Annotated in this window: 53 protein-coding genes, 1 tRNA gene and 1 pseudogene (1 of these 55 only partly in view); 31 read left to right on the top strand and 24 right to left on the bottom strand. The window is 63.4% G+C overall.

The features are described from left to right. Positions 1 to 99: 99 nt before the first annotated feature. Positions 100 to 288 (top strand): annotated as a pseudogene (locus V1479_RS22785) (M23 family metallopeptidase); the annotation flags it as partial. A gap of 15 nt (positions 289 to 303) precedes the next feature. Here V1479_RS22785 and prfB read toward each other — a convergent pair. The 3 genes from prfB to V1479_RS22800 form a co-directional block, all read right to left on the bottom strand. Then, positions 304 to 1,435, bottom strand: a protein-coding gene (gene prfB / locus V1479_RS22790; protein WP_368804884.1) for a peptide chain release factor 2 whose coding sequence is annotated in 2 segments (ribosomal slippage) — positions 304 to 1,368 and positions 1,370 to 1,435 — 1,131 coding nt in all. Because the reading frame shifts where the segments join, the coding sequence is not laid out codon by codon here. A gap of 228 nt (positions 1,436 to 1,663) precedes the next feature. Further along, positions 1,664 to 4,132: a penicillin-binding protein 1A gene (locus V1479_RS22795; protein WP_368804885.1), complete on the bottom strand. Its 2,469-nt coding sequence runs from the start codon at positions 4,130 to 4,132 to the stop codon at positions 1,664 to 1,666. Positions 4,133 to 4,336: 204 nt separating this feature from the next. Next, complete coding sequence (locus V1479_RS22800; protein WP_368804886.1) at positions 4,337 to 5,593, bottom strand: N-acetylmuramoyl-L-alanine amidase; 1,257 nt, start codon at positions 5,591 to 5,593, stop codon at positions 4,337 to 4,339. A gap of 611 nt (positions 5,594 to 6,204) precedes the next feature. Here V1479_RS22800 and V1479_RS22805 point away from each other — a divergent pair. Next, positions 6,205 to 9,039: an Rne/Rng family ribonuclease gene (locus V1479_RS22805; protein WP_368804887.1), complete on the top strand. Its 2,835-nt coding sequence runs from the start codon at positions 6,205 to 6,207 to the stop codon at positions 9,037 to 9,039. 56 nt (positions 9,040 to 9,095) lie between these two features. Here V1479_RS22805 and V1479_RS22810 read toward each other — a convergent pair whose 3' ends face one another. After that, positions 9,096 to 10,241 (bottom strand): pyridoxal phosphate-dependent aminotransferase, encoded by a 1,146-nt coding sequence (locus V1479_RS22810; RefSeq protein ID WP_173193483.1) that lies wholly within the window; start codon positions 10,239 to 10,241, stop codon positions 9,096 to 9,098. A 124-nt stretch (positions 10,242 to 10,365) separates the two neighbouring features. Between V1479_RS22810 and V1479_RS22815 the strand changes: the two genes are divergently transcribed. The 6 genes from V1479_RS22815 to aat all read left to right on the top strand — a co-directional run bounded on the left by V1479_RS22815 (position 10,366) and on the right by aat (position 15,835). Beyond that, positions 10,366 to 11,754, top strand: a complete 1,389-nt coding sequence (locus tag V1479_RS22815; RefSeq protein ID WP_438620826.1) for a M48 family metalloprotease — start codon at positions 10,366 to 10,368, stop codon at positions 11,752 to 11,754. Positions 11,755 to 11,786: 32 nt separating this feature from the next. Then, positions 11,787 to 12,584 (top strand): DsbA family protein, encoded by a 798-nt coding sequence (locus tag V1479_RS22820; protein ID WP_368804888.1) that lies wholly within the window; start codon positions 11,787 to 11,789, stop codon positions 12,582 to 12,584. A 128-nt stretch (positions 12,585 to 12,712) separates the two neighbouring features. After that, positions 12,713 to 13,177 (top strand): type II 3-dehydroquinate dehydratase, encoded by a 465-nt coding sequence (gene aroQ / locus V1479_RS22825; RefSeq protein WP_368804889.1) that lies wholly within the window; start codon positions 12,713 to 12,715, stop codon positions 13,175 to 13,177. Positions 13,178 to 13,184: 7 nt separating this feature from the next. Continuing rightward, positions 13,185 to 13,661, top strand: a complete 477-nt coding sequence (accB, locus tag V1479_RS22830; RefSeq protein WP_368804890.1) for an acetyl-CoA carboxylase biotin carboxyl carrier protein — start codon at positions 13,185 to 13,187, stop codon at positions 13,659 to 13,661. A gap of 15 nt (positions 13,662 to 13,676) precedes the next feature. Continuing rightward, a complete protein-coding gene (accC, locus tag V1479_RS22835) occupies positions 13,677 to 15,020 on the top strand; it encodes an acetyl-CoA carboxylase biotin carboxylase subunit (protein WP_368804891.1) in 1,344 nt (447 codons plus the stop codon). Positions 15,021 to 15,217: 197 nt separating this feature from the next. Beyond that, complete coding sequence (aat, locus tag V1479_RS22840) at positions 15,218 to 15,835, top strand: leucyl/phenylalanyl-tRNA--protein transferase (RefSeq protein ID WP_368804892.1); 618 nt, start codon at positions 15,218 to 15,220, stop codon at positions 15,833 to 15,835. A gap of 3 nt (positions 15,836 to 15,838) precedes the next feature. On the opposite strand, the gene V1479_RS22845 is transcribed toward aat, so the two are convergent. The 5 genes from V1479_RS22845 to V1479_RS22865 form a co-directional block, all read right to left on the bottom strand. Continuing rightward, positions 15,839 to 16,246 (bottom strand): DUF2155 domain-containing protein, encoded by a 408-nt coding sequence (locus V1479_RS22845; RefSeq protein ID WP_368804955.1) that lies wholly within the window; start codon positions 16,244 to 16,246, stop codon positions 15,839 to 15,841. 135 nt (positions 16,247 to 16,381) lie between these two features. After that, on the bottom strand, positions 16,382 to 16,780 hold the full coding sequence (locus tag V1479_RS22850; RefSeq protein WP_368804893.1) for an NADH:ubiquinone oxidoreductase subunit NDUFA12: 399 nt from the start codon (positions 16,778 to 16,780) through the stop codon (positions 16,382 to 16,384). A 122-nt stretch (positions 16,781 to 16,902) separates the two neighbouring features. Then, the gene (gene clpX / locus V1479_RS22855) at positions 16,903 to 18,183 is read right to left on the bottom strand and encodes an ATP-dependent Clp protease ATP-binding subunit ClpX (RefSeq protein WP_173190849.1); all 1,281 of its coding nucleotides are present in this window, start codon (positions 18,181 to 18,183) and stop codon (positions 16,903 to 16,905) included. 295 nt (positions 18,184 to 18,478) lie between these two features. Then, positions 18,479 to 19,111 (bottom strand): ATP-dependent Clp protease proteolytic subunit, encoded by a 633-nt coding sequence (locus V1479_RS22860; RefSeq protein ID WP_173190847.1) that lies wholly within the window; start codon positions 19,109 to 19,111, stop codon positions 18,479 to 18,481. 151 nt (positions 19,112 to 19,262) lie between these two features. Next, on the bottom strand, positions 19,263 to 20,366 hold the full coding sequence (locus V1479_RS22865; protein ID WP_368804894.1) for an NAD(P)/FAD-dependent oxidoreductase: 1,104 nt from the start codon (positions 20,364 to 20,366) through the stop codon (positions 19,263 to 19,265). Between the two features lie 91 nt (positions 20,367 to 20,457). On the opposite strand from V1479_RS22865, the gene V1479_RS22870 reads away from it, so the two are divergent. Continuing rightward, on the top strand, positions 20,458 to 21,702 hold the full coding sequence (locus tag V1479_RS22870; RefSeq protein ID WP_368804895.1) for a cytochrome P450: 1,245 nt from the start codon (positions 20,458 to 20,460) through the stop codon (positions 21,700 to 21,702). 506 nt (positions 21,703 to 22,208) lie between these two features. Here V1479_RS22870 and V1479_RS22875 read toward each other — a convergent pair. The 5 genes from V1479_RS22875 to V1479_RS22895 form a co-directional block, all read right to left on the bottom strand. Continuing rightward, on the bottom strand, positions 22,209 to 22,559 hold the full coding sequence (locus tag V1479_RS22875) for a cupin domain-containing protein (RefSeq protein ID WP_368804896.1): 351 nt from the start codon (positions 22,557 to 22,559) through the stop codon (positions 22,209 to 22,211). Between the two features lie 4 nt (positions 22,560 to 22,563). Next, positions 22,564 to 23,847, bottom strand: a complete 1,284-nt coding sequence (locus V1479_RS22880; protein WP_368804897.1) for an O-acetylhomoserine aminocarboxypropyltransferase — start codon at positions 23,845 to 23,847, stop codon at positions 22,564 to 22,566. Positions 23,848 to 23,986: 139 nt separating this feature from the next. After that, complete coding sequence (locus V1479_RS22885) at positions 23,987 to 24,508, bottom strand: CoA-binding protein (protein ID WP_368804898.1); 522 nt, start codon at positions 24,506 to 24,508, stop codon at positions 23,987 to 23,989. Continuing rightward, the gene (locus tag V1479_RS22890; protein ID WP_368804899.1) at positions 24,505 to 24,984 is read right to left on the bottom strand and encodes a VOC family protein; all 480 of its coding nucleotides are present in this window, start codon (positions 24,982 to 24,984) and stop codon (positions 24,505 to 24,507) included. Before V1479_RS22890 ends, V1479_RS22885 begins: the two co-directional genes overlap by 4 nt. A gap of 2 nt (positions 24,985 to 24,986) precedes the next feature. Continuing rightward, positions 24,987 to 25,811: an enoyl-CoA hydratase gene (locus V1479_RS22895; protein ID WP_173190838.1), complete on the bottom strand. Its 825-nt coding sequence runs from the start codon at positions 25,809 to 25,811 to the stop codon at positions 24,987 to 24,989. A gap of 142 nt (positions 25,812 to 25,953) precedes the next feature. On the opposite strand from V1479_RS22895, the gene V1479_RS22900 reads away from it, so the two are divergent. The 6 genes from V1479_RS22900 to V1479_RS22925 all read left to right on the top strand — a co-directional run bounded on the left by V1479_RS22900 (position 25,954) and on the right by V1479_RS22925 (position 30,516). Continuing rightward, positions 25,954 to 26,391 carry a PaaI family thioesterase gene (locus V1479_RS22900; protein ID WP_039710419.1) on the top strand — a complete coding sequence of 146 codons (438 nt, stop codon included), beginning with the start codon at positions 25,954 to 25,956 and terminating at the stop codon, positions 26,389 to 26,391. Between the two features lie 260 nt (positions 26,392 to 26,651). Next, complete coding sequence (rplM, locus tag V1479_RS22905; RefSeq protein WP_173190836.1) at positions 26,652 to 27,116, top strand: 50S ribosomal protein L13; 465 nt, start codon at positions 26,652 to 26,654, stop codon at positions 27,114 to 27,116. Then, positions 27,116 to 27,595: a 30S ribosomal protein S9 gene (gene rpsI, locus V1479_RS22910; RefSeq protein WP_368804900.1), complete on the top strand. Its 480-nt coding sequence runs from the start codon at positions 27,116 to 27,118 to the stop codon at positions 27,593 to 27,595. The genes rplM and rpsI overlap by 1 nt, the downstream gene beginning before the upstream one ends. Positions 27,596 to 27,707: 112 nt before the next feature. Continuing rightward, positions 27,708 to 28,658: an agmatinase gene (speB, locus tag V1479_RS22915; RefSeq protein WP_368804901.1), complete on the top strand. Its 951-nt coding sequence runs from the start codon at positions 27,708 to 27,710 to the stop codon at positions 28,656 to 28,658. Between the two features lie 82 nt (positions 28,659 to 28,740). Then, positions 28,741 to 29,679 (top strand): N-acetyl-gamma-glutamyl-phosphate reductase, encoded by a 939-nt coding sequence (argC, locus tag V1479_RS22920; RefSeq protein ID WP_368804902.1) that lies wholly within the window; start codon positions 28,741 to 28,743, stop codon positions 29,677 to 29,679. Next, positions 29,680 to 30,516 carry an aminoglycoside phosphotransferase family protein gene (locus tag V1479_RS22925; protein WP_368804903.1) on the top strand — a complete coding sequence of 279 codons (837 nt, stop codon included), beginning with the start codon at positions 29,680 to 29,682 and terminating at the stop codon, positions 30,514 to 30,516. Here the strand turns inward: V1479_RS22925 and V1479_RS22930 are convergent. Further along, the gene (locus V1479_RS22930) at positions 30,506 to 31,603 is read right to left on the bottom strand and encodes a COX15/CtaA family protein (RefSeq protein WP_368804904.1); all 1,098 of its coding nucleotides are present in this window, start codon (positions 31,601 to 31,603) and stop codon (positions 30,506 to 30,508) included. The two genes, V1479_RS22925 and V1479_RS22930, sit on opposite strands and share 11 nt — an antisense overlap. A 164-nt stretch (positions 31,604 to 31,767) precedes the next feature. On the opposite strand from V1479_RS22930, the gene V1479_RS22935 reads away from it, so the two are divergent. Then, positions 31,768 to 31,995, top strand: a complete 228-nt coding sequence (locus tag V1479_RS22935; protein ID WP_173190825.1) for a DUF2842 domain-containing protein — start codon at positions 31,768 to 31,770, stop codon at positions 31,993 to 31,995. A 1-nt stretch (position 31,996) separates the two neighbouring features. Here V1479_RS22935 and V1479_RS22940 read toward each other — a convergent pair whose 3' ends face one another. Next, positions 31,997 to 33,040: a polysaccharide deacetylase family protein gene (locus V1479_RS22940; protein ID WP_368804905.1), complete on the bottom strand. Its 1,044-nt coding sequence runs from the start codon at positions 33,038 to 33,040 to the stop codon at positions 31,997 to 31,999. A 95-nt stretch (positions 33,041 to 33,135) separates the two neighbouring features. On the opposite strand from V1479_RS22940, the gene V1479_RS22945 reads away from it, so the two are divergent. Next, entirely contained in the window at positions 33,136 to 34,353 is a 1,218-nt protein-coding gene (locus V1479_RS22945; protein ID WP_368804906.1) for a GNAT family N-acetyltransferase, read from the top strand. Between the two features lie 3 nt (positions 34,354 to 34,356). Here V1479_RS22945 and V1479_RS22950 read toward each other — a convergent pair whose 3' ends face one another. Beyond that, a complete protein-coding gene (locus V1479_RS22950) occupies positions 34,357 to 36,495 on the bottom strand; it encodes a GumC family protein (RefSeq protein ID WP_368804907.1) in 2,139 nt (712 codons plus the stop codon). Positions 36,496 to 36,728: 233 nt separating this feature from the next. On the opposite strand from V1479_RS22950, the gene V1479_RS22955 reads away from it, so the two are divergent. The 10 genes from V1479_RS22955 (at position 36,729) to V1479_RS23000 (ending at position 46,418) form a co-directional block, all read left to right on the top strand. Next, entirely contained in the window at positions 36,729 to 37,286 is a 558-nt protein-coding gene (locus V1479_RS22955) for a polysaccharide biosynthesis/export family protein (RefSeq protein ID WP_368804956.1), read from the top strand. A 17-nt stretch (positions 37,287 to 37,303) separates the two neighbouring features. Next, positions 37,304 to 38,431 carry a glycosyltransferase family 4 protein gene (locus tag V1479_RS22960; protein WP_368804908.1) on the top strand — a complete coding sequence of 376 codons (1,128 nt, stop codon included), beginning with the start codon at positions 37,304 to 37,306 and terminating at the stop codon, positions 38,429 to 38,431. A gap of 86 nt (positions 38,432 to 38,517) precedes the next feature. After that, entirely contained in the window at positions 38,518 to 40,053 is a 1,536-nt protein-coding gene (locus V1479_RS22965; protein WP_368804909.1) for an undecaprenyl-phosphate glucose phosphotransferase, read from the top strand. Then, on the top strand, positions 40,050 to 41,306 hold the full coding sequence (locus tag V1479_RS22970) for an O-antigen ligase family protein (RefSeq protein ID WP_368804910.1): 1,257 nt from the start codon (positions 40,050 to 40,052) through the stop codon (positions 41,304 to 41,306). Before V1479_RS22965 ends, V1479_RS22970 begins: the two co-directional genes overlap by 4 nt. A 126-nt stretch (positions 41,307 to 41,432) precedes the next feature. Next, positions 41,433 to 42,497 carry a phosphate acyltransferase PlsX gene (gene plsX / locus V1479_RS22975; RefSeq protein WP_173190804.1) on the top strand — a complete coding sequence of 355 codons (1,065 nt, stop codon included), beginning with the start codon at positions 41,433 to 41,435 and terminating at the stop codon, positions 42,495 to 42,497. Between the two features lie 11 nt (positions 42,498 to 42,508). Next, complete coding sequence (locus V1479_RS22980) at positions 42,509 to 43,480, top strand: beta-ketoacyl-ACP synthase III (RefSeq protein WP_368804911.1); 972 nt, start codon at positions 42,509 to 42,511, stop codon at positions 43,478 to 43,480. Positions 43,481 to 43,608: 128 nt separating this feature from the next. Continuing rightward, positions 43,609 to 43,932 (top strand): integration host factor subunit alpha, encoded by a 324-nt coding sequence (locus V1479_RS22985; protein WP_368804912.1) that lies wholly within the window; start codon positions 43,609 to 43,611, stop codon positions 43,930 to 43,932. A 124-nt stretch (positions 43,933 to 44,056) separates the two neighbouring features. After that, positions 44,057 to 44,602 (top strand): MerR family transcriptional regulator, encoded by a 546-nt coding sequence (locus V1479_RS22990; RefSeq protein ID WP_173190800.1) that lies wholly within the window; start codon positions 44,057 to 44,059, stop codon positions 44,600 to 44,602. 249 nt (positions 44,603 to 44,851) lie between these two features. Next, positions 44,852 to 45,511, top strand: a complete 660-nt coding sequence (locus V1479_RS22995; RefSeq protein WP_368804913.1) for a class I SAM-dependent methyltransferase — start codon at positions 44,852 to 44,854, stop codon at positions 45,509 to 45,511. Position 45,512: 1 nt separating this feature from the next. Then, positions 45,513 to 46,418, top strand: coding sequence for an LbetaH domain-containing protein (locus V1479_RS23000; RefSeq protein WP_368804914.1), 906 nt, complete (start codon positions 45,513 to 45,515; stop codon positions 46,416 to 46,418). Between the two features lie 24 nt (positions 46,419 to 46,442). On the opposite strand, the gene V1479_RS23005 is transcribed toward V1479_RS23000, so the two are convergent. Then, positions 46,443 to 47,117 carry an SGNH/GDSL hydrolase family protein gene (locus V1479_RS23005; protein WP_368804915.1) on the bottom strand — a complete coding sequence of 225 codons (675 nt, stop codon included), beginning with the start codon at positions 47,115 to 47,117 and terminating at the stop codon, positions 46,443 to 46,445. Positions 47,118 to 47,250: 133 nt separating this feature from the next. On the opposite strand from V1479_RS23005, the gene V1479_RS23010 reads away from it, so the two are divergent. Beyond that, the gene (locus tag V1479_RS23010; RefSeq protein WP_368804916.1) at positions 47,251 to 49,983 is read left to right on the top strand and encodes a hypothetical protein; all 2,733 of its coding nucleotides are present in this window, start codon (positions 47,251 to 47,253) and stop codon (positions 49,981 to 49,983) included. Positions 49,984 to 50,033: 50 nt separating this feature from the next. Then, on the top strand, positions 50,034 to 51,077 hold the full coding sequence (locus tag V1479_RS23015; protein ID WP_368804917.1) for a glycosyltransferase family protein: 1,044 nt from the start codon (positions 50,034 to 50,036) through the stop codon (positions 51,075 to 51,077). Between the two features lie 73 nt (positions 51,078 to 51,150). On the opposite strand, the gene V1479_RS23020 is transcribed toward V1479_RS23015, so the two are convergent. From V1479_RS23020 to V1479_RS23030, 3 genes are all read right to left on the bottom strand, one after another. Then, a tRNA-Pro gene (locus V1479_RS23020) sits at positions 51,151 to 51,227 on the bottom strand. A 147-nt stretch (positions 51,228 to 51,374) separates the two neighbouring features. Then, on the bottom strand, positions 51,375 to 51,605 hold the full coding sequence (locus V1479_RS23025; protein ID WP_173190786.1) for a hypothetical protein: 231 nt from the start codon (positions 51,603 to 51,605) through the stop codon (positions 51,375 to 51,377). Positions 51,606 to 51,775: 170 nt separating this feature from the next. Beyond that, positions 51,776 to 52,687 (bottom strand): glycosyltransferase family 2 protein, encoded by a 912-nt coding sequence (locus V1479_RS23030; RefSeq protein ID WP_368804918.1) that lies wholly within the window; start codon positions 52,685 to 52,687, stop codon positions 51,776 to 51,778. 54 nt (positions 52,688 to 52,741) lie between these two features. Here V1479_RS23030 and V1479_RS23035 point away from each other — a divergent pair, with 54 nt between their 5' ends. Then, entirely contained in the window at positions 52,742 to 53,968 is a 1,227-nt protein-coding gene (locus tag V1479_RS23035; RefSeq protein WP_368804919.1) for a glycosyltransferase, read from the top strand. 6 nt (positions 53,969 to 53,974) lie between these two features. On the opposite strand, the gene V1479_RS23040 is transcribed toward V1479_RS23035, so the two are convergent. Further along, positions 53,975 to 54,526: a YceD family protein gene (locus V1479_RS23040; protein WP_368804920.1), complete on the bottom strand. Its 552-nt coding sequence runs from the start codon at positions 54,524 to 54,526 to the stop codon at positions 53,975 to 53,977. Next, on the bottom strand, positions 54,523 to 55,077 hold the full coding sequence (locus tag V1479_RS23045; protein ID WP_173190778.1) for a ubiquinol-cytochrome C chaperone family protein: 555 nt from the start codon (positions 55,075 to 55,077) through the stop codon (positions 54,523 to 54,525). Before V1479_RS23045 ends, V1479_RS23040 begins: the two co-directional genes overlap by 4 nt. 108 nt (positions 55,078 to 55,185) lie before the next feature. Between V1479_RS23045 and V1479_RS23050 the strand changes: the two genes are divergently transcribed. Further along, a complete protein-coding gene (locus V1479_RS23050) occupies positions 55,186 to 55,695 on the top strand; it encodes an outer membrane protein assembly factor BamE (RefSeq protein WP_438620833.1) in 510 nt (169 codons plus the stop codon). A 79-nt stretch (positions 55,696 to 55,774) separates the two neighbouring features. Here the strand turns inward: V1479_RS23050 and V1479_RS23055 are convergent, their stop codons facing one another. Further along, on the bottom strand, positions 55,775 to 56,877 hold the 3' portion of the coding sequence (locus V1479_RS23055; protein WP_368804922.1) for a sodium-translocating pyrophosphatase. Its footprint extends 1,036 nt past the window's final position; only the last 1,103 of its 2,139 coding nucleotides appear in the window; its start codon lies off the right edge, out of view; it ends in the stop codon at positions 55,775 to 55,777.

The following is a 56,877-nucleotide window of genomic DNA, read 5'->3' on the forward strand; positions in this document are numbered from 1 at the left end:
CGGCGGAAGCCGAGGAACGCTACTACGCCATGCTGGAAGAACCAGCCATGGCCGCGTGACTCAAAAGAAACGGCCTCCGGCAAACCCGGGGCGGTTCACTATGCGCATATGAGCAAGCTCCGTGTCAAAAAGGGCCAGGCGGTAGAAACCGGTGACGTCGTCGGCGAGGTCGGATCAAGCGGTCGTTCGACCGGTCCGCATCTTCACTACGAGGTTCGCCGCAACGGGGACGCGATCGACCCGTTGCGGTTTCTCAAGGCGGGCAAGAAGGTCAGCAACCTGCTTTAGGCCACAAGCAGAGCCTCAGTCGATATCCTCGACCGGCTCGCCGCTTGCGCCCTCGATGCGCTGCGACAGTGCCGCTTCCATGAATTCGTCAAGCTCACCGTCCAGCACGTCCTGCGGGCTGGTGCTTTCGACACCGGTGCGCAGGTCTTTCACGAGCTGGTAGGGCTGCAGAACATAGGAGCGGATCTGATGGCCCCAGCCAATGTCGGTCTTAGAGGCTTCGGTGGCGTTGGCGACGGCTTCGCGCTTCTTGAGCTCGTCCTCGTAAAGGCGTGAACGCAGCATCTCCCAAGCTTTGGCGCGGTTCTTGTGCTGCGAGCGCTCGGCCTGACAGGCAACCACGATGCCGGTCGCAAGGTGAGTGATGCGAACCGCTGAATCCGTCGTGTTGACGTGCTGGCCGCCCGCGCCCGAAGCGCGATAGGTGTCGATACGCACATCGGACTCAGACACATCGATCTGGATCGTGTCGTCGATGACGGGATAGACCCAGCAGCTTGCAAAAGATGTGTGCCGCCGCGCGTTGGAATCGTATGGCGAAATGCGCACCAGCCGGTGCACGCCCGATTCCGTCTTCAGCCAGCCATAGGCATTGTGGCCCTTGATGAGCACGGTGGCAGACTTGATGCCCGCTTCCTCGCCGTCATGGACTTCCAGCACCTCCACCTTGAAGCCGCGCCGCTCGGCCCAGCGGGTGTACATGCGCAAGAGCATGTTGGCCCAGTCCTGGCTTTCGGTGCCGCCGGCGCCTGCGTGGACTTCGAGATAGGTGTCGTTGGAATCGGCTTCGCCCGACAGAAGCGTCTCGATCTGGCGTGCCTGCACCTCGCCGCGCAAGGCGCGGATGGCAGCCTCGGCTTCGGAGATCACGGACTGGTCGCCCTCCTCCTCGCCAAGAGCGATCAGCTCGACATTGTCGTTGAGCGACTGGGTGAGACCTGTGATGCCCTTGATGCCGTCATCCAGCATCTGGCGCTCGCGCATCAACTTCTGCGCTTCCTGAGGATCGTTCCAGAGATCGGCGTCCTCGGCGCGCATATTCAGGTAATCAAGTCGTTTTACGGCCTGATCCCAGTCAAAGATGCCTCCTCAGCAGGGTTATGGCCTGCTTGATTTCGTCGACAAGATATTCGGTTTCTGCGCGCATTGCCGCGTGTGATCCTGTTGTTCTTCTATCTGAATCGGCGCGGACAATAGGGACCGCGCTCACGGCTGTAAAGAGCGCCCGGCTGCCCTCACAGCCACGGCGAGCACGTCGTTCAAGCTGGTTCCCGAGAGCCTAGGGCATGGCGGCAAGACACCGGACACGGTCTTCCCGCAAAGGGGGGCGTCTTCAGCCGCCAGCGGGACGGACCTTCGGGCCCGCCCGGACGGTTCAGTAAAGGCCGCCGCCGCCGGAACTGATCGCTTCGCTCGCCTGTGGCGAAAGCTCACGGGCGCGCTCGGCGGCCTGGAAATCGTCCATGCCGATGACCCAGTAGCTGTCGGCAGGGCCGGTGCCCGGCTTGAAGGCTTCCATGATCGCGCCGCTCGCTCCTTCCGAAGCGCGCATGCCGCTCTTGCGATCGACGGCGATCATCTTCATGCCCTCAGGCACGCGGAAATCGACCGGACGCGTGTCCTTCAACACATCGGCCATGAATTCCTTGAAGATCGGAGCCGCAAGCCCGCCGCCTGTCGAGCCCTTGCCCATGTGGCGGGGCTGGTCGTAGCCCATATAGACGCCGACCACGAGATCCGGCGTATAGCCTACGAACCAGGCGTCCTTTTCGTCGTTCGTGGTGCCGGTCTTGCCGGCGATCGGGTAGCCCAGCTCGGCGATGGTCGTTGCCGTACCGCGCTGCACCACGCCCTCCATCATGGAGGTGATCTGGTAGGCGGTCATCGGGTCGAGAACCTGATCGGCATTGTCGACCAGCTCGGGCTCTGCCTGGCCATCCCACGCCGTAGCGTTGCAGCCCTCGCACTCGCGCTGGTCGTGCTTGAACACAGTCTTGCCATAGCGGTCCTGGATGCGGTCGATCAGCGAGGGAACAATGTGCTTGCCGCCATTGGCCATGATCGAATAGGCCGAGACCATGCGCATCACGGTGGTCTCGCCCGAGCCCAGCGACATGGCCAGCACCGGAAGCATCTTGTCGTAGACGCCGAAGCGCTCGGCATATTCGGCGACCAGGTTCATGCCCATGTCGTTGGCAAGCCGCACCGTCATCAGATTGCGCGAACGCTCGATGCCGGCGCGAAGCGTCGACGGGCCGGCAGAGCCACCGCCATAGTTTTTCGGCTCCCAGACCTCATTGCCGATGCGGATCGAGATCGGCGCGTCGAGCACCACCGAGGCCGGCGTGTAGCCATTGTCGAGCGCTGCGGCATAGACGAACGGCTTGAAGGACGAACCGGGCTGGCGATAGGCCTGTGTTGCCCGGTTGAATTCGGACTGCGCGTAGGAGAAGCCACCCACCATGGCCAGCACGCGGCCGGTATGGGGGTCCATCGCCACCATGCCGCCGGACACCTCCGGAATCTGACGGAGAATCCAGCCGGATTCCGCATCCTCACCGCCGGATTCCATTTTTTCGACGAAGACGACGTCGCCGGGCTTGAGCACCTCGGCCGGCGAGTCGGCCTTCAGGCGTTTGCCGTCCGCCGTGTAGCGCAGCGCCCAGCTCATGTTTTCCTTGGAGACGGAAACGGTTTCGCGCTCATCGCTCAGCGCGCCCGATGCCTCGCGGGAGGGCTGGAGGCCGACATCAAGGCCCTGATCGGACGAGGCCAGCACCACGGCTAGCCGCCACTCGGGCACGTCCGAAAGGCGCTCGACCTCCCCGAGCGGCACGCCCCAGTCGCCCGAAACGTCGATGGAGGTCACAGGGCCACGATAGCCGCGCAGCGTATCGTATTTGATCAGGCCGTTCTGCAACGCCTTGCGCGCCACGACCTGCATTTTCGGATCGAGCGTCGTGCGGACCGACAGCCCGCCCTCATAAAGCGCGTCCTCGCCGTAGCGCGAGATGATCGCGCGGCGCACCTCTTCGGTGAAGTATTCGCCGGCGAAGAGGTAGGTGCCACCGCGACGCGGCGTCACGCCCAGCGACGATGCCTTCGCCTTTTCAGCCTCTTCGGGTTCGACGTAGCCGTTGGCGACCATCTGGTCGATGACCCAGTTGCGGCGCTCGATCGCCCGCTCGGTGTTACGGAACGGATGATAGTTGGACGGCCCCTTGGGCAGCGCTGCGAGATACGCGGATTCGGCGACCGTGAGTTCGTTGACCGACTTGTCGAAATAGGTCAGCGCGGCGCCTGCGATGCCATAGGCGCCGAGGCCGAAGAAAATCTCGTTGAGATAGAGTTCGAGGATGCGGTCCTTGGAGTAGGCCTGCTCGATACGGAACGACAGGATCATCTCGCGGATCTTGCGGTCGTAGGTCACGCTCGAATCCAGCAGGAAGTTCTTCGCGACCTGCTGCGTGATCGTCGACGCGCCGACCGGCCTGCGGCCCGAACCGACATTCTGCACGTTCGTGACAACGGCCCGTACCAGGCCGGTGATGTCGACACCCGGGTGCGAGTAGAAATTCTTGTCTTCGGCCGAGAGGAAGGCTGCCTTGACGCGGTCGGGCACTGCCTGGATCGGCAAATAGAGGCGGCGCTCGCGAGCGAACTCACCCATCAGCGCACCATCGGAGGCATGAACGCGCGTCGTTACCGGCGGCTCGTAGCGCGCAAGCACTTCGTAGTCGGGCAAGTCCTTGGTGACAGCGCCGATATAAATCGCCACACCCGCCGCTGCCACGAGCGCAAGTGCGACGCCGACGCCGAAGAAATATCCGATAAGACGTATCATGCCCACTCCAGTCTGCGGATCGAAGGGTACTACGCCATCGCCACGCCCTGCGGGGGTGAAGTCGCGCTCCGCTCCGTTCGCCCCCTTCTTATTCCCCCTTGTGGGGAAATTGCGGCGGCTGGGAAGCGCATTTGCGCGATTCTTCGATTAAATCACAGTGTGTTGTGTCGTTGCAACGAATGTGAAACCGGCCGCGCAGCGGTCTCACCCGCCAGCTCCCTGCCGCGCGGACTCGAAAAGGCCTATCGCAGAGGAGATGCTCGAGACGGCCTTGGCGCGCCAATCGGGATCGCGCAGCAACTTTTCGTCGTCCGGATTGGACAGATAGCCAAGCTCGAGCAGCACCGAAGGCACATCAGGTGCACGAAGCACCCGGAAGCCGGCGAAGCGGTGCGGGTTCTTGTTGATCATCTGGATCGACGATGACAGTTCCCCCACCAGCGAGCGGGCGAAACGGATTGAAAAGCTCTGCGTTTCGCGCCGAATAAGATCGGCCAGGATGTCGGCCACTTCCTGGCTTTCTTCCTCGACGGTGATGCCTGCAACCTCGTCGGCCAGGTTCTCTCGGATCGCCTTGGCGGCAGCCTCGGCGTCGGATGCCTTGTCAGCCACGGTGTAAACGGTTGCCCCCCGAACGCCCTTCAGCCGGATCGCGTCTGCATGGATCGAGATCAGAAGGTCGGCTTCGTGCTGGCGTGCAATGCGAACGCGCTCGTCGAGACGGAGAAACAGGTCACGGTCGCGGGTTAGAAAGACGTCGTAATCGCCCAGATCGCGGAGCGCCTTCTGCAGTTCGAGTGCAAATGCGAGCGTTATGGTCTTTTCCAGCGTGCCGGTGACACCCTTCGCTCCGGTGTCGATGCCACCATGGCCAGCGTCGATGACGATCCGGAACGGCCGCGGGCCTTCATTGCCGGCATGGCCGACCCGATCGCCTTTGGGTGTAACCTGAGTGGAACCGGTCGCCTCGATCTGTTCGGCCATCGCCGTTTCGAAGGCCTTCTCGGAGCCCGCGACGATATCTGCAACGAGGCGGAAACCGTGATTCGATTCGTTTTCGAGGATGTCCATCCGTTCGACGGCGAAAGGCCCGTCGAACGAGAGGATGATGCGGGAGCGTCCTTCATCGAGGTTGCCGTAGCGAACCTCGGTGACCAACCCGCGCGGCTCCAGTTCCGCGTCGTCGAAGGCGAAACCAGCCTCAGGCAGGTCGATCACCATGCGATGCGGGCTGCGCAGCAGAAACCAGCGCATTTCCGGCTCGCGGTCGAAATGCACGACGATGCGCGTGCGCGCGGCATCGCCGGCCATCTTGTAGCCATGCGCCTGAAGCACTTCTTCCGCCGATGCGCCGGAAGCCCCGCACAGCATGGCCGCGACAAGCAGCAGCCATGCGCAAAAGCCTGCAGCGAGCCGGCTGCGCCTGCCTTCGAATGCTGATCGATAAGGCTGCGGCTGCATTGAGTCCTGTGCTTCCTGAAGGCCCGGAATTCGTAATCTTAACGATTGGTAGCGGCGTATGGTTAAGCAACCCTTTAGCCCGCAAGCCCCGATACTCGGATACGAATCGGGCTGCGAAATCGGGGTTGCCATGACCTGCCGCAAATCATAAAAGCGGGCTTGGATCACTGCAATGCTCGTGATCGTTCCAGCCTGCCGCCCACCCTTGCTTTGGCAGCAACGGCATTTTGGCGGCTTACAAGGCCCGACCGGTCCCGGCGCAGCGTTTCCGAAGGATTTTTTCTGCAGGGTGGGTCCGGTGACGCGGGCCCCCTGGCGTGAGGAAAACGGCGGGGCTGTGCGCCCTGTCGGCTCTGTACGAGCACATTAGCTGGTCCGTCCTGTCGGACCTTGGTTCAAAAATGGTTCCGCATGTAACGCGATGATCGAAAGCCTGACCATGTTCCAGCCCGGAAGAAACCGCGCCGTCCCGGCCGCGGCCGGAGCGGATGGTCGGCTACGGATGCGCTATGCGGACACACTATTGTCCGGCGCGTCCCCCAGAACGTCGCAAAGGAGCCGCGTGTTTTCGCGGTTGCCGTCGTCTGCCCGCGCCGGGGAGACAAGACATAATGCCCAACAAAATGCTTATAGATGCCTCCCACCCGGAGGAAACGCGGGTCGTCGTCGTTCGCGGTAACCGCATCGAAGAATTCGATTTCGAGTCCCAGGACAAGAAGCAGCTCAAGGGAAATATCTATCTGGCCCGCGTGACGCGTGTGGAGCCGTCGCTCCAGGCCGCGTTCGTCGAGTATGGCGGCAACCGGCACGGTTTCCTGGCCTTCTCCGAAATCCATCCCGACTACTATCAGATTCCGATGGCTGACCGTCAGGCGCTGCTGCGCGCCGAGGCCGAGGAGGCTGAGTCCGAGGACGACGAGGACGAAAACGAGGAGCGCGGTCGCAATCGCCGCCGTCGTCGTGGTGGGCGCAACCGCGGGCGCGCCATCGACGAGCGTAAAGCTTCCGACGACGGCGAGAATCAGGCCGACGATTCGTCGTCGGATGACGAGACTGCCGAGGAAAACGGAGCGGAGCGCGAGGAGAGCGGCAACGACGATACGCCTCGTGCCATCGCCGAGGCCGTCGAGGCCGACTCAGTCTCGGAAGACGTCGAAAGCGACGACCGCAACAACAACGCCGACGACGATCACGCCAGCAATGGCGGCAACAACGATGACGGCGAAGTCGAGTCGGTTGGTGCAGAGGACGCGCTGGAGGAAATCCGCGAACGTCGCCGGCCCAGCCGCCGCCAGTACAAGATCCAGGAAGTCATCAAGCGCCGGCAGATCCTGCTGGTGCAGGTGGTCAAGGAAGAACGCGGCAACAAGGGCGCGGCGCTCACCACATACCTGTCGCTGGCCGGCCGCTATTCGGTGCTGATGCCCAATACGGCACGCGGCGGCGGCATTTCCCGCAAGATCACCAATGCGCAGGATCGCAAGCGCCTGAAGGACGTGGTCAAGGATCTCGACGTGCCGCAGGGCATGGGCGTCATCCTGCGTACGGCGGGCGAAAGCCGCACCAAGGCCGAGATCAAGCGCGACTACGAATATCTGATGCGGCTGTGGGACAACGTCCGCACGCTGACGCTTTCGTCGTCGGCCCCGGCCCTCGTCTACGAGGAAGGCTCGCTCATCAAGCGTTCGGTGCGCGACCTCTACAACAAGGACATCGACGAAATCCTGGTCGCCGGCGAAGACGGCTATCGCGAGGCCAAGGACTTCATGCGCATGCTGATGCCGAGCCACGCGAAGGTCGTGCAGCCTTACCGCGACACCTCGCCGATCTTCGCGCGCAACGGGATCGAGGGGCAGCTCGACAAGATGCTGCAGCCGCAGGTGACACTGAAGTCCGGCGGCTACATCATCATCAACCAGACAGAGGCGCTGGTTGCCATCGACGTCAACTCCGGGCGCTCGACCAAGGAGCACTCGATCGAGGATACGGCGCTCCAGACCAATCTGGAAGCGGCGGAGGAAGTCGCGCGTCAGCTTCGCCTGCGCGACCTAGCCGGCCTGATCGTGATCGACTTCATCGACATGGAGGAGAACCGTAACAATCGTGCGGTCGAAAAGCGCCTCAAGGATCACCTGAAGAACGACCGCGCGCGCATCCAGGTCGGCCGCATCTCGCATTTCGGCCTGCTGGAGATGTCGCGGCAGCGCATCCGCGCTTCGGTGCTCGAATCGACCATGCAGCCCTGCCCGCATTGCGGCGGCGCCGGCCATGTGCGCTCCGAATCCTCGGTTGCGCTTCATGTGGTGCGCGCCATCGAGGAATTCCTGCTCAAGGATTCGCGCAATCACATCACGGTGCGCACGCCAACCTCGACGGCCATCTACGTGCTGAACCACAAGCGTTCGACCCTGACCGAGCTGGAGCTCCGTTTCGGGCTGACGATCTCGGTGGAGGCGGACGAAGGCGTGCGGTCGCAGCATTATGCGATCATCAAGGGTGCGCCGGCCGAACGGCCCGCAGGCTTCACGCCGCCGGCGCCAATCGTCTATCCCGAAGAGCCTGAAGACGACATCATCGATGTCGTTGACGAGGAAGAAGAGGCGGAAGCCGCCGCACCCGCGGAGCAGCGGAACCAGGACGAAAATGGCGAAGGCCAGCGCAAGCGCAAGCGGCGCAGGCGGCGGCGCGGCGGTCGTGACCGCGATCGCAATGCGGAAGCTGCCGGTGACAATGCTGAAGGTGAAGCCGCGGATGCCGGCGGCGCTGCTGAACAGGCGGATGAGGCCGACACGGACAACGAGGGTGCGGCAGAGCAGACCGTTCAGGCCGACGCCGATGGCGAGGGCCAGTCCAAGAAGCGCCGGCGCGGCAAGCGTGGCGGCAAGCGTAACCGTCGCGACGACGAGGCTGCGGCCGAGGCTGGCGACGACGCGGTGTCGGCAGCGCCGGAGGGCGAAGCGCCCGCCGACGTAGCGCCTGAGATGGCCGATCAGGCAGCGATGGACGCCGTGGAAGCCGCGGCACCGGCTGTGCCAGTTGCCGAGGCTGAGGCCGCCGAGAAGCCGAAAAAGAAGGCGACGCGCCGCACTTCGAAGAAGGCAAAGGCCGAAGAACCGGAAGTCGCCGATGCGGCAGCCGATCTTGCAGCGCCGACGACCGACGAGGGAGCCGAAGCGGCGGCGGAAAAGCCAGCCAAGCCGAAGGCGAAACGCGCGCCCCGCCGCAAGGCTGCTGCCGCCGAGGCAGTGGCTGAGGAGGCGGCAAGCGAAGTCGTTGCCGAAACCGCGCCGGAAGCACCTTCCGAGCCGGTGGCGCCCGCGGAAATGCCGGTCGTAGCCAAGGTGGAGACGAAACCTGCCGAGCCGGTGGTCACGTCGTCGACGCCCGCAAATGACGAAACCAAGCCGCGCAAAGGCGGCTGGTGGCAGCGCAAGGGCTTCTTCTGATCCCTCGCCTCATCTGACACGCACCTGAGAAGCCGGCGCTTGCGCCGGCTTCTTCTTTAGAGCCAGGCGCGCAGCCGCTCGATCGCGGTCGAAATCTCGGCTTCGCTGCCGGCATACGACAGGCGCAGGAAGCGGTGCCCTTCGGCAAGGTCGAAGTCGAGCCCCGGCGTGGCCGCGACATGGCATTCCTTCAGCAAGCGCTGCGCAAAATCCATGCTGTCATTGCTGTGGCGCGACACGTCGCAATAGGCATAGAACGCGCCATCCATCGGGGCAGCCAGCGGCAGGCCGATCTGCGGCAGCGCGTCGGCCAGCAAAGCGCGGTTGACGCGATAGCGCTCCTTGACCCTGTCCAGTTCGGCGCCCGCCTCGAAGGCGCGGATCGCGGCAGCCTGGGAAATCTCAGGCGCGGAAATGTAGAGGCTTTGCGCCACGCGCTCGACAGGCCGCACGAGAGCCTCGGGCAGCACCATCCAGCCGATGCGCCAGCCGGTCATGCAATAATACTTGGAAAAGGAGTTGATGACCGTCACGTCGTCGCCGAAGGCCAGCGCCGTCGCATCGGGCGCTGTATAAGCCAGGCGGTGATAGATTTCGTCCGAGATCACCGCGATGCCCATGGCGCGTGCGGCTTCGACGATGCCCCGCAAGGTTTCAGGCGGAATCACCGCACCCGTCGGATTAGCGGGGCTCGCAAACAAGACGCCCTTCAGCGGCTTTTCGCGATGCGCCCGTTCGAGATGGTCCGCCGTGAGCGCGCCCTCCCCGTCGAGCCTGATCTCGACGACCTCCAGCCCAAGCGCCGTGAGCACGTTGCGGTAGGCCGGATAGCCGGGCGCGGTGATCGCGACGCGGTCGCCCGGATCGAACATCGCGAGAAAGGCGAGATTGAAGCCTGCGGACGAGCCGGTGGTCACCGCAATGCGCGCGGCCGGCACCTCGATGCCGTAGTGGTCCGCATAATGTGCTGCGATTGCCTCGCGCAGCGCTGGCAGTCCCAGCGAATCGGTATAGCCGATCTTGCCAGCCGCGATCGCATCGGCAGCCGCCTGGCGAACCACCGCCGGCGCGGGATCCGACGGCTGTCCGACCGCCAGGGAGACGACCGGATGCCCTTGCGCCCTGAGCCTGTTGGCCTCGGCCAGCACGTCCATCGCGTGGAACGGCTCGACCTCGCTGCGTCTGGAAATGGCGACGACCATCATGGCTCCTTTTCTGGCAGGCTGAATGCGCCGCACAATTGCCGGAAAGTACAGGGATCACAAGTTCATGATTTCATTCACCTCGCCTTTTCACCGAATGCGAGGTCGGTTACCTGTGGTTGCCATGTCGTCGCTTTGTTCACGCGCATTCGCCGTTCGCCTGCTCGCGGCCGCTGCCCTTGCAGCGCCGATGATTCTGCCTGCGCCACCGCCGGCATTTGCCCAGGCGCGCAACATCTCGCTGGTACGCGATGCGGAGATCGAGGCACTGGTGCGCGAATATGCGCGGCCTGTGCTCGAGGCCGCCGGGCTCGGCCGTTCCGGCATCGAGATCGTGCTGGTCAACGACCCATCGTTCAATGCGTTCGTCACCGGCCGCCGCATCTTCATTAACACCGGCACGCTGCTGATGTCGCAAACGCCGAACGAGGTGATCGGGGTGCTTGCCCACGAGGCCGGCCATATCGCTGGCGGCCACCAGCAGCGTCTGCGTGAACAGCTTGCCCGCGCGCAGACGCTGGCGGTCGTGGCAACTGTCCTTGGAGTCGGTGCGGCGGTCGCCGGTTCCGCGTCTGGCGCCCGTGGGCTCGGCCAATCGGCTGCCGGCATCTTCACGGGCGGCATGGAGGCGGCTCGGCGCTCCGTGCTCAGCTACCAGCGCACCGAGGAAGCGACCGCCGACCGATCCGCGATCACCTATCTCGAACGCACCGGACAGTCGGCCAAGGGCATGCTGGCGACCTTCGAGCGGCTGGCGGATTCCATGACGCTCGCCGGCGTGCGGGTCGACCCCTACCAGCTCAGCCACCCGGTTCCGCGCGAGCGCATCGCCAACCTCGAGACGCTGGCGCGTGCAAGCCGCCATTTCGACCGCACGGACCCGCCGGCACTGCAGCAGCGCCACGACATGGTGCGCGCGAAGATCGCAGCCTTCACCCAGGGGCATGCCGCGGCTGGCCGCCTCTTCCGCGACAATCCGGGCGGGGTGCCCGCGATCTACGCCGATGCGATCGGCACTTTCCTTTCAGGCAACGCGCGAGCCGCCGTCAGCAAGATCGACACGCTCGTGCGCGCGGCGCCCAAGAACCCGTATTTCCACGAGATGCGCGGCGAAATCCTGATGAAGGCCGGCAGGCCGGCGGAAGCTGCGACGTCCTTCGCCACGGCGATGCAGCTCGATCCACATAGGTCGGGTATCATCCAGATCGGCTACGGACAGGCGCTTATGGCGACCGGCAAGCAGGAAGACCTGCGCAAGGCCGTCAACGAGCTCCAGGCTGGCCTTTCGCGCGACCGCGAATACGCCGCCGGCTATCGGTACCTCGCCCAGGCATACGGCCAGCTCGGCGACGTGCCGCAGGCTGAACTGGCCACCGCGGACGGTCATTTCTATTCCGGCAACTACCGCGACGCGAAAATCTTTGCCGCGCGGGCGCAGCAGAAGATGCCAAACGGTTCGCCGGGCTGGCTTCGGGCGCAGGACATCATCAACTACAGACCGGTGGGCCGTTAAGGTTCGCCAACTGAGCAACAAGGACGAAGACAATGGGCAAGACGGTCGCACTCGGCATCGCAGGCGTCACGATTTCAGTGGCAATGCTCGCCCTCGGCTTCGCGGCAGGCAGCCGCACGGATGTGGCCGCTGCGCCTCAACAGACGGCGGCAATTGTCGAGCCAGCGGCGGCAACGCGCGGCGAGATCGAGACCGTGGTGCGCGACTACCTGCTTTCCAATCCCGAAATCCTCAGCGACATGCAGGTCGCCCTGGAGGAGAAGGAGCGCGAGTTGCAGCGCGTCGCGCAGGTCGAGACGATCGCCTCGTCCTCTGACGCGATTTTCGACGCGGAGCACGACGGTGTCATCGGCAATCCCGAGGGCAGCGTGACCATCGTCGAGTTCTTCGACTACAATTGCGGCTTCTGCCGCCGCGCCATGGACGACATGGACGCGATGGTCGAAGCCAATCCGGATCTGCGTTTCGTGCTCAAGGAATTCCCCATCCTCGGCCCGGATTCGCAGAAGGCGCATGTTGTTTCGATGGCATTTCGGGCGCTCGCCCCTGAGAAATACGCGGCGTTCCACCGTGAACTGATGGCCGGCGAGCGCGCGACCGAGGAATCGGCCATACGCGCGGCACTTGCACAGGGTGTCGACGAGGCGGCACTGCGCGAGGAAATGAAGAACCCGGCGATCACGGACGCCTTCAACCAGACCTACGAGCTGGCGAGCAGGCTCTCAATCACCGGCACGCCTTCCTACGTGGTCGGCGAAGAGGTCGTTTTCGGCGCTCTCGGCCGCGCGGTTCTGCAGGAGAAGGTCGAGCAGGTGCGGGCCACCAACTGACGAGAGCGCGTCCTGAGGGGCGATCTCGTCGTTTCAGGCTGCTGTGGACATGAAAAGAACGCACTTGCGCTCTTTTCGAGGCTGGTTATGCCCTTTATAGAGGTGCCGGCGCAGGAACCCATCTTTATATGTCCAATATCATTTTCGTCCTCAACGGTCCCAACCTCAATATGCTCGGCAAACGCGAGCCCGGCATCTATGGCGGGGAAACGCTGGAGACGATCGGCGAGGATTGCCGCGCGGCGGGAACGAAGCTCGGCCTTGAGATCGACTTTCGCCAGTCCAACCACGAGGGCGTTCTTGTCGACTGGATCCAGGAAGCGGGCTCCAAGGCGAAGGGCATCGTCATCAATCCGGGCGCCTACAGCCACACCTCGATCGCAATCCACGACGCGATCCGCGCGGTCTCGCCGCTGCCGGTCGCCGAAGTGCATCTCTCCAATATTCACGCGCGCGAAGAGTTCCGGCACCATTCATGGGTGTCGTCGGTCGCGACCGGCATGATCTGCGGCTTCGGCTCGCAGGGCTATGCCATGGCACTGCACGCGCTCGCCGCCCGGCTCGGGGCGGCCCAGCAAAAAGGGCAAGGATAAACCTCCGATGTCGACGAAGAAAACCGGTGTTGACCAGCAGCTCATCCGCGATCTCGCAAGCATTCTCGACGAAACGAACCTGACCGAGATCGAGGTCGAGCAGGAAGATCTGCGCATCCGCGTGTCGCGCACGCCGGCAGCCGTTCAGGCCTACTCGGCACCCCTTGCCGCCCCGGCGCCGACACCTGCTGCGCAGTCGGCGTCTGCCGCCACTACTGCCGCGCAGCCCGCCGCACCGGCCGACAACAGCAAGAATGCCGTTCCGTCGCCTATGGTCGGCACCGCCTATCTGGCAGCCGCGCCGGGCGCCAAGCCCTTCATCGAGGTTGGCCAGCAGATCAAGGAAGGCCAGACGCTGCTGATCATCGAAGCGATGAAGACGATGAACCAGATCCCCTCGCCGCGCTCCGGCACCGTCACCGCGATCCTGTTCGAGGATGCGCAGCCGGTCGAGTACGGTGAGCCGCTGGTCGTCATCGAGTAGGCCGGGGCAAGGAGAATGTTCCAGAAAATCCTGATCGCCAATCGCGGCGAGATCGCACTGAGGGTGCTGCGCGCCTGCAAGGAGCTCGGCATCCAGACGGTGGCCGTGCACTCCACCGCGGACGCGGATGCGATGCATGTCGGTCTCGCCGACGAGAGCGTCTGCATCGGCCCGCCCGCCTCGCGCGATTCCTATCTCAACATTCACCAGATCGTTGCCGCCTGCGAGATCACCGGCGCCGATGCGATCCATCCGGGCTACGGCTTCCTGTCGGAGAACGCCAAGTTCGCCGACATTCTCGCCGCCCACAACATCACCTTCATCGGCCCTTCGGGGGACCATATTCGCGTGATGGGCGACAAGATCGAGGCAAAGCGCACCGCCAAGCGCCTCGGCATTCCGGTCGTGCCGGGCTCCGAGGGCGCGGTTTCCGATGAGAAGGAAGCGCTCCGGATCGCGGCCGAGATCGGCTATCCGGTCATCATCAAGGCTTCGGCCGGTGGCGGCGGACGCGGCATGAAGGTGGCGCGCTCCGAAGAAGACCTGCTGGTCGCACTGAATACCGCGCGCACGGAAGCGGGTGCCGCCTTCGGCGACGATGCCGTCTATATCGAGAAATATCTCGAGAAGCCGCGCCATATCGAGGTGCAGATCGTTGGCGACGGTGCCGGACAGGCGATCCATCTCGGCGAGCGCGACTGCTCGCTGCAGCGCCGTCACCAGAAGGTCTGGGAAGAGGCGAATTCTCCGGCACTCAACGCGATCGAACGCGAAAAGATCGGCGGGATTTGCGCAAAGGCAGTCGCCGACCTCGGCTATTCGGGCGCCGGCACCATCGAGTTCCTTTATGAGAACGGCGAGTTCTATTTCATCGAGATGAATACCCGCCTGCAGGTGGAGCATCCGGTGACGGAAGCGATCACCGGCATCGATCTCGTCCACGAACAGATTCGCGTCGCTTCCGGCGGCGGGCTTTCGGTGACGCAGGACGAGGTGCGGTTCGAAGGCCATGCCATCGAATGCCGCATCAACGCCGAGGACCCGAAGACCTTCGTCCCCTCGCCCGGCAGGATCACCCATTTCCACACGCCAGGCGGGCTCGGCATCCGGGTCGATTCAGGCGCCTATTCCGGCTACAAGATCCCGCCCTACTACGACAGCCTGATCGGCAAGCTGATCGTGCATGGCCGCAACCGCGTGGAATGCATGATGCGGCTGCGCCGCGCACTGGACGAGTTCGTGGTCGACGGCATCAACACCACGCTGCCGCTGTTCCGCGACCTGATCGGCAACATCGACATCGCCAATGGCGACTACGACATCCACTGGCTGGAAAAGTATCTCGCCAAGGCGGAGTAGCAGGTCATGCGTCCTTCGAGGCTCGCCCTTGGGTGGCGACATGAAACATCCAAGTCGATGCGGGCTCGCACCTCAGGATGAGGAGCGCTGGCACAACGGCCCTCATCCTGAGGTGCGAGCCCGGACAGATGTCGAACGTCCTGGCACCGCCGCGGGAGGGCGAGCCTCGAAGGACGCACTGATAGCGCAACATTGAGATGACCCGCCCGTTCGCACCCGGCCAACGCATCCCGCCCGACCTGTTGCTGCGCGCCTATGCGTCGGGCGTCTTCCCGATGGCCGAGAACGCGGACGACCCGGAGATATTCTGGGTGCGGCCCGAGAGCCGGGGCATCATCCCGCTGGACGCCTTCCACGCGCCCAGGAGCCTCGTGAAGACGGCGCGGCGGGGCGACTTCGACATGCGTTTCGACACGGACTTTGAGGGTGTCATCGAAGGTTGCGCCGAAGCACGCGAGGGCCGCATGTCGACCTGGATAAACCAGCCGATACGCGAGGCTTATGCCGAACTCTTCGCGCGCGGCAACTGCCACACGGTCGAGGCCTGGCGCGAGGGACGGCTTGTCGGCGGGCTCTACGGGGTGACGCTCGGACGCGCCTTCTTCGGCGAAAGCATGTTCTCGCGTGAGACGGATGCCTCGAAAATCTGCCTCATGCATCTGGTGGAACGGCTGCGGGAGCGCGGCTTCGTTCTGCTGGACACCCAGTTCACCACCGAGCACCTGAAGCGCTTCGGCGCGATCGACGTGCCGCGTGCGAAATATGAAACGCTGCTCGAGGACGCTCTGGCCGGCGAGGCCCGCTTCAACGATTGACGGTCAGCTCTTGGCTTCTTCCGGCGCCGGCACGTCCGATTCCTGCTTGCAGGCCTTCAGCCATACGTCATAGACGGCGTGCTCCACGGCGTTGAGGCCGGGGCTTTCGGCGAACATCCAACCGGTGAAGATGCGCCTAATCTTGCGGTCGAGGGTGATCTCGTCGACCTCGACGAAGGAATCGGTCTTCGGTTCCTCGGTGTCAGGCGCCGAGTAGCAGACGCGGGGTGTCACCTGAAGCGCGCCGAACTGCACCGTCTCATCGACATAGACGTCGAAGGTAATGATGCGTCCGGTGATCTTGTCGACGCCGGTGAACTCGGCGACCGGATTGCTGACGCGTTCCGCCAGGGCAGGCCCGCTGGTTGCCAGCAGAGCGGCGGTTAGTCCGGTCAGCAGGATGCTACGCATCCTTGCCGGAAAGCGTTTGCGGCCATTCTCGATCATGCTGTCGTTGCCCATGCGGCGCGCGATCCGGTTTCGGGAAGAGGCCATTCGATATGAGAAGAATGTGGCGAGAAAAGTGCCCTCTCCCGCCGCACCCATTCAGGAACCCGGCGTCCAGGCGTCGTAGTCGCCGGTCACGCGCGGGCGCTCCTGCGCCGTGAGCACGGAGCCACGCGGACGGTAAGCGGCCGCGGAACCCGTCAGGTTCGGCTTGTGCCCCTTCTCCCACTCGCGCGGCTTGTAGTCTTCACTGCTCGGCGCGACATCGGTGCGGTGGTGCATCCAGCCATGCCAGCCGGACGGGATCGCCGAGGCTTCGGAATATCCGTTGTAGATGACCCAGCGGCGCGTGCGCCCCTCGGAATCCTTGCCGCCCTCGTAATAGGTGTTGCCGAGTTCGTCGGTGCCGACCTTGGTGCCGTGGCGCCATGTGTGGAAGCGCGTGCCGAGCGTCTGGCCGTTCCACCACGTAAAGAACTGCGTGAAAAAGGTCTTCATCGATTCCTCTGGCAGGATGCTTTGCCGTCCGCCGCTTATGGCGCTCATGCGGCCCGATGGCAAGCGCCACGAGGCCGCATCCGGTCAACTATGCCAGCCGTTGCGGGGGGAGGAACGCCAGCCTATGCGCTGGCGTTGCCCTTTTCCTTCTCGCGCTCGGCGTAGATGTAGAGCGGGCGCGCATTGCCGGAGACGACCTCATCGGAGATGACGACCTCCTGCACGCCTTCCAGCGCCGGAAGCTCGAACATGGTGTCGAGCAGGATGGCCTCCATGATCGAGCGGAGACCACGTGCGCCGGTCTTGCGTTCGATCGCCTTCTTCGCGATCGCCGAAAGCGCGCTCTCGTGGAAGGTGAGTTCCACGTTCTCCATCTCGAAAAGGCGCTGGTACTGCTTGACCAGTGCGTTCTTAGGCTCGGTCAGGATCTGGATCAGCGCCGGCTCGTCGAGGTCCTCGAGCGTCGCCAGCACCGGCAGACGGCCGACGAATTCGGGGATGAGACCGAATTTCAGCAGATCCTCGGGCTCTACCTGGCGGAACAGATCGCCGGTGCGGCGATCCTCCGGCGAGGCGACCGTCGCGCCGAAGCCGATCGAGGTTTTGCGGCCACGGTCGGAGATGATCTTGTCGAGGCCAGCGAAAGCGCCGCCGCAGATGAACAGGATGTTGGCCGTATCCACCTGCAGGAACTCCTGCTGGGGATGCTTGCGGCCGCCCTGCGGCGGAACCGAAGCAACGGTGCCTTCCATGATCTTCAGCAGTGCCTGCTGCACGCCCTCGCCCGACACGTCGCGCGTGATCGAAGGGTTGTCGGACTTGCGCGAAATCTTGTCGATCTCGTCGATGTAGACGATGCCGCGCTGAGCGCGCTCGACATTGTAGTCGGCCGACTGCAGGAGCTTCAGGATGATGTTCTCGACATCCTCGCCGACATAGCCCGCTTCCGTCAGCGTGGTCGCATCGGCCATCGTGAAGGGCACGTCGATGATGCGCGCCAGCGTCTGGGCCAGCAGCGTCTTGCCGCAGCCCGTCGGGCCGATCAGCAGGATATTCGACTTCGCCAGTTCGACGTCAGCGTTCTTGCCGGCATGCGCCAGCCGCTTGTAGTGGTTGTGGACGGCAACCGACAGCACGCGCTTGGCGTAGGGCTGGCCGATCACGTAGTCGTCGAGGACCGTTAGGATCTCCTGCGGGGTGGGTACACCCTCGCGCGACTTCACCATCGAGGATTTGTTCTCCTCGCGGATGATGTCCATGCACAGTTCGACGCATTCATCGCAGATGAAGACCGTCGGACCGGCGATCAGCTTGCGGACCTCATGCTGGCTTTTGCCGCAGAACGAGCAATACAGCGTGTTCTTCGAGTCGCCGCCGCCACCACCATTGCTGACCTTGCTCATGCTATCCAAACCCTTTCGGCTCTGTCCCGGCCGCGGCGCAACGCACCGTCCGCAGACACAACTCTATGACGGGAGCGCGTTCCCGCCAATGCCATTGGCTCAATCAAGCCGCTTCGTACTCGAGACAATCCGAAAACGGCGGCGACGGTACGCGAATCCCTTGGAAAAGCTAAGCCGCCGAAACTCAACATTGGCTTAACGTAGGATGCCACCTGCGCCGTGGGAACAGCAAATTGTGACCGAAATGGCGCAGAGCACGTCAAAAATGCGTCAGAGCCGTTCCCCATGCGCCGGATCAAGCGTCCGCCGGACCCTCGACAGCTTCGCGGCTGGAGATGACCTTGTCGATGAGGCCAAAATCCTTCGCCTCGTCGGCGGTCATGAAATGGTCGCGGTCGAGCGTCTTTTCGATCGTCTCGTAGTCCTTACCGGTGTGCTTGACATAGACCTCGTTGAGGCGCCGCTTCAGCTTGATGATGTCCTGCGCGTGGCGCTCGATATCCGAAGCTTGGCCTGAGAAGCCGCCGGAAGGCTGGTGCACCATGATGCGCGCATTCGGCGTCGCAAAACGCATGTCGGCATGGCCTGCCGTCAGCAGCAGCGAACCCATCGAAGCGGCCTGGCCGATGCACAGCGTGGAAACCGCGGGCTTGATGAACTGCATGGTGTCATAGATCGCCATGCCGCTCGTCACCACGCCGCCGGGCGAATTGATGTAGAGATTGATCTCTTTCTTCGGGTTCTCGGCTTCGAGGAACAGGAGCTGCGCGCAGACCAGCGTCGCCATGCCGTCCTCGACCGGACCGGTGATGAAGATGATGCGCTCCTTGAGAAGCCGCGAGAAGATGTCATAGGCCCGCTCGCCACGGTTGGTCTGCTCGACCACCATCGGAACGAGATTCATGTAGGTTTCGATCGGGTCTCTCATGGGTGTCCCTTTTCGGATGGAAATCGGCGCGTAGACGGCCGGAATCGAGGATTGGCGTTACTCGTTAGATAGGATGCCGGCTTTGCCTTGCGCAAGCCCGACGACTGACGAAGGTAAATGCCTCGAAAGCCGAACCCGGCATGTCGTTGCGTCACATATCCTCGGCCCGCAGCCAGCGAATCAGGTCTTGCGTATCCCCGTTCTCGACCGCGGCCGCCACACGGCGCCCGACGGCGGTGCCAAACTTGTAGCCGTGACCCGAGCAGGCAGAGACGACGAGGCAACGGCCTTTCCGCGTCGCGAAGAAGCGCTGGTCGTCGGTAAAGGTATAGGCGCAGGTCACGACATTGCTCACCGTGTACTCGTCCACACGCGCGATCGGCGGCGAAAACAGACGCAGGATCGCTTCGCCCTCCCCGTCTTCGGGCTCGCGTGCGGCACTGGCGTCGTCCTGCTGCCGCTTGTGAAGTCCCGAACCGAACTTGAGCCCGCCATCGCCGGAACGCGGGATGATGTAGCCGTCAGTGTCGCCGCCGACATCGAGAATCACCGGCGCTGCCTCCCATGCCTGCTTCAGATCGGTTGGCGGCTCCAGATAGGCGACGGCTGTGCGATAGGTCGTCAGCTCGGAGACGAGGTCGGGGAAGAGTTTGGTCACCCAGGCGCCCGCCGTGACCACGACCTGATCCGCCGTCAGGCTGTCGCCGTCCGCCAGCTTTACGCTGCCCGCCTCGCAGTCGACTGCGACGACTTGCATGTGCTCGCGCACATCCGCGCCGTTGGCACGCAGCCATTCCCCGATGCCGGCGGCAATGCGCCGGCAGTGCAGCGCGCCGCCCTCGGGCGAGTGGAACGCGTAACGGAAGCTCCCGGCTTCGAGAAACGGCCAGCGGCGTGCCGCTTCTTCGGCGGAGAACAGCTCGATCGGCCAGCCGCCCTTTTCCATTCCTTCGCGATAGAGGTCTGTATCATCGCCCGCCGCGCGCGATACGCAGAGGAAGCCCCGGGCGTCGTAATGGCTCTGCCCGAGATCGCTCCAGAGTGCGCCCCACGCATCATAGGCCTCGCTGATGGCCTTGCCGTATCCGCTCCCAGGTCCATAGGCGCGACGAATGATGCGGTGGTGGTCACCGGACGCCGCAAGCGGATTGGGGATAGGTCCCTGCTCCAGAAGGGTCACGGCATGTCCGCGCCGCGTCAGCTCCCACGCCGTCGAAAGCCCGGCGATGCCTGCGCCGACCACGATCGTTTTCATGTTTCCTGTCCCTCAGATACAGCCGCACCGGCAATTCCGTCGCAACCATAGGGACTGGCACATGCGAAGCAAGCCGCGCTAAGGAAGCGGCATGCAAAAGCCAGACTATGTCGATTTCGACCCAGCCAGCCGCTACGTCCGGCTTGACCCGCACGAGCCGGCATTCGTGCAGGATCCCTACCCCGCCTATGCCTTCTTCCACGCGCAATGCCCGGTCTTCTTCTGGGAGGACTTCGGCCTCTGGTGTCTGGCGAGCTACGAGGCGGTCAACCGCACCTTCCGCGACCGGCGCTTCGGCCGCGAGCGGCCGGGCGGCTACATGGCCAGCGTCGCTGCAAAGGGCGACCGCAGCCACCTCGCCGACTTCGACCGGGCCGAGGCAGGCTCGATGCTGGAACTCGAGCCGCCCGTCCACACGCGGCTGCGCACGCTGGTCAACCGCGCCTTCGTCTCCAGGCAGGTCGAGCGCCTGCGCCCGCGCGTCGAACGCCTCGCCCACGAACTCATCGACGGTTTTGAAGCCAACCGTGAGGCCGATCTCGTAGCCGCCTTCGCCACGCCGATACCGGCCACCATCATCGCCGAGATGATGGGCGTGCCGGCGGAGACGGGGCCGCAACTGGTGGCTTGGTCCAACGACATGGTGCGCATGTACATGCATGCGCCCACGCGCGCGATCGAAGAACAGGCAAATCGGTCTGCCGGGGACTTCGCCGCCTTCATCCGCCACCATGCCGAGGAGCGGCGGCGCAAGCCCGGCGACGACCTTCTGAGCGTGCTGACCGCAGCGCACGAAAGCGGCGAGAAGCTCTCGGAGGACGAACTGGTTTCCTCGGCGATCCTGCTGCTGAATGCCGGCCACGAGGCAACGGTGCATCAGACCGGCAACGCGATCCGCGCCCTGCTGTCGCTGGATGGTGGGGCCGCCGCGTTCCTCGGCAGCGATGAAGCCGTTGCCGCCGCGGTCGAGGAATGCCTGCGCTACGACGCGCCGCTGCACATGTTCACGCGCTATGCCTATGAGGAAATCGAGCTTGTGCCCGGGATCGCCCTCCAGCCCGGCGAGCAGGTCGCGCTACTGCTTGGCGCGGCCAACAACGACCCGGCAGCATTCGATGCTCCGCGCAGCTTCAATCCTTCAAGGCAGGACCAGAAGAACGTCTCGTTTGGCGCCGGCATCCACTTCTGCATCGGGGCACCGCTGGCGCGGCTCGAGATGCAGGCAGCGCTAAAGGTGCTGTTCGAGCGGCTGCCAAGCCTCAAAATCGCGGAAGAGCCGCAATATCGCGACATCTACCATTTTCACGGGCTGGAGCGGCTTGTCTGCCGCTGGTGACCGCCATTCCAGACGCCGAAACAAGGAAAGCACTGAGATTGCTCCCAGTGCCTCCCTGTTCAGATCAGACTCTCGATATGGTTACGCCTCGAAGAGACGAAGCCGCACCGAAACCTGTTTCTGACGGTGGTCTCGTGCTTGCGCATTCCCGAAGGAATTTGCCTGCCCGGACCGTTCTCTCACGCCCGAAAGGTCGTTCGAGACACCATCAAAGGACTTTCCCGGCCTTCATGGCAGCATCGGTCCGCCTGTAGCGTTCCAGACCGCCTTCAGCGGTTCCGCTGGACTTTCCGGGTTCGATCCGGCGACGGTTTTTACGCCGTTGCCTGTTCTCCGCCGGAGCGGTCCCAGTTGGACCCTTCAGCTTGTTCCCGCTGTCCGGGCGGGGCCGTTGGGCTCTGAGATGTCCTGAGGGTATGACGCAGCGGCATGCCGGGCAATGCGTGTGCGCCTGTGGAAAGCGTGGATATGGGGGATTACGTTGCGGAAAGGGCGATGTGCGCCGTCTATGCCCGGATCACATATTCCTTGCGAGTCGTTTCAACGACTTCCCACGTTCCCTTGAAGCCGGGCCTGAGGATGAAGCTGTCGCCGGCCTTCAGCGTGTGAGCCTCGCCGCCATCCTCGGTGACGATCGAGACGCCGGAGAGGATGTGGCAGAACTCCCACTCCTCGTACTCTATGCGCCACTTGCCCGGCGTCGCTTCCCAGATGCCCGCGTAGAGACCGCCATCGGCCTCCTCGACGTTCCAGGTCTTGAAACTGGGCGCGCCGGACACGATCCGGTCGGGGGCCGGAGCCCCCTCTTCCGGTTCCGCACCGGCGGTCGAGACCGCCAGGAAATGGCTGACATACATGGCGTTATGCCTTGGCGAGAGCCTGACCCAGATCGGCGATGATGTCGGCGACGTCCTCGATGCCCACGGAGAGGCGGATCACGTCGTTGCCGGCGCCGGCGGCCGTCTTCTGCTCGTCGCTGAGCTGGCGGTGGGTGGTGGATGCCGGATGGATGACGAGGGACTTGGTGTCGCCGATATTGGCAAGGTGGGAGAACAGCTCCACGCCCTCGACGACCTTCACGCCGGCTTCGAACCCGCCCTTGAGGCCGAAGGTAAAGACCGCGCCGGCACCGTTGGGCGAATATTTCTTCATCAGCGCGTGGTTCGGGTCCGACGGCAGGCCGGGATAGGATACCCAGGCGACCTTGTCGTGCTTCGTCAGCCATTCGGCAACCTTCAGCGCGTTGTCGCAATGGCGTTGCATGCGCAGCGGCAGCGTTTCAAGCCCGGTTGCGATCATGAAGGCGTTGAATGGCGAGATCGCCGGGCCGAAATCGCGCAGCCCCAGCACCCGGCAGGCGATGGCGAAGGCAAAATTACCGAAGGTCTCGTGCAACACCAGCCCGGCATATTCGGGCCGCGGCTCCGACAGCATTGGATAGTTGCCGGACTTCGACCAGTCGAACGTTCCACCGTCGACAATGATGCCGCCCATCGAATTGCCGTGGCCGCCGATGAACTTGGTCAGCGAGTGCACGACGATGTCGGCGCCGTGCTCGATCGGCCGCACCAGATATGGGCTTGCCATTGTGTTATCGACGATCAGCGGCAGGCCGTGCTTGCGCGCGACATCGCCGATCTTCTCGATGTCGACAAAGGTTCCGCCCGGATTGGCGAGGCTCTCGATGAAGATCGCGCGCGTGTTGCCGTCGATGTGCTTTTCAAAGCTCTGCGGATCCGCCGGGTCGGCCCAGCGCACCTCCCAGCCGAAATTCTTGAAGGCATGGCCGAACTGGTTGATCGAGCCGCCATAGAGCTTGTTTGCGGCGACGAAGTTGTCGCCCGGCCGCATCAGCGTATGGAAGACCAGAAGCTGCGCCGCATGGCCGGAAGCCGTGGCAACCGCCGCGGTGCCGCCCTCGAGCGCGGCGACGCGTTCCTCGAGCACCGCCTGAGTCGGGTTCATGATGCGGGTATAGATGTTGCCGAAGGCCTTCAGCCCGAACAGCGACGCGGCATGATCGACGTCGTCGAAGACGTAGGCCGTCGTCTGATAGATGGGCGTGGCGCGCGCGCCGGTCGCCGGGTCCGGCTGGGCTCCCGCGTGGATAGCAAGCGTGTTGAAGCCGGGCGTGCGCTGGGACATGAGTTCCTCCTGACAATTTACAAACCGGCCGCATTGATCGCAAAGCCTGCGAACAAAGGCAAAGACGATTTTTCCGTCTCAAGCGATCGCGGCGCAGATTCCGGGATGGAAAGCCCGGAAAAGGGAAATTCCTTTCCGCTTACCGCTGGCGGATGCCGAAGCTCTGAAAGCCTTGCCGCATAACCGGCTTCTTCGACGAGATGACGCGGCTGTTGACGCCGTTCCAGCCGATTTCGCCCGAAAGCCTGCCATATTCGATCTTAGGGCAGCGGTTCATCACCACCTTGATGCCGGCCTCTTCGGCCCGGGCTGCCGCTTCGTCGTGGCGCACGGTGAGCTGCATCCAGATGACCTTGGGCAACGGGTCGAGCGCCAGCACCTCGTCGACGATCGCCGGCACCGCCGCCGAGGCGCGGAAGATGTCTACCATGTCGATAGGCTCGGGCACGTCGGCCAGGCGCGCATAGGTCATCCGACCGAGGATTTCCTTGCCTGCATGGCCGGGATTGATCGGGAAGACCGTGTAGCCCTTGTCGATCAGGTACTTGGTGACGAAGAAGGACGGACGCACCTCATTGGCCGAGGCGCCCACCACGGCGATCGTCTTTGTTGTGTTGAGGATGTCGGCGATATAGGCGTTGTCGTAGGAATCGTGATTCATTCAGGCAGCGAAATTCGCCCTTCCTCGTCGATGGAAAAATCCGGATTGAAGGCAACCTCCCAGAGATTGCCCTCGGTGTCCTCGAAATAGCCCTGCACGCCGCCCCAGAAGGCGCGTCCAGCCTGCTTGAGGACGCGGCCGCCGGCCTTCTCGGCCCGCGTCAGCACGTCCAGCACATCTTCGGGCGTGCGGGTGTTGTAGGCCAGGGCAATGCCCGCGAACGGCTGCTCAGGCGGCTGGAACGGCGTTGCTTTTCCTTCCTGAACAGCGACACCTGGCGCGCTGCGGTACGGCAGGCCTGCATCCCGCGCCAGTTCTTCGCGCGGCCACAGCGCCAGGATTACGCCGCCCATCTGGAAGAACGCCACGCCTTCGGTGAATTTCTCGTGCCGCTCCAGCCCCATCGCCTCGTAAAAGGCGACGGCACGGTTGAGATCGGTGACGCCGAGCGTCACGATCGATATGCGCGGCTCCATTTTCACTCGCCGGTCCACTGCGGCTTGCGCTTCTCCACGAAGGCGCCGATGCCTTCTTCGGCGTCACGGGCGAGCATGTTCTCGACCATCACCTTGGCGGCGTAGTCATAGGCGTCGGCGAGGCCCATCTCGGCCTGTTCGTAGAACGCTTCCTTGCCGATCTTCAGTGTCAAAGGCGATTTGGAAGCAATGGTTTGAGCGTATTTCGTCACAACCTGATTCAGGTACTCGCGCGGAACCACGCGGTTGATAAGCCCGAATTCGCGGGCCGACGAGGCGTCGATCGTCTCGCCCGTCAGCAGCATCTCCATCGCATGCTTGCGCGAGACATTGCGCGACAGAGCCACCATCGGCGTCGAGCAGAAAAGGCCGATATTGACACCTGGCGTGGCGAAGGTCGCGTGGTCGGACGCGATCGCGAGGTCGCAGCTCGCTACGAGCTGGCAGCCGGCGGCCGTGGCCGTGCCGTCCACCTCGGCGATCACCGGCTTGGGCAGCCGCACGATCGCCTGCATGAGCTGGGCACAATCCTCCATCGTGCGCTGGTAGAACTCGCGTCCCCTGTCGGCGTCGGCGCGATGCGCGGTCAGTTCCTTCAAGTCGTGCCCGGCGCAGAACACCTTGCCGGCGGCGGCGATGATGACCACGCGCACCGCCTTGTCCTCGCGGGCGGCGTCAAGTTCGCTGCGCATTGCGGCGATCGTCGCCAGCGAAAGGGCGTTCGCCGGAGGGTTGGAGAGCGTCAGCCTCAGGATGCCGTCGGCGAATGCCGCCCGTACCGGCCCGTCCTGCTGCTCGTCCCTGCGCATCGCAACGACTTCCGCCATTTCATCCTCCATCATCGGTCGCGGGGCCGAGCCCGCACTTTGCTCGGGAAACTAGCACGGGGCGGGTTGAAGGAAAGCGGAGAAATGAGGAAAGTCCGGTTTGACGTTTACGCAAACGGAAGCCACGGGGAGGAGCCCGACGATGAACGCCATGAACCCGGTGATGACGGCGGATGAGGTCAACACCTTCCTCAAACAGGTCTACCCGCAGCTCAACGACGACTTTTCCGATTATCTCGCAACAGACGTCTTTCCTGGCGGCTGCACGGTGCGGCTCAATGCCGGGGAACGCCACCTGCGCCCCGGCAACACGGTTTCGGGCCCTTCCCTCTTCACGCTGGCCGACATCGGCGGCTATGTCTGCGTGCTCTCCCATGCAGGCCCGGATGCGCTGTCGGTTACGACCAACCTCAACATCAATTTCATGCGCAAGGCGGAAGCCGGACCAATCGACGGGCACTGCCGCATTCTCAAGCTCGGCCGCAGCCTGATGGTCTTCGACATCGCCATGACGACGGGGCCGGAAAAGCTGGTCGTCGCCCATGCTACGGGCACCTATTCGATCCCGCCGAAGCGCTGACGCCATCAACTATACGATTTTGGATACGGTATTATAATACCTTATTTATAACCGTTTGTTTTTGTTTGATTTTCTGACCCCGCCTACAAAAACATGCGCTTGACGGGTCTTTCGGCTGCGCCTATAAGCCACCGCGAAGGTCGCGGTCCGTCTACGGGCCGCTTCTTTCATGTTGGTCGGACGCCTTTGTCCAACCCAACACAAGCAACAAGAAACGCCTTTCCGTCCCGGACGGAAGGTCCGAACCGAAAGCAAAGACCATGACAACCTTTTCGCAGAAGCCTGCGGACGTGGTGAAGAAGTGGGTGCTGATCGACGCCGAGGGTCTCGTCGTCGGCCGTCTCGCCTCCATCGTCGCCAACCGTCTCCGCGGCAAGCACAAGCCAACCTTCACGCCTCACGTCGACGATGGCGACAACGTCATCATCATCAATGCCGACAAGGTGGTGCTGACCGGCAAGAAGTACACCGACAAGATGTATTACTGGCACACCGGCCATCCGGGCGGCATCAAGGAGCGCACCGCGCGCGACCTGCTCGAAGGCCGCTTCCCCGAGCGCGTGGTCGAGAAGGCCATTGAACGCATGATCCCGCGCGGCCCGCTCGGCCGTCGCCAGATGAAGAACCTGCGCGTCTATGCCGGCGCCGAGCATCCGCACGAGGCCCAACAGCCCGAGACGCTCGACGTCGCAGCGCTCAATCCCAAGAACAAGAGGGCCGCATAATGGCTGACCTTTCCACTCTCGCCGAGCAGCTCGGCCAGGCGACCGAGACGGCCGAGACGGCAGCGCCCGTACACGTCCAGAAGCTCGACGCCCACGGCCGCGCCTATGCGACCGGCAAGCGCAAGGACGCCATCGCGCGCGTCTGGGTGAAGCCGGGCACCGGCAAGATCGTCGTCAACGACAAGGAGTACGACAAGTACTTCGCCCGTCCGGTCCTGCAGATGATCCTGCAGCAGCCGATCGTCGCGACCAACCGCAATGGCCAGTACGATGTCATCGCCACGGTTGTCGGCGGCGGGCTGTCCGGCCAGGCCGGTGCCGTTCGTCACGGCATCTCCAAGGCGCTCACCTACTACGAGCCGACGCTGCGCGGCGTGCTCAAGAAGGGCGGCTTCCTGACCCGCGACAGCCGCACGGTCGAGCGAAAGAAGTACGGCAAGGCGAAGGCCCGCCGCTCGTTCCAGTTCTCGAAGCGCTAAGCCGCTCGATTATCGGACAGACGGAAAGCGGGCCTTCGGGCCCGCTTTTTTGTTGCCAGAACGTCGCATTCGGCCAATACCTTGCCGCGCCGGAGAGACTGGAGACGCATCAATGCCCTCGAATGCCATCGACCGCGCCTTTACCGCACGCAAATCCGTGGGGAGCGAGCCCGAGCCGACCTATGCCGGCGCACTGTCGTTCATGCGCCGCCGCTTCACCAAGGATGTGAAGGGTGCCGACGCCGTGGTGTGGGGCATCCCCTTCGACGCAGCGGTCTCCAATCGGCCGGGCGCGCGCTTCGGCCCGCAGGCGATCCGGCGCGCATCGGCGATCTTCGACGTCGACCCGCAATATCCGTTCGGCATCGACCTGTTCGAGGCGATGGCGGTGGTCGACTATGGCGACTGCCTGCTCGACTACGGCAATCACCAGAAGACGCCGGCGACAATCGAGCGCGAGGCGGCGAAGATCCTCAAGCACGCGGATTTCCTGCTGTCGCTGGGCGGCGACCATTTCGTCACATGGCCGCTCCTCAAGGCGCATGCCGCCAAGCACGGGCCGCTGGCGCTGGTGCAGTTCGACGCGCATCAGGACACATGGTTCGACGACGACAAGCGCATCGACCACGGCTCCTTCGTCGCGCGCGCCGTACGGGCGGGCATCATCGACCCTGCGCGGTCGATCCAGATCGGCATCCGCACCCACGCGCCGGAGGATTGCGGCATCAAGATCATCCACGGCTACGAGTTGGAGGACATGAAAGCGGCCGACGTCGCATATGCGATTCACGAGCGCACGGGCGGCAAGAAATCCTACGTCACCTTCGACATCGACTGTCTCGACCCCGCCTACGCGCCGGGAACGGGCACGCCGGTCGCAGGCGGCCCTTCCACCGCCAAGGCGCTTTCCATCCTGCGCCAGATGGGCGGCATCGACATCGTCGGTGCGGACGTCGTCGAGGTCGCGCCTGCCTATGACCATGCGGACGTGACGGCGATTGCCGGCGCGACCGTGGCCATGCACTATCTCGGCCTGCTGGCCGAGCGACACGCGCGACGATGAGAAACCGATTCAAGCGCTTGCCGGATTGATTCCGGACGCCAACACAACCATCTGTTTTTCCTGAACTTCGGAACACCGAGCCATGAAACCCAAAATCTTCATCGACGGCGAACACGGCACCACCGGCCTGCAGATCCGGCAGAGGCTCGCCGATCGCGATGACCTCGACATGCTGTCGATCCCCGAGGCCGAGCGGCGCAATCCGGCTCTGCGGCAGGAAATGCTGCATACGGCGGACATCGCGATCCTGTGCCTGCCGGACGATGCGGCGCGCGAATCCGTGTCGATGCTCGACGGCAACAATTCCACCCGCGTGATCGACACCTCCACCGCCAACCGCGTCAATCCCGACTGGGCCTACGGCTTTGCCGAGATGGATGCCGGGCAGAAGACGAAGATCGCCGAAGCACGCTTCGTGGCCAATCCGGGGTGCTATCCGACCGGTGCGATCGGGCTGATCCGCCCGATGCGGCAGGCGGGATTGCTGCCGGCCGACTATCCCGTCACCGTCAACGCCGTTTCCGGCTACACGGGCGGCGGCAAGCAGATGATAGCGCAGATGGAAAACGAGGACGCGGCCGACCACATAGCCGCGCCGCACTTCCTCTACGGGCTCACGCTCGGCCACAAGCACGTGCCCGAACTGCAGATGCACGGCCTGCTCGATCGCCGGCCGCTGTTTTCGCCGAGCGTCGGCCGCTTCGCGCAGGGCATGATCGTCCAGGTGCCGCTTCACCTTTCCGACATGACCGGCCAGCCCACTCTTTCCGACCTGCATGGGGCGCTTGCGGCGCACTATGCCGGGCAGGACATCGTAGAGGTCGTGCCGCTCGAAAAGAGCGGCAAGCTGGCGCGCATCGACCCGACCGAGCTCAACGATACGGATCGCATGAAGCTCTTCGTCTTCGGCACGGAAGGCGGTGGACAGGCCAATCTGGTCGCCGTGCTCGACAATCTCGGCAAGGGCGCGTCTGGTGCGGCCGTCCAGAACATGGACCTCATGCTCGGCAAGGCGGCCTGAGTGCTCCCTGCCCTCCCCGCCGGATGGGAGATCGATAGCCCCACACTCCTCTCCGACGGTATCGGTGGCCGCGTCTGGCGTGTCACGCTGACCGATGGACAGCCGGCTGCGCTGAAGCAGGCGAGCCTGCTCGCGCAGAAGGAAGTGCCCGGCGGCAACGACTACCTGCGCTGGCTCGACGGCGACGGGGCGGTGCGCCTCCTCAATGAGCATGGCGACCTGTCACTAATGGAATGGGCCGGCGAGCGGACACTGCTCGCGCATCTGGAAGACCATGGCGACGATGCGGCCACGGCAATCGCGGCCGATGTGGTCGCGCGGCTTCATGCGACGCGAGACTTGCCGGCCCCGCCCTCGCTGACGACGCTGACCGACAACTTCGCCAGCCTGTTCGCGAAGGCCGAGGAAGACCGCCGTGCGGGCAAGCGCAGCCAGTTTGTGGAGGTGGCGGACGTGGCCGCCCGGCTGCTGGCCAACCAGCGTGACGTACGCCCGCTTCATGGCGACATTCATCACGAGAACATTCTTTACGGCGCGCGCGGCTGGCTCGCCATCGATCCGAAGGGGGTGTTGGGCGACCCGGCCTTCGACATCGCCAACCTGTTCTACAACCCCGTCGAATCCGAACTTCGGACGAGCGAGGCGCGCGCCGTTTCAATGGCGACGATCCTTGCCGAAAGATTGCGCTGCGACATCGGCAAAGTGCTCGACTACGCCTTCGCGTTCCCGGCCCTTTCCGCCTCATGGCATCTGGAAGACGGGAATGACGAGGAAGCCGACCGCAGCCTCGCCGTTGGTCGCGCTGTCGACGCCGCGCGGCGGCAGGTCAGGTCCTGACGGCAATCTCCGTTTGGGGAGGATAGGCGCCTCTTGTGCCGCGCCAATGCGCGGCTGCAAAACCAAGCACGACGATCGCAAGGCCGTGATGCGTCAGCGCGGCATGCAGGTTCACGACCGACAATAGCGTGACGATGCCGATGACGGCCTGCAACGACACGAGCAGGAAAAGCACGATGGCGCGCCGCGCGTGCGTCGAGCCGGGCTCGGCCCGCCATGTGGCGACCGCGTGCCAGGCAGCGGCCGCAAACACGAGATACGCGCCCAGCCGATGCATGAACTGCACAGTCTTCGGGTTCTCGAAGAAATTCGCCCACAACGGCTGCATGGTCAGAAGCTGGTCCGGCCACAGCCTGCCGTCCATGAGCGGCCAGGTATTGAAAGTCATCCCGGCATGGAGCCCGGCGACCAGCGCTCCGAGATAGATCTGCAGGAACACCAGCACCAGCATCCAGCCGGCGAAGCGCTGCGTTTCCCGGCGCGCCGGCCCTGCCGAATGCGGCGCGAGCCCGCGCGCGATCAGCATGGTCGCAGCGAAGATCAGGCAGGCCAGCATCAGGTGCGTGGCGAGCCGGTACTGGCTGACGGAGACCCGTTCCGAAAGGCCCGAGGCCACCATCCACCAGCCGATGAAGCCTTGCAGGCCGCCGAGCGCCAGCAGTCCGAGCAGCCTGGGCTTCAGGCGGCTCTCCAGCCTACCTGTCAGCCAGAAGAAGGCGAGCGGGATCGCGACCAGGAAGCCGACACCCCGCGCGAGCAGCCTGTGTGCCCATTCCCACCAGAAGATGGTCTGGAATTCGCCAAGGCTCATGCCCTTGTTGATCTGCTCGTATTGCGGGATCTGCCGGTATTTGTCGAACTCTTCCTGCCATTCGGCTTCGTTGAGCGGCGGGATGACGCCGTGGATCGGCTTCCACTCGGTTATCGACAGGCCAGAGCCCGTGAGCCGAGTCGCCCCGCCGACGAGGAACAGCGCCAGCAGCACGACCAGAACGACGTAGAGCCAGACGCGCACATAAAGGCGGTTTCGCTGCTCGCGGTCTTTCGTCCGGAGCGGTTCGTCTGCGGAAAGCGCGTGGTCGGCCATACGGCTGGTCCTCAAGGGAATTTGGCGGTTGTGTCGTGGCTCATCGCCGTCTGCAAGGCAAGGAAGGCGTACGCGACACGCAGTCGCGCCTGCAAAGCCCACGCGACCAAAGCATTTGCGCCGCCCGGCCGATCGGACTATGTGATCGCGCAAAGGAAATGCCAATGCCCGTGCGCCTGAAGAAACTGATCGGAACCGTGCTGCTGGTGCTGCTGGTCGCCGTCTATGCGATCGTCGCCACGATCTTCGCCGTCGCGCAACTCGCCGAGTCCGGCCCGTTGGTCCACCTCGCCTACTTCTTCTTCACCGGGCTTTTGTGGGTGCTGCCGGCCATGCTCATCATCAAGTGGATGGTGAAGCCGCCGCGCGCAAAAGCCGGCCCGCAGCTTTAACCTAGACCGTTACCACCCGGCGCCCACGGTTGCTGAGCGGGGTCGTCAGACCGGACAGCAGCGTACGCACATAGCTCAGACGCTGGAAATTGCCATTGATCGAGATGCGCGGCAGCGCGTGCAGGTGATGCGCGTGTTCCTTATGCAAAACGCCGTGCCGCGTCGTCACCGCCGAGGCAAAGCCTGCTTCCCGCGCAAGCGCCACCTCACGTGCCCCCACGGCTCGTTCGTAGCCGTAGGGATAGGCGAAATGCGAAGGCCGCATGCCGGTCTCGGCCTCTATGCCGGCGGCCGAGGCGGACATTTCCCGTAGCGCCACCTGCTCCTCGAGCCGCCGCAGATTGTAGTGGTGCATCGTGTGCGCACCGATCGTTGCAAGCGGATGCGCCGAAAGTCCCCGGATTTCATCCCAATCCATAAAACGCCGGCCATCCGCGGTGCTTTCCGGCAGCGCGCCGATCTGCCGGAGAAAGTCCTGCTGTCCCGCCTCCGGCACATCGTTGGTCAGCCGCTCCATCAAAGAGCGGGCAACGGAAAGTTTGTCTGCGGGGTCCGCGCAAGCGAGCGCTGCCCCACCCTCGCCCTCAGGCAGATAGATCGCGTCAGAGCGGGCCACCTTCTCCTCCACGACCTCCCACCATGGTTCCACCGCGCCGCTGGTGAGGCCAGGGGCCACGTAGACGGTGAACGGCGCATCGTGCGCTTCGAAGACGGGCAGCGCATCGGTCAGATTGTCGAGCCAGCCATCGTCCAGCGTGATCGCGACGGCTCGCCGGCCACCCGCCGGCAGCCGCTCGAGCAACTCGTCGAGCGACACCAGCGCCAGCCCGCGCCGTTTCAGATCGGCGAGCAAACGGTCCAGAAAGTCGGGTTCGATCGACAGATGGCTGTTGAGCCCCAGTGGCGAGGTTGCATGCCTACGGACCCGATGAAGCATCAGGATCGCGCCGGCACCAGCCAGCAACGGCGTCGAAAGCGCCGCAAGGCCCGACCACCAGCCCGCGCCGAGCACCAGCTTTCGGGCTTTCTCGCGCGCGTCGATCATTGATTCACCTTTTCAGCCTAGTCTTCCCGCCCGCATGGCACATTTCGGCAGCGACATTCGATGTTGAGGCCACTCTAGGGCCGAAGGATTGCGGTATGGTTGACATCGGCGCGACGACAAGAGCAGCGGAAACGTCCCGAAGCGATGGGAAGGCAGCGCCAACGCGCGCTGGTTTCAGCGTCGACGTGCGCTCGGCAAACGAAGCCGCGCTTTCCGACTACGAAGCCTTCTGCGCGAGCGCTGTTCACGCACAGGCTCAGCATCCGCTCTGGGTGCGATCCTGGATCGATGCCACGGGCGCCGATGCTCTGATTGCAACGGTGAGCCGCGACGGCAGGCCTGCGATTTCGCTAGCGCTGGAAGTTGTCCGCGCCGGCGGCTTCGGCATCGCGCGCTTCATCGGCGGTAGTCATGCCAACGGCAATTTCGCCGCAGTGGCACCCATGGCCACGCACCCCCTGACGGACTCGGAGGCGCAGGCGCTGTCCGATGCCCTGCACGCAGCCCGGCCCGACATCGACCTCGTCCTGCTCGAGCGGCAGAACCCGCGATGGGAAGGCCGCGCGAACCCGCTGCAACGCCTTGCCACGGTCGAAAGCCCCAACGTCTCGCTGGCCGTCGATCTATCGGGCGGCTTCGACGAAATGCTTTCGCGCCACAACGGCAAGCGCAAGCGCAAGAAGTTCCGGCTTCAGCTCCGACGCTTCGAAGAAGCGGGCGGCCATCGGCTTATCGAGGCGCGCACCGTCGAGGATGTCGATCACCTGATGACCGCATTTTTCGAGCTGAAGGCCGCGCGCTTCGGCAAGCAGGGCATAACCAATGTCTTCGAGCCCGCCGACGTGCAGGCATTCTTCCGCAAGCTGTTTACCGATGCGGTTCGCCAACCGGCCCCACCCTTCATCCTGACAGGCATCGAAGTCGCCGGCGTGCTCCGCGGCATCCACGGCATGAGCGTGGTTGCAGACGGTGTCGTTTGCGAGTTCAGTGCCATGCTGGAAGACGAGTTGCAGATCAGCCCCGGCTTCTTCCTCGACTACACCGCGATGGAAGAAGCCTGCGCCAAGGGCATGAAGTTCTTCGATTTCAGCGTCGGCGACGAGGATTACAAAAGAAGCTGGTGCGATCTCGAAACCCGTCAGTTCGACACCCTGATGCCGCTGACCGCGAAGGGGCGAATGCTGCGCGGCTGGAAGATGGCGCGCAGCCGGGCGGTGCGCGCGGTCAAGTCCAATGCGACCCTCTGGGCGCTAACGAAGCGTCTGCGTGCCGGCGTGGCGGGCGGCGCGAAGCCGGCCGCATCCGACGACTGACCCTTACGCGGCCGAGCGGCCTTCCGGCGCCGGCGGCAGGATATGCCCGACCGGCGTCACCATGTGGACATGCTCGTAGCCATTGGCGGCCAGGTCGGCCGCAATGTCGGCTACCGCCTCATCCTCGGGCTCTATGACGCTGACCAGCACCTCGGCACCGTCGTCCACGACACGGCTGATGCCGTGCGCGTCTGTCGGGCCGCATTCGACCACGACCATGTCGTAGGCCGTCGTCAGCGAAGCCATGATGATCGGTAGCCGGTCGGCGGCGCGCATCGCCTTTTCCGCATCGGCGGTGCCGACTGGAATGACATGGCAATCCGAATAGAGATCGCCGCGGATGACGTCGGCGAACTGTGCCTCCGAAGCCAGCAGATTGGTGATACCCGGATAACGGCTGCTCTCAAGCATCGAGGACGATGCAGCACCCGACACGGTCAGATCGAGGAACAGGACACGTAGGCCAGCATCACAGACTGCGCGCGCGACCATCACCGACGTTGCCGCCGCCTCGTCACCCTCGGGTGAGACGAAGATCGCGCGCACCGCACCGCTCGCAACGAGGCGATCGGCTGCCGCGTCGATCGACAGTTCATCATCCGGGCGCTCGGCCCTTGCCTCCTCGATCGCGTCCTCGCCCTCGACCGCTTCGGCCGTTTCGGCTTCCGCCTCGTCCGAAAGTTCAGGTTCGACAATCGGCATGACCACCTGCTCGACAGGCTCGAACGAACCCGTCGCTGGACGCATCGCACGGCCGCTGAACAGCTCACGCAGCATCAGCACCACCGCCACGACCAGCATCGTCGCCACGAATGCCGCGATCATGATCGGCAGCGGCTTGGGGAAGTAGGCCTTGAAGGGCGGCGTGGCGCGCGAGAAAATACGCGCATCTGCCGGCAAATAGTTGCGGTCCGCGCGTGACGCGGCTTCGCGGTACCGAGTTAGATATGACTCAAGCAGGGCCCGCTGCGCCGTCGCCTCGCGCTCCAGCGCGCGCAGTTCCACTTCGTCCTCGCCAGCCCGGGCCGACTCCGCCTTCAGCGTGTTCAGATCCGCAATAAGCTGCTGCTCGCGGGCCTGCGCGGTCGAAACCTCCGTTTCGAGACTTGCCAGAACCTTCTGCACTTCCTGGCGAAGCTGCTGGTCGGTCTCGGCAAGCTGCGCGTTGAGCGCGCGGATACGCGGATGATTGTTCAGCAGGGAGGCGGAAAGGTTGGCAAGGTCCGCCTCGATCTGCACCTGGCGCTCGCGAAGCCGCTGCACCAGCGGAGCGTTGAGCACGTCGGCAACGGTATCGACGCGTTCCCCGGAATCGAGCGCGGCGCGAATGGCGCTGGCGCGGCCCTCGGCGGCAGACCGGTTCGCGCGAACGCGGCTCAGCTCCGTCGACAGCTCCGAAAGCTGCTGCGTGGCGAGCAGCGAATTGCCCTGGCCCACGACCATCAGATCGGCCGTCGCACGATAATCGGCCACGCGCGCTTCAGCTTCTCTCACGCGCTGCCGCAGATCGGCAATCTCCGGCTCCAGCCAGTCGGTCGCTTCCGAGTTGGATGCCCGCTTGGCAGCCTCCTGGACAGCAATATAGGCGTCGGCGATCGCATTGGGTACGGCCGCGGCCAGCTTGGGGTCTTCCGAGGAGAACTGAACGACGATGACGCGCGACCGCTCGACGCGATAGACGACGAGCTTCTCGTTCATGGCCTGCAGCACGCGCTCCTCGGTCGGCGCCTGCGAAGCGTCGCTGCGCAGACCAACAAGCACCAGAAGATTACCGAGCGTCGAACGTTGCCCCGTGCCGCCGAATTCTTCGAGACTTGCAAGGTCGAGCTTGCGCGCCACGTCGCGCAGGATGTCCGCGGACGAAATCACCTCGACCTGGCTGGCAATCCCCTCCTCGTCGAGAAGCGGACGGTCAGCGTCGGCATTGCCGGTGCTGGGTCGCGTGTAAACGGATTCCCTGCTCTCGATGAGTATTCGCGTCTCGGCGCGGTAAAGCGGGGTTGCCATGGACATCAGCAGGAAAGCGCCGGCCGCGACCACAACGGCGACCACGAGAATGCGCAACCAGTTGCGCAGCAGGCTGCCGAACAGCTGGGCCAGATCCACATCGACGTCGCTGACGGCCGGTCGTACTTCAGACATTTACCTCAACCCCGGTTACGCGTTTGGCAGCATGGTAAAGACGCATGGTAACCGGCGAGTTAAGCGTGCGGTAACGGTCCATTCTTCTTTGCTAATGGACCGTTAATTCAACCCGCCACATTCACCGAAAAGCTCATCCGCTTTACCGGCCATTAACCTTAACGAGACGATAAATGCCTCGTTCGATCCACGGCCGCGGCTCATCGCGGCATCAGGAAGGTCGTCAGCAGGTCATGAAAAGTCATCTCGCAGCCGCGATAGCCATTTCGATATTTCTAGCGGGATGTTCCGGCTACCGCCCTGCCCCCGCAGCGTTCCACGAAGCGATCAACGAGCCCTATATCGTCGATGCGGGCGACCGGATCCGCGTGACGGTCTTCGAGCAGGAAACGCTGACCAACACCTATGCCGTCGACCAGTCGGGCTATATCGCCTTTCCGCTTGTCGGCGCGATCGCTGCCCGCGGCTACACCGTCCAGCAGATCGAGGGCCAGATCGCGCAGAAGCTACGCAACGGATATCTGCGCGATCCCGACGTGTCCGTCGAAGTCGATCGCTACCGCCCGGTCTTCGTGATGGGTGAAGTGGGTGCGGCCGGCCAGTATTCCTACGTGCCCGGTATGACAGTGCACAAGGCGGTGGCGGCTGCCGGCGGCTACACGCCGCGCGCCAACCAGAACAATGTCGACATAACCCGCGACATCAACGGCAAGGTCATGACAGGACGCGTTACGACCTCCGACCCGCTGATGCCGGGTGACACGATCTACGTACGCGAACGCTTCTTCTAGGCCGGGAAGACCAGAACGTGGCCAGCGGCCTGCGCATCATTCACTGCTTTCGCTCGCCAGTCGGCGGCATATTCCGCCATGTGCGCGATCTGGTCGCGGCCCAGGCGGCGGCGGGGCATCAGGTCGGCATCATCTGCGATTCCTCCACCGGCGGGGAACTGGAAGAGCACTATTTCGACGAGATTCGCGGAATGCTGGCGCTTGGCGTCTCGCGCATCACCATTCACCGCCATATCGGACCGGGCGACATCGCCGCCGGTTGGCGCACTTACAAGCTTATCAAGGAATTGCGGCCGGACGTGCTGCACGGGCATGGCGCCAAGGGCGGCGCGCTCGCGCGGGTTTTCGGCTCACTTCTGCGGGTTTCCAGGTTTCGCGTAGCCCGCCTCTATTCCCCGCATGGCGGCGTTCTCCATTACGACGCGGGAACGCCGAAGGGGCGCATACTGTTTGCGATCGAGCGGCTGCTGGGCCGGTTCACGGACCATGTGCTGTTCGTATCGGATTATGAGCGGCGCACCTTTGTCGAAAAGATCGGCGAACCGAAGTCCGCGGCCAGCCTGGTCTACAACGGTCTCAACGACAAAGAATTCGAGCCGGTACCCGCCAATCCGGACGCCGCCGATTTCCTCTACATCGGCATGATGCGCGACCTGAAGGGCCCCGACATATTCATCGATGCGCTTGCCGCGGCTTCCGGCAAGGTCGGCCGCCCGCTTTCGGCGGTCATGGTCGGCGACGGCGCAGACCTCCCATCCTACAAGACACAGGTGGTCGAGCGCGGTCTTGCAGAGCATGTCCAGTTTCTGCCGCCAATGCCGGCGCGCAAGGCGTTTGCGCTCGGGCGGATCATCGTGGTCCCGTCCCGCGCCGAGGCCATGCCCTATATCGTGCTGGAAGCGCTGGCGGCCGGCAAGACGATGATCGCCACGACCGTCGGCGGCATTCCGGAAATCTTCGATCCCGCCTCCCCCGCCCTGGTTTCACCCACGGTCGAGGGTGTGACGGCGGGCATGGCCGGCGCAATCGGCGACGAGCATTGCTTCGCTGCGGCAATGCCCAGCCAGACGGAACTGAGGTTGCGCTTCGGGGCCGCCGTGATGGCGCAACAGGTCGAAGACGCCTATCGCGCCAGCCTCTCCTAAAAACTGTCCGCGGCGGCTCGCTCTCCCGCGTCAATGTTTCCTTAGCGGCTTTCTGATAGGGAAACGGCGATCCGGGAGCAGACAAGATGGCCGAGAACGATCCCGCCATGCGCTTTAGCAGCCAGGCGATACGCACCTTCAAGGAGGGCGAAGCGCCCACGGCCGCAGCCGAACTGAACCCGACGGCGCGCCAGATCGCGACCCAGTATCGACGAGACAGCATGTCGCCGGTGATGGTCAGCGGTGTGCTGCGCTTCGTCGAGTTTATCCTGCTCGCCCTTTCGGGGCTTGCGATCTACGCGGTCTATGTAGACGTCCACCATGCGTTCCTGTGGCAATATCCGCTGCTGATCCTGGGCACATCGGCTGTCGCCGTGATCCTGCTCGAGATCACCGACAACTACCAGATCGCGCGCCTACGCCAGCCGATGAACAATCTCGGCACCATCATCCTCGTGTGGGGCGGCACGCTGGCATTGACCACCGTGGTCGGCTTCTTCCTCAAGGTTTCGGCCGATTTCTCGCGCTTCTGGCTCGCGTCCTGGTTCTTCACGGGGCTCGGGCTCTTGCTTATCCTGCGGTTCGTCATGGCGCGGATGGTCCGCCGCTGGGCGAGAAACGGGGCGATGGAGCGCCGCGCCGTCATCGTGGGCGGCGGCCAGACCGCCGAGACCCTCATCCGCTCCATCGAGCAGCAGCCTCACAACGACATCCGCATCTGCGGCATCTTCGACGACCGCGACGACCGCCGTTCGCCGCCGATCGTGGCCGGCTACCCAAAGCTCGGCAATATCGGCGCGCTGATAGAATTCGCGCGCATCGCCCGGATCGACATGCTGATCGTCGCGCTGCCGCTCACCGCCGAGGCGCGCGTGCTTTCGCTGCTCAAGAAGCTGTGGGTGCTGCCGGTCGACATTCGCCTGTCTGCGCATTCCAACCAGCTTCGCTTCCGGCCGCGCTCCTATTCGTTCATCGGCTCCGTGCCGATGCTCGATGTGCTCGACAGGCCGATCAACGACTGGGATTCCGTTGCCAAGCGGGCCTTCGACATCGTCTTCAGCCTGTTCGGCATCGTCGTCTTTTCGCCGATCATGATCGCGACGGCCATCGCCATCAAGCTGGAGAGCAAGGGGCCGGTGTTCTTCAAGCAGAAGCGGCACGGCTTCAACAACGAGGTCATCGACGTCTACAAGTTCCGCTCGATGTATGTCGATCAATGCGACCCGACCGCACGCAACGCCGTTACCAAGAACGATCCGCGCGTGACCCGCGTCGGCCGCATCATCCGCAAGACCTCCATCGACGAACTGCCTCAGTTCTTCAATTCGCTGATCGGCAACCTGTCGCTGGTCGGCCCACGCCCGCACGCCGTCTCCGCCCAGTCGCACAATCGCCTCTATCATGAGGTGGTCGATGGCTATTTCGCGCGCCATCGGGTCAAGCCCGGCGTCACAGGATGGGCGCAGATCAACGGCTGGCGCGGCGAGATCGATCACGACGACAAGATCAAGATGCGTACCGAGTACGATCTCTACTACATCGAGAACTGGTCTCTCTGGTTCGACCTCAAGATACTGCTGTTGACCCCGATTCGCCTGCTTAACACCGAGAACGCCTATTGAGCACGGTCACCGCCAACGGCCTGCCGCGCACGCTCGTTCATGCCAAGGCGCTCTCGCTTGTCGCATCGTCGGCGGTCGCGCTTGCGGTTTTCCTGCTCGGCTTCGTCATCCGCGAGCCCGCACCCTACGAGCTCTTCATGGCGGGCCTCATCGGCGTGTGGTTCCTGTTCGGACTGCGGCTGTCCCGCCATGCGGTCGCGTTGCTTGCACTGCTAGCCGCTTTCAACATCGGCGGCCTTCTGTCGATGACGACCATGGGCGATCTCTACACGACGCCCCTCTTTCTGGCCGTTTCGCTGTTTCTTGCCTTCACGGCTGTATTCTTCACGGCGATTCTTGAGGCGGACCACCGGCGCTACAAGCTGATCTTCATCGCTTGGGTCGCCGCGGCGCTGGCAACCGGAATGCTCGGCATCGCGGGCTATTTCGGCTTGTTTCCCGGAGCGGAGGTCTTCACGAAGTTCAACCGCGCGACCGGAGCATTCCAGGATCCCAACGTCTTCGGTCCCTTCCTGGTTCTGCCCGGCGTCTACGTGCTTTACCGGCTGCTGACCGGTAACCCATTGCGGCTGCCGCTTTATGCCATCAGCTTCGTCGTCATCGTGACCGCGATTTTCCTGTCGTTCTCGCGCGGCGCGTGGGGCCTGTTTGCTGCCGCATCGATGATGCTGACGGCCGCACTCTTCCTGCAAAGCAACAGTGGCCTGTTCAGGCTGCGTGTGGCGCTGATGGCGGGGCTTGCCGTCATCATTCTCGCAGGCGCCATCCTCGTCGCCATGCAGTTGCCCGGCGTGTCGGATCTTTTTTCCACAAGAGCCAAGCTGGTGCAGGACTACGATGGCGGCCAGCTCGGCCGCTTCGCGCGTTTCCCCATCGGGTTCGGCATGGCGACGGAGAACCCGCTTGGCATCGGCCCGCTGAACTTCGGCCGCACCCTGGGGGAAGACACGCACAATGTGTGGCTGTCCTCGCTGATGAACTATGGCTGGCTGGGGTTTGCCTCCTTCTTCACATTGGTTCTGGCGACCGTGGCAGGCGGCTTCCGCATTCTCTTCCGCAACAGGCCGTGGCAGCCCTATCTGCTATGCGCCTATGTGACGTTTCTTGGTCACATCGCGCTTGGCACGGTGATCGACATGGACCACTGGCGGCACTTTTACCTGCTCATCGGACTGATATGGGGCGCGATGGCACTCGAAACCCGCTATCAGCGAGCCTTGCAGGCCGGAGAGCAGCCCTTCCCAAGCGCCTGACATGGTCCGCATGTGGCCTGTCCACAGGCCTGCGCGCTTGAATCCGGTTGTGCGGCTGCGCAAAAACGCTATTTTCGCCGAAACTTTCCAGCCTCCCTTTCCGGGACCAGAAGAAACGATTGCCGATTGATACGCATCGCCATTGACGCAATGGGTGGAGACCACGGGCCAGAGGTCGTCATCCCCGGCCTGGACAAGGTGGCAGAACGCCGCCCCGACGTGCGCTTCCTGATCTTCGGGCGCGACGACCTCGTCCGGCCATTGCTCGCAAAATTCCCCCGCGTTGCCGGTGTCAGCGAGTTCACGCATTGCGAGATCGCCGTGCGCATGGACGACAAGCCAAGCCAGGCCCTACGCCAGGGCCGCTGGAAGTCGTCCATGTGGAAGGCAATCGAGGCGGTCAAGAACGACGATGCCGATGTCTGCGTTTCCGCGGGCAATACAGGCGCGTTGATGGCAATGTCCAAATTCTGCCTGCGCACCATGGTGTCGATCGAACGCCCTGCCATTGCGGCGATATGGCCAACCGTGCGCGGTGAAAGCGTGGTGCTCGATGTCGGCGCGACGATCGGCGCCGATGCCCATCAGCTCATCGACTTTGCGATCCTCGGCTCTGCCATGGCGCGCGCCATATTCGCCATTGAGCGACCGTCCGTCGGTCTGCTCAACGTCGGCGTCGAAGAGATCAAGGGACAGGAAGAGGTCAAGGAAGCTGGACGCCTGCTGCGCGAATCCAACCTCAAGACCATGGACTATCACGGCTTTGTCGAAGGCGACGATATCGGCCTCGGCTCGGTCGACGTCGTCGTTACCGAGGGTTTCGCCGGCAATATTGCGCTGAAGACAGCCGAAGGCACGGCAAAACAGATCGGCGAATATCTGCGCGCGGCGATGAGTCGGACGCTTATGTCGAAGATCGGCTACGTGTTCGCGCGCGACGCGTTCAATCGCCTGCGCGAGAAGATGGATGTTCGCAAGATTAATGGCGGTGTCTTCCTGGGCCTCAACGGCATTGTGGTGAAAAGCCACGGCGGGACCGACGACGAAGGCTTCGCGGCGGCGGTGGAACTCGGCTATGACATGGGGCGCAGTCGCCTCATCGACGGGATTCGCCGCGAGTTGGAATCTTTCCACGGCCGGATGCCGGAAAAACGGGGCGCGGCGCAGGACGATTCCGCCAGCGAAGAATAGGGCAAGCAGGAATGATCAGATCCGTAGTGCGCGGCGTGGGGACCGCCCTGCCGCGCCGCATCATGAAGAATGCGGAATTCGAAACCCTCGTCGACACCTCCGACGAGTGGATTGTCCAGCGCACCGGCATCACCCAGCGCCATATCGCGGCCGACGATGAAACGACTGCATCTCTGGGCGAAGCAGCCGCGCGCGCCGCGCTGGCCAATGCCGGCCTGACGCCCGACGACGTCGACCTGATCATTCTCGCGACGTCGACGCCGAACAATACGTTTCCCGCCACCTCCGTCGAAATCCAGGAACGGCTCGGCATGAGCCACGGCTTCGCGTTCGACATGCAGGCGGTCTGCAGCGGTTTCGTCTATGCGGTGACTGCCGCCGACGCGCATATCCGCGCCGGCATGGCGCGGCGCGTTCTTGTGATCGGGTCTGAGACGTTCTCCCGCCTCCTCGACTGGACCGATCGCACGACCTGCGTCCTGTTCGGCGATGGCGCCGGTGCAATGGTGCTTGAGGCGGTCGAGAGCGCAGGTGCCCTCACCGACCGGGGCATCATCGCATCGAGCCTGCGCTCGGACGGCAGCCACCGCGAAAAGCTCTACGTCGATGGCGGGCCGTCTACCACGCAGACAGTCGGGCACCTGCGCATGGAAGGGCGGGAGGTCTTCAAGCATGCCGTCGGCATGATTACCGATGTGGTGGAAGACGCGCTCTCCCGTGGCGGCGTCAGCGCCGACGATCTCGACTGGTTCGTGCCGCACCAGGCCAACAAGCGCATCATCGACGCCTCCGCCAAAAAGCTTGGCATCGCCGAGGACAAGGTCGTCATCACCGTTCACCTGCACGGCAACACGTCCGCGGCCTCGGTTCCGCTGGCGCTGGGTGCCGCCGTGGCCGACGGCCGCATCAAGCAGGGCGATCTCGTCTTGCTCGAAGCCATGGGCGGCGGCTTCACCTGGGGTGCGGTTTTGCTGCGCTGGTAAACCGCGCGTCAACCAAACCGGCAAGTCGATGGGGTTTGCGGGTAGAGTCCTTGACCTCGCTGGACCAATTCCTTAACGTCTCGAAATATTGCGGATTTTCAGTTATTTCGACACGGTTGGACAGCCCAATGGGGGGAAAGACACTTACGCGCGCTGACCTGGCGGAGGCCGTTTACCGCAAGGTGGGGCTGTCGCGCACGGAATCCGCTCAGCTGGTCGAAATGGTGCTGGACGAAATCTGCGAAGCGATTGTGCGCGGCGAAACCGTGAAGCTTTCCTCGTTTGCCACCTTCCACGTCCGCGGCAAGAACGAACGTGTCGGCCGCAACCCGAAGACCGGCGAGGAAGTGCCGATCCTTCCGCGCCGCGTGATGACCTTCAAGGCGTCGAACGTGCTCAAGCAGCGTATCCTGCGCTCGCACCAGAGCGCCAAGGCAAAGCGGGAAAAGTAGCCCGGTCACATTGTCCGGATCCCTGCCGCACAAAACTTGCGCATAGAGAATGCACGCCGCTTGAAAACCAGTGGCCAAACCGCTGCAATGGCGGTCGAATCGCAGCATGGGAGCCCGTACTGCCATGGACAAGAGCCCCGACGCCTTCCGCACCATCAGCGAGGTCGCAGAACTGCTGGACCTGCCGCAGCACGTCCTGCGCTTCTGGGAGACGCGCTTCACGCAGATCAAGCCGATGAAGCGCGGCGGTGGACGACGCTACTACCGCCCCCAGGACGTCGACCTGATCAAGGGCATCCGCCACATGCTCTACGACCAGGGCTACACGATCAAGGGCGTGCAGAAATTGCTGCGCGACAATGGCAACCAGTTTCTCGTTGCGATCGGCAACGGTGACCTTGCCGCCGTCGAGGTCATCGCCCAGCGCAAGCAGGCAGCTCTGGAAGCGGAAGAGCAACAATCCGCGGCGCGGCCGCGCAACGATGACGAGATGCTCGTCGGGCAGCCGAAAGCGAAACCCGGACGGCGCTTCTTCGGCCTCGGCAAGGGCGAAGACGAGGGTTCAGCTTCGGGCGAGGAAGGTCGCCTCTCACGCGACAACCGGGCGCTGCTTCAGGAGGCGCTTTTCGATCTGCTGGAGTGCAAGAGGCTTCTGGACCAAGTGCGCTAGGCATCGTCACCTGGGAGCCGGCGCCCGGGGCGCATTGGGGGGCTCAGCGCCGCCGGGGTCCGTCTCATCGCAGAGGCTTCCGCAACGGAAGCCGGCATCAATAGAACCCAACAAGATTAACGATCGGTAAACTGCGGACCCTTGGGCCGGTTGCTGCTATGCTTGATTTCGCCGGCATTGTTTGCGACAGAGCGGTTCTGCTGACCTTGCCGCGGCAAGGCAGGCAGCGACAACGCAGGAGAGACACGCTTGAAGGTCGTTGGCCCGACGCGGCAAAAATTGATCAGGGACGCGGAAGAAAAGCGTCGTGCCTTCGGCGAGAGCGTGCGCGCACTGCGGGAAGGCAAAATCCCCTATCTGGACCGCACCAGCGAGCTTCCGCAGTCGCTCATCGATTCCTGCCGCTTGGTCCAGAATCGCCTCGAAATGGTCAAGCTGCTACCCGCCAACGCGGTCGTCGCGGAGATCGGGACCGATGAAGGCAACTTCGCCCGCTATCTTCTCGACACATGTGCGCCGAACGAACTGCATATCTTCGAGATCGATGTGGCGCGCATCAAGCCCGACAACCTGCGGCAGGGGCGCGAGAAGGGCATCGTTACCGTTCACGAGGGCGACTCGTCCGAGCTCATCGGATCCATGCCCGACGGCTATTTCGACTGGATCTACATCGACGGCGACCACCTCTACGAAGGGGTCAAGCGCGACATCCTGGCCGCCGCACCCAAGGTCAAGGAAGGCGGGCTGCTGGTCTTCAACGACTATGCAACATGGTCGCCCACCTCGATGAGCCATTGCGGGGTCGCTCGGGCGGTCAACGAGTTCTGCATCGAGGACGATTGGGAACTCGTCTACCTCGCCTTCCAGACGATGATGTATAACGACGTTGCGATCCGACGCAGGCGCTGACATGAGCGCCGCCAAGACGGTTCGGCTGAGCGATTTCGCGTCGGAGATCGGATACGAAATCGTTCGTGACGCATCCTTTCGCCATGTCGCGAAGATCGCCACGCGTCTCGATGCAATGGTCGTGCCGCTGACCGACGCTGCCTTTGCCGACGCACTCGGCCAATCGGACCGTTTCGCCGCCGTCATAACGAGCAAGGCTTTCGCCGATCTGGTGCCGCCGAATCTCGGCCTCGCCCTGTCGGACACGCCCGGCGAAGCACATGCCGCGCTCCACGCCCGCATCTGTGCCATACCCGGCCTGTTGTGGGAAAGCTTCGAAACAGAGATCGGCCCAGGTTGCAGCATCGCCGAGACGGCCATTATCCCGCCTCGCGACGTGCGCATCGGTGCCGGCTGCGTCATCGCACATGGCGCAGTTGTTCATCCTCGCTCGATCATCGGGGACAATGTCGGAGTTCGCGAGCGCTGTGTGGTCGGCTCCGCCGCCTACGAGATCGTCAGGATCGGCGGCCGGCAGGTTCTCAGGCCACAGGCGGGCGGCGTCCAGCTTGGCGACGGTGTCGAGCTTTTGCCCGGCGTGTCGATTTCGCGTACGGCGTTCGGCGGCTTCACCTCGATAGGCGAAGCGACGGTAATCGATCACAACGTAGTCGTCTCGCACGACACGGAGGTTGGGGAAAACACGCGGATCGGCGGCCAGGGATGGATAGGCGGGCGAGTGCGCATCGGCAACCACGTCGTGATTGGGCCGCAGGTGACGATCACGAATGGTCTGACGCTCGGGGATCGCTGCTACGTCTCGCTTGGCTCCGTCGTTACGCATGACGTGCCGCCTGGCCAGCGCGTGAGTGGCAACTTCGCGATTGCCCATGATCGCTTTATTGAAGCACTGCGCAAGGTACGCTGAGGCTGACCGCTATTCCGGCTGTCGTTAGCCCTCTTCCTTGAGTTCAGACAGCGCCTCCGAAATCGCCTCGGCAACCGGACGCGCCAGCACGGAATAACCGTCGTCGGTAAAATGCACGTTGCGTGGAAGCTGGATCTCGTCGAGCCGCGCCAGCGCAAAGGTATAAAGGTCGACGACAGGAATCCCCCGTTGGTCCATAAGGCGTTGCGCAGCCGCGTTGTAGCGAACGATGTCCTTGTTGCGACGATAGGGCTGTGTGCGATCGGTCTGCCATCGCTTTGCCGTGTGCTTTTCGCATTCAGGCGTCACAGGCGTCGAACTTACCCAGATCAGCCGACGTGCCTGCGCCTGCATCATGTCGATCATGGCGCCAAGCCTGGCTAGATAAAGCCCCATCGAGATACGTGGTTCCCCGCGCAATATCAGCACGTCGTGGAGGCCGAAATTGAAGACGATAAGGTCCCATTTGGCCGTGCCAAGCCAACCTTCCAGCAAACCGATGCTCTTGGCCGTACCTTCGGCATTGGCAGGAACCCTGTGGAGGTTTGCACGCCCCGCAAGCAACGCGCGTACAGGTATCGTGTATCCGACAGAGATCGAATCACCGACCAGAAGCACCCGCGGCAGAGTGGCATCATCCTCGACCGGCGCAAACGCCGGATGGGTCCGCAGATATTGCTCTTCTTCTTCCGGGGTCATCTGAAACTCCACTGACGGGTGGCGACTTCGCGCATGGGCCGACATGGTGTCAACTGTAGCGGTGTCGCACGTTGCCTCGGGCAAGATGATCGCCTAAGGGGAAAGCCTTGTGCCCGAGGAGTTGGCCGAAAGCATGAAAGCATCGACACAAGCAGGCGCGGTCACCTTTGTCCTAGACCCCCCGGTTGGAATTTCACGCGCGTCAAGCTGGACTTACGCGTGCAGATGTATTCCAGACAACGGCCGTCTCGCGATCACGGGTCATATCGACATCCAGGGCGAGGGCGAGCCGAACGATCTCGTTCTGAAAGTCCGCCTGAAGCTCGCCTCCGGTGAAGACTTCAAGGGCGAAGCCGAGGGGCTCAACTGGTCAGAAAGAGCCGGTCCGTATTTCTATCCTCTCAAATTTATCCAGCGTGGCGCTTTCAAGCGCGAGATCAAGGTCGACGGACCGGTTGATTCAGTCGAAGTCGAGCTCGTGCTCTGGAAGGCCGGGACGGCCGCGCAGTATTCGCTGACTCGCTTCGGCGTCGAACCGGCGAGCCTGCCCGACGAATCGACTTTCCATTGGGCTGCCAGCCACTTGTTCCCTGCCTCGCCGCCTGCCGGGGCAAAAGCGCTGGTAATCGGTGCGCTGCGGAGCGAAAGCCAGGCTGCAACGCTGGCCGGGTTGTTCCCGCCTTCCGGACGACTGTGGAACAAGACCAGCCGGATCGACCGGATCGAACAACTTTCCTCCCCCCTGCCCGGCACTGGCGAATACGCCTTGATCACAGCAGCGCCGGCCCAGGACGAATGGGATTGGCCGCTCCTCAATAGCGGAGCTCTGAACGATCTGCTCGTCGAAGGCGGCCGGGTGCTGATCGCGATGCCTCTGACGGTAACGGGACAGAACGAGGGCTGGGAGAAGCGTTTCATCGAGCGTTTCGGCTCGGACCGTCCGGGCTTCAACGACCTTCAGCACGGTCTTGCGTTGACGCCATTGCGACTGCTTGCGGCCGCACCCGTCGCTGGCACCGTAGTCGAGGGCCCGAGATATATGTGGCTGGCGCTCGGGCGCGACGAGACGTTCGCGGCCGCAAGACGCGCCATGCCGGAACTGACCGATATGTTGCTTGCCGGGCAATGGGTTCGCGCGGCGGAAGCTATCGAGCAGACCGATCGCTCGTCGCCGCAGTTTCTTGCCGCGTCAGCCTGGCTGCGACCCCTCATCTCCAATCTGGCCGCAAATGCGGTCAGGCTCGAAAAAGCCGGGGAGCAGGAAGCCTCGGCCATGCTGCGGCTGGCCATGCACCGTCTGGAGCCGTTGGAGGAAAAATACGCATACGAGGCAATGGCCCATCTGCGTGTCGCGGGAAAACTCGAACTCGCCCGCAGGATCGTTGCGGAAGGCCGCCAATCGATGCCCGATTCGCTGGCCGTGCGCCTGCAGGACGCGCTTCTCTGTGCGGCCGAGGGCGAGCCGGATCGTGCGATCGAGATGCTGTGGCAAGAGGCGCAGGGACTGGCGGTTATCACGCCTTCATTGCGCCGCACGATGGCACTCATACTCAGGACATACGCTCAGGAATGCCAACGTGCGGGCATCGAGACCCGCCACCCGCAGCCCCTTCTCCTGCCTGAAGTGGCCAACGCCTATAACAGCGATCCCGAACGCTTCGCCGCGCGCTGGCACGCTACGCCGTTCGCGCAGAAGCTTGAGGAGGATGCGCAGGCTCGAAGAGCGGCCCGCAAGGCAGCGGCACCCGCCGTACCCGCTGACCGGCCGATCCGGATGCTGGTGCTGACCTCAGACAACTGGCAGTTTCTCGTCAACCTCCTGGATCGGGTCGAAACCCACGATACTGGCTTCGAGGTTCGAACTTTCGATTTCGCCTTTCTGGAACAGCATTGGTCCAAGGACCATCTCCACGAACTCTTCGCGCCCGTCAGCATGGGCTTAACGCAGGAAAAGGTCTGGAAGCGGGCGATCGCCGACGACACGACACTCGGCGAACTCGTCGACTGGTGCGATGTGGTCGTTTGCGAATGGGCGGGCACCCATGCGATCTGGCTGTCGCGGTTCCTGCCGGCGGACAAGAGGCTGGTGGTGCGCCTGCACAGCTTCGAGGCGTTTTCGCAGTGGCCGTTCTTCATCGACTTTGGCGGCATCGACGGCATGATCTTCGTGGCAGACCATATCCGGCGCTTCACCGATCTTCAGTATCGCCTCGGCGGCCACGATCTGGCGACCACCGTCCTGCCTAATTTCATTCCGCTCGAGAATTTCGCCCGACCCAAGGGGCCGCAGGCGGCGCGTACGCTCGCCATGGTCGGCTATGCAAACCTCAACAAGCATCCGCTGATGGCAGCCGAGATCCTGGCGGCGCTGCGTAAGGACGACCCGCAGTGGAAACTGCGGCTCTACGGGCACGCATGGTCGCCGGAAACGCTCAACGAAACCGAGCGCGCCTATTACGACCGCTTCTGGGCCTTCGTCCGCGAGGCAAAGCTCGAAACCGCCATCGAGGTGATGCCCTACACGACGGATGTCGCCACCGCGCTCCAGGATGTCGGCTTCATCGTCTCCTGCAGCTGGCGCGAGGGAACGCACGAAGCTGTTCTGGAAGGCATGGCGACGGGCTGCGTGCCCGTACTGCGGCGGTGGCCCATGGTGAAGCAGTACGGAGCACCGGAATCCGGCTATCCTGGTATCCCGTGCTTCGATACCGTCGACGAGGCCGTTGCTATAGTGAAGGCATCGGCCGAATCTGAGACGTTCGCGGAGGCCTCCCGCGAGGCCGCTGCATACGCCATGGCGCGATTTGACATTGAGGCGGTGTTCCCGAAATTCCAGGACTTCATACGGCAGGTTGCGTCGAGATAGGGCTTGCTGGTGCCGGTGCCGAAGAACGGAACAAGCGAAAGAGAAGACGCGTGCGCAAGAGACTGAAGATATTCGCGCTCCACACGACGCGCAGGACGTTGCCAGCAACCGGCGGCGACATGATCAACGAAGCGCGCTTCCTGACCGCCCTCTCCCGCTTCGCCGACGTATACTACAACGGCCAGCTCTTCCAGCCCGGCGTACCCGGCTACGGGCTGGAGGACAGGGAAATCGCCGTACCGCAAGGCGGTTACGACCTCTATTATGTGCGCAACAATCCGGAGCTGTTCGTGCAGCTTCCGAGTCCCAAGATCGTGATGGCCTATCCATACGTGGAAGATGTCTTCCGCGCCGCCGACGCCGTTGTAGTCACGACCGAGGCCTGGAAGCGCGGGCTCACCCCCTATTCCGACGAGAACATGTTCACCCGCCCGATGCGCCACTGGTATGGCGACGATGTCGTCGCGCCCAAACGCGTCATCAATATCAAGCAGACCATCGATCCGTACTTTCTGGAAGAGCCATCGCGCGGCCGGCTCATCGAGGCCCATGCGAAGACCACCGGCGCCAAGGCCATCGGCTTCTTCGGCCGCATCGATTCGAACACCTTCCCCTACATGTTCGTGCGCGCCTACAAGCAGATCATCAAGGAACTGCCGCAGGTAAAATTCGTGGTCGGCGGCACGGTACGCATTCCGCTGGACCCGACCATCGTCAAGACCACCCGCATCGCCTACGAAAAGATGCCCGCGATGGTTAAAGCCTGCGTGGCGACGGCAACCGACGAAGGCAACGATGCGGCCTTCCTCGGCTCTGGCAAGGTGCTCGATTCGATGGCGTGCGGCGTCCCGGTGATCGCCTACAAGACGCTGACGCGCACCGAGCAGCTTGGCGACTACTACCCGCTCTACTACGAGAACGAGGAAGAGTGCTGCCAGCGCATTCGCGAAGTGATCCACGATCCAGACATCGTAGCTGAAGCGCGGCGTCAGATGGATATCCGCAAGCGGCACTTCCTGCCCGATGCACGCGCGGCGGCACTGCAGGCGACACTGGAAGAACTGGTGGAGCTGCGCGGCAGAGGGCTGAGCTAAAGCCGATCGAGATCTTGATGGCTTTGCTTGCGAGGGCGGCCGGGTAGCAGCGGCATTCGCCTCATGTCGAGAATGGTCGGAGCGATAGGATTCGAACCTACGACCCCTTGACCCCCAGTCAAGTGCGCTACCGGGCTGCGCTACGCTCCGAACCGCGCACAGCCCTATAGACTGGACGGTAGGCATGCAAGCCCTATTTCACGCCCGATGCCGACAAGTCGCGATGAACGCGCAAAACACCCAAGGGACCGGCTTTGCAGGAGCCGATCCACTGTAGAGTTCTATCATCGGGTGCTGTCAGTGAGCGCTGTAACGCGTCTCGCTGCTTGAACGAACGCGGCTTCTCATCGCGCGAACCCTGACGTCGCTGTCCACGCGCTCTACATTCCGGCGATTAAGAATTTCGATAGCGCGGTCTTCCCGCTCGTCCGTCGACTCGTCGGGACGATCACCGCGCTTCAATTCCTCACGCAGCTCATCGATTTGTTCAGGCGTAAAGATACCGCCACACTTCATGCGACTGCCCATATGAATGCTTCCTCTCGGGAAGGTAGGGCGAAAGCACGATATTCGCTGACTGTCGTCAGCGCCCTTATCAATGGCTGACGATATTCAGATCATCGCATTGAAAGATGTTCATAGCGAGATGGCGTGAAGCGGGCGCGTTCACAATTGATTACAGCCCCCGGGCGACAAGCTTACGACGTTGTCGGCCCCGATACGAAGCGTTGCGGGGTTTCAGTGTCAGTCTCCCACGCCGGCGACAGGTGCAGAGACAGGCGCGGTACGGCCAGCAGGGAGCGAGCCCAGAACGCCAGAGCTCGAAAGCGCCGCCCGGCAAAGTGATTGGCTGCAGCGCACTCGACGTCGAGATAGGCGCGCAGCCGTCTTAGCAATCGCCTGTCGGAGCTGGTCCGGCGCCACTTGTCCATGATGGCCCTAGCGGTCCGCTCCACCTTTTCAGGCGACTGGCTGCGGTGCCGCTCGATCGCCACGGCGATCAAAGGCAGGGTCCGCAGTGTGGCGCCCCGCAGCGAAAGCGATAGAAACCAGTCCAGGTCCTCGAAACGGTTCAGTTCCTCGTCCTGCCATATGCCGGTATCGAGCACCGCCTTCCTGTTCATGACGACACACGAGCCCGGCGAGAACCAGCAGCCGGAGGCGAACTGGTCCGGCCGGTTCGCCTCGCGCGGCAGCCGTGTGCCGAGTGTCCTTCCCGCCTTGTCCTGAACGATCCATCCGCACGCGAACACGGTCAACCCCTCGCCTGTCTGCGCGGATATGAGCTTCCATCGCTTTGCGAGCGACGACGGCATCAGATGGTCGTCACTGTCCAGGAACGAAATCCACTCCGACTTCGCAGACCGCATGCCCGTATTGCGCGCGGCTGCCGCGCCGCGATTCGTTTCGTGGCGCAGCACGGTCAACGGGATCGTCCCGGTATCGCATCCGCTTACGTCAATCGGCGGTTCCGACCCATCGTCTACGACGATGATCTCGGCTGGCGGAGCGTCCTGTGTCACGACGCTTCTCAGCGCACGCAAAAGCGTATCCTGCCTTCCATAGGCCGGAATTATGATCGAGATCGGTAGAGGCGGCGTGCCGGCCATCTTCGCTCCGCTGGCCGCAAGCCCTTGTCGCAGCCCCGCCGCGTGACATAAGGGATGCAACGACAAAACGATAGGCCTTCCCTCCTGAACTTCGGCATCAAGGTGAAATCCATTCGCACGACCTTCATCTGCAACGATGGAGAGTATTTTCTCCGCCATCGGCGGCAGGTAGCCGATGTGCTTGCCGCTGCCGGCCACGACGTTACGGTGCTCGTCGGCGGGCCGCCGCTTTCGCCGGAGCGTCTGGGCCAATGGCGGCACATCAACGTATCGGTCGACCGCTTCACATTTCATCCGCTCTCCGATCTCCGGCTGTTCTTTGCCAGCCTGCGCGAGATCGCAGTCAACCGGCCCCGCTATATCCAGCTCATCACCTTGAAGCCGGCGGTCTTTTCCGGCCTCGCGGCAGTCACAGCGCGGCTGATCGGACGCGGACCTGAACGCATCGTCGTCACAATCCCCGGCCTCGGTCGGCTGATGTCGCCCGGAAGCGAGCACAACGGCGCAGGCGCGGGTGCAACGCGCAAGGTTGTCGGAGCGGTGATCCGTTTCCTGTCGCGGCGCAGGAACGTCTTTTTCACTTTCGAGACGCCGACCGACCGCGATCACTGGCTGTCTCTCGGCTACATCAGGCCCGAAACGTCGATGGCCATCGCCGGCGCGGGCGTCGATCCCTCCCGCTTCCATCCGGGCGAAGCGCGACAGAAGCGCGAAGCCGTGCGCGTGCTGTTCGCCTCTCGCCTGCTGCGCGCGAAGGGCCTCGACGCCTTTGTGGACGTGGCACGGCGCCTGTCGGGCACGGGAAAAGTGGAGTTCCTGGTCGCCGGGATGGTCGAGCCGCACGATCCCGACGGCTATTCGCCCGCACAGCTCGCCGGTGAACCGTCGATCACATTTCTGGGCGAGAGCAGCGACATGCCTTCGCTGTTGCGCGACGTCGACCTCGTCTGCCTGCCCACGCGCTATGGCGAGGGTATTCCCCGCATTCTCATCGAGGCAGCGGCAAGCGGCCTGCCGAGTATCGCGAGCGACGTGCCCGGCTGCACCCATATCGTCGAGGACGGCGTCAGCGGAACCATCATTCCAGTATCGCCGCAGGCGGGCATGGCCGACCGGCTGGAAGCAGCCATCCGGCATTATCTCGATAATCCGGCGCTTTTGCGCAGCCACGGCTCAGCCGCCTACGCGCATTTCCAGCAAGGCGAATTCACGGAAGATGCCGTCAACCGGCGTATCATCGAGCTGCTGACCGGTAGCCCGCTGACCGCAGAGGCCGGCTGACGAGCCTCAAGGCTTCTTTTTCAGAGCCTGCAGCTTTTCATAAAGCGGTCCGCGCTTTTCATCTTCGGACCCGTCGGCGGCAGGCTCCACAGCCACCCCCGCTTTGCGAGGATAGGGATTGATGCCCAGCGCGAAAAATTCCTCGGCAAGCTGGCCGACATCGACCGTGTCGCCCGTAAACGGCTCGGGCGCATCGTCCCCCTCTGCATCGAGCAGAATCTCGCCCTCCGCCGAGCGCCTGGGCACCATCAGCTTCGAATTCTCCGGCAGGAACAGTGCCGAGACCTCCTCGTCCACGGTTTCGGCGACCGGGTCGAGCGTGACGATGCACGCCTGCACGATGTCGGCGCGAACATGCCCCGCAACCTTCACGCCGCCCCTTTTCCAGCTATTGACCTCCAGCCTGGCCGTGAACCGCTCGACGGCGCTAAGGTCATGTGCAGCGGCAAGTGCGCCGCGCTGCTCCGCGTCGGCCTCGATCACGACCTCCATGCCCTTCTTTGGCAGGCGCGCAACGTTGACGGGGAATGAAACCGGGCTTTTCGTCTGGTCGCTCATGCCTTGCCTGCTCCTTCCCCCGCATTTGGAAAGACGACCCGGCCTGCGAGCAGTTCGTCGTCCGGCTGCGTCGCAAGCAGCGCGGAGGACCGCTCGACATAGGTTGCGATATGCGCCGCTTCCGGCCAGACCTCGCGTTCGGGTCCGATATTGCGGGCGAGTGCTGCCGTCAGGGCCGGCGTGTCGCCCGCAGCCAGCGCCTCGCGATAGGCTTCCGCGCGGCCGTAGAACATCTTGGCGAGCTTCTTCATCCGCTTGGGAACGCCAAGATCGCCTATCCCCAGTTCGCGCAGCGAATGCTCGACATCCTTGAAGAACTCGTCCGTCATGTCCTGCGCGACATCGCCCAGCGCCGTCGTGCTGCCTTTTGCCCTGTCGAGAAACAGGAACATGTGAACGCAAAGCATCTCAAATCGCCCGAGCGGCGTATCCGATACGCCCCATTCGGAATAGAAAGTCGGCTGCCGCGCGGATGCCACGATTTCGCCGTAGAGCGCGTCGGTGATCCGTTGATTGGGACGCCGACCGAGGCTCAGGATGGACTTGAACATGGCAAGGGCTTTCGAAACCGGTTTCGGTGGCGATGCGGTTGCATCGCCGCGCAAGCTGGTTTACCGCTTTTGCCGCTCGGCGCAAGCCGCACAGGGGACAGGATTATCATGGAAATGAAGACGAAAACGCGGTTCTCGACGGCGGTCGCAATCCGGCCTGCATATGCCGCGCTCGTTGTTCTTGGCACATCGGTGCTGCTGGCGGGCTGCAACACGGAAGGTGCGTTGACGGCCAGAGAAACGCTGACGCATGGTTACGTGGTGGACGAGGAAACGCTGGAAATGGTGCCGGTGGGCTCGAGCCGCGAGCAGGTGCTGCTGGCGCTCGGCACGCCTTCCACCACCGCCACCTTCGACAACGAAGTGCTTTATTACATTTCGCAGACGCGCGTGCGCCCCGTTGCCTTCATGAACCCGCGAGTGACCGACCAGCGCGTGCTTGCAGTCTATCTCGGCGAGGACGGCCGCGTCAGCAATCTGGCCCATTATGGCCTGCAGGACGGTAAGGTCTTCGATTTCATCACCCGCACCACGCCGACAGGCGGTCGCGACCAGAGTTTCGTCTCGCAGATGCTGACCGGCGTAGCAGGACGTCCTAGCTCCTTCCCTGTCAGGTAGTCGCCGCCTTCGAATTCCGGAAACGAAGAAGGCCGCGGGATCACTCCCGCGGCCTTCTTTTTGGTGCCTGGCTGGCGCGTCAGTGCGCGAGAACGGCCAGAAGCAGAAGCGCCATGATGTTGGTGATCTTGATGGCGGGGTTCACCGCCGGGCCAGCAGTGTCCTTGTAGGGATCGCCGACCGTATCACCGGTCACGGAAGCCTTGTGCGCCTCCGAACCCTTCAAGTGCTTGACGCCGTCCTTGTCCGTGAAGCCGTCCTCGAAAGACTTCTTGGCGTTGTCCCATGCGCCGCCGCCCGAGGTCATCGAGATAGCAACGAACAGGCCGTTGACGATCACGCCGAGGAGCATTGCACCCAGCGCTGCGAACGCGGACGCTTTTGAGCCCGAGATCAGCAGCACGCCGAAATAAACGACGAGCGGCGCGAGCACGGGCAGCAGCGACGGAATGATCATCTCCTTGATCGCGGCCCGCGTCAGCATGTCGACGGCGCGGGCGTAATCAGGCTTGGAGGTACCTGCCATGATCCCGGCATCGGCGCGGAACTGACGGCGCACTTCCTCCACGATCGAGCCGGCCGCACGTCCCACCGCCGTCATGGCGATGCCGCCGAACAGGTAGGGGATGAGGCCGCCGAAGATCAGGCCCGCCACGACGTACGGGTTGGACAGCGAGAACGATACGTCCTGCATACCCTGGAAGTACGGGTACTGCTCGCTGTTCGCGATGAAGAACTCCAGATCGTAGGAGTAGGCTGCAAACAGCACCAGCGCGCCAAGACCGGCCGAGCCGATCGCATAGCCCTTGGTGACGGCCTTGGTGGTGTTGCCGACGGCGTCGAGCGCGTCGGTGGACTGGCGCACTTCCGGCGGCAGACCCGACATTTCGGCGATGCCGCCTGCATTGTCGGTGACCGGGCCGAACGCGTCGAGCGCCACGATCATGCCGGCGAGGCCGAGCATGGTCGTCACCGCGATCGCTGTTCCAAACAGGCCGGCAAGCTGGAAGGTCGCGAGAATACCGCCGACGATGACGATCGCCGGCAGCGCCGTCGATTCCAGCGAAACGGCAAGGCCCTGGATCACGTTGGTGCCGTGACCGGTCACGGAAGCCTGTGCGATCGAATTGACCGGACGCTTGTCTGTGCCGGTGTAGTATTCGGTAATCACGACGATCAGGC

Origin of the sequence: Neoaquamicrobium sediminum (assembly GCF_040970315.1) — a bacterium.
Taxonomy (GTDB): domain Bacteria; phylum Pseudomonadota; class Alphaproteobacteria; order Rhizobiales; family Rhizobiaceae; genus Aerobium; species Aerobium sediminum.

Coding starts and splice junctions, on each gene's coding strand:
- V1479_RS22795 (WP_368804885.1), bottom strand. CDS start 4,132: ATGATACGTCTTATCGGATATTTCTTCGGCGTCGGCGTCGCACTTGCG.
- V1479_RS22800 (WP_368804886.1), bottom strand. CDS start 5,593: ATGCAGCCGCAGCCTTATCGATCAGCATTCGAAGGCAGGCGCAGCCGG.
- V1479_RS22805 (WP_368804887.1), top strand. CDS start 6,205: ATGCCCAACAAAATGCTTATAGATGCCTCCCACCCGGAGGAAACGCGG.
- V1479_RS22810 (WP_173193483.1), bottom strand. CDS start 10,241: ATGGTCGTCGCCATTTCCAGACGCAGCGAGGTCGAGCCGTTCCACGCG.
- V1479_RS22815 (WP_438620826.1), top strand. CDS start 10,366: ATGTCGTCGCTTTGTTCACGCGCATTCGCCGTTCGCCTGCTCGCGGCC.
- V1479_RS22820 (WP_368804888.1), top strand. CDS start 11,787: ATGGGCAAGACGGTCGCACTCGGCATCGCAGGCGTCACGATTTCAGTG.
- aroQ (WP_368804889.1), top strand. CDS start 12,713: ATGTCCAATATCATTTTCGTCCTCAACGGTCCCAACCTCAATATGCTC.
- accB (WP_368804890.1), top strand. CDS start 13,185: ATGTCGACGAAGAAAACCGGTGTTGACCAGCAGCTCATCCGCGATCTC.
- accC (WP_368804891.1), top strand. CDS start 13,677: ATGTTCCAGAAAATCCTGATCGCCAATCGCGGCGAGATCGCACTGAGG.
- aat (WP_368804892.1), top strand. CDS start 15,218: ATGACCCGCCCGTTCGCACCCGGCCAACGCATCCCGCCCGACCTGTTG.
- V1479_RS22845 (WP_368804955.1), bottom strand. CDS start 16,246: ATGCGTAGCATCCTGCTGACCGGACTAACCGCCGCTCTGCTGGCAACC.
- V1479_RS22850 (WP_368804893.1), bottom strand. CDS start 16,780: ATGAAGACCTTTTTCACGCAGTTCTTTACGTGGTGGAACGGCCAGACG.
- clpX (WP_173190849.1), bottom strand. CDS start 18,183: ATGAGCAAGGTCAGCAATGGTGGTGGCGGCGGCGACTCGAAGAACACG.
- V1479_RS22860 (WP_173190847.1), bottom strand. CDS start 19,111: ATGAGAGACCCGATCGAAACCTACATGAATCTCGTTCCGATGGTGGTC.
- V1479_RS22865 (WP_368804894.1), bottom strand. CDS start 20,366: ATGAAAACGATCGTGGTCGGCGCAGGCATCGCCGGGCTTTCGACGGCG.
- V1479_RS22870 (WP_368804895.1), top strand. CDS start 20,458: ATGCAAAAGCCAGACTATGTCGATTTCGACCCAGCCAGCCGCTACGTC.
- V1479_RS22875 (WP_368804896.1), bottom strand. CDS start 22,559: ATGTATGTCAGCCATTTCCTGGCGGTCTCGACCGCCGGTGCGGAACCG.
- V1479_RS22880 (WP_368804897.1), bottom strand. CDS start 23,847: ATGTCCCAGCGCACGCCCGGCTTCAACACGCTTGCTATCCACGCGGGA.
- V1479_RS22885 (WP_368804898.1), bottom strand. CDS start 24,508: ATGAATCACGATTCCTACGACAACGCCTATATCGCCGACATCCTCAAC.
- V1479_RS22890 (WP_368804899.1), bottom strand. CDS start 24,984: ATGGAGCCGCGCATATCGATCGTGACGCTCGGCGTCACCGATCTCAAC.
- V1479_RS22895 (WP_173190838.1), bottom strand. CDS start 25,811: ATGGCGGAAGTCGTTGCGATGCGCAGGGACGAGCAGCAGGACGGGCCG.
- V1479_RS22900 (WP_039710419.1), top strand. CDS start 25,954: ATGAACGCCATGAACCCGGTGATGACGGCGGATGAGGTCAACACCTTC.
- rplM (WP_173190836.1), top strand. CDS start 26,652: ATGACAACCTTTTCGCAGAAGCCTGCGGACGTGGTGAAGAAGTGGGTG.
- rpsI (WP_368804900.1), top strand. CDS start 27,116: ATGGCTGACCTTTCCACTCTCGCCGAGCAGCTCGGCCAGGCGACCGAG.
- speB (WP_368804901.1), top strand. CDS start 27,708: ATGCCCTCGAATGCCATCGACCGCGCCTTTACCGCACGCAAATCCGTG.
- argC (WP_368804902.1), top strand. CDS start 28,741: ATGAAACCCAAAATCTTCATCGACGGCGAACACGGCACCACCGGCCTG.
- V1479_RS22930 (WP_368804904.1), bottom strand. CDS start 31,603: ATGGCCGACCACGCGCTTTCCGCAGACGAACCGCTCCGGACGAAAGAC.
- V1479_RS22935 (WP_173190825.1), top strand. CDS start 31,768: ATGCCCGTGCGCCTGAAGAAACTGATCGGAACCGTGCTGCTGGTGCTG.
- V1479_RS22940 (WP_368804905.1), bottom strand. CDS start 33,040: ATGATCGACGCGCGCGAGAAAGCCCGAAAGCTGGTGCTCGGCGCGGGC.
- V1479_RS22945 (WP_368804906.1), top strand. CDS start 33,136: ATGGTTGACATCGGCGCGACGACAAGAGCAGCGGAAACGTCCCGAAGC.
- V1479_RS22950 (WP_368804907.1), bottom strand. CDS start 36,495: ATGTCTGAAGTACGACCGGCCGTCAGCGACGTCGATGTGGATCTGGCC.
- V1479_RS22955 (WP_368804956.1), top strand. CDS start 36,729: ATGAAAAGTCATCTCGCAGCCGCGATAGCCATTTCGATATTTCTAGCG.
- V1479_RS22965 (WP_368804909.1), top strand. CDS start 38,518: ATGGCCGAGAACGATCCCGCCATGCGCTTTAGCAGCCAGGCGATACGC.
- V1479_RS22980 (WP_368804911.1), top strand. CDS start 42,509: ATGATCAGATCCGTAGTGCGCGGCGTGGGGACCGCCCTGCCGCGCCGC.
- V1479_RS22985 (WP_368804912.1), top strand. CDS start 43,609: ATGGGGGGAAAGACACTTACGCGCGCTGACCTGGCGGAGGCCGTTTAC.
- V1479_RS22990 (WP_173190800.1), top strand. CDS start 44,057: ATGGACAAGAGCCCCGACGCCTTCCGCACCATCAGCGAGGTCGCAGAA.
- V1479_RS23000 (WP_368804914.1), top strand. CDS start 45,513: ATGAGCGCCGCCAAGACGGTTCGGCTGAGCGATTTCGCGTCGGAGATC.
- V1479_RS23005 (WP_368804915.1), bottom strand. CDS start 47,117: ATGACCCCGGAAGAAGAAGAGCAATATCTGCGGACCCATCCGGCGTTT.
- V1479_RS23010 (WP_368804916.1), top strand. CDS start 47,251: ATGAAAGCATCGACACAAGCAGGCGCGGTCACCTTTGTCCTAGACCCC.
- V1479_RS23025 (WP_173190786.1), bottom strand. CDS start 51,605: ATGGGCAGTCGCATGAAGTGTGGCGGTATCTTTACGCCTGAACAAATC.
- V1479_RS23030 (WP_368804918.1), bottom strand. CDS start 52,687: ATGGCCGGCACGCCGCCTCTACCGATCTCGATCATAATTCCGGCCTAT.
- V1479_RS23035 (WP_368804919.1), top strand. CDS start 52,742: ATGCAACGACAAAACGATAGGCCTTCCCTCCTGAACTTCGGCATCAAG.
- V1479_RS23040 (WP_368804920.1), bottom strand. CDS start 54,526: ATGAGCGACCAGACGAAAAGCCCGGTTTCATTCCCCGTCAACGTTGCG.
- V1479_RS23045 (WP_173190778.1), bottom strand. CDS start 55,077: ATGTTCAAGTCCATCCTGAGCCTCGGTCGGCGTCCCAATCAACGGATC.
- V1479_RS23050 (WP_438620833.1), top strand. CDS start 55,186: ATGGAAATGAAGACGAAAACGCGGTTCTCGACGGCGGTCGCAATCCGG.